This is a genomic window from Companilactobacillus hulinensis (genome assembly GCF_003946555.1).
Taxonomy (GTDB): Bacteria; Bacillota; Bacilli; order Lactobacillales; family Lactobacillaceae; genus Companilactobacillus; species Companilactobacillus hulinensis.
Genome location: NZ_RHOO01000005.1, coordinates 1 through 56,744 on the forward strand (window position 1 = coordinate 1; position 56,744 = coordinate 56,744).

At 37.3% G+C, this 56,744-nt stretch carries 65 protein-coding genes and 1 tRNA gene (1 of these 66 running past the window's edge); 40 read left to right on the forward strand and 26 right to left on the reverse strand.

Translation table 11 applies throughout. The features are described 5' to 3' along the window. Positions 1-151: 151 nt before the first annotated feature. A complete protein-coding gene (locus EKM66_RS04170; protein ID WP_125761991.1) occupies positions 152-409 on the reverse strand; it encodes a type II toxin-antitoxin system Phd/YefM family antitoxin in 258 nt (85 codons plus the stop codon). Between the two features lie 144 nt (positions 410-553). On the opposite strand from EKM66_RS04170, the gene EKM66_RS04175 reads away from it, so the two are divergent. Both EKM66_RS04175 and EKM66_RS04180 read left to right on the forward strand, forming a co-directional pair. After that, on the forward strand, positions 554-1,015 hold the full coding sequence (locus EKM66_RS04175; protein WP_225426553.1) for a Panacea domain-containing protein: 462 nt from the start codon (positions 554-556) through the stop codon (positions 1,013-1,015). Positions 1,016-1,087: 72 nt separating this feature from the next. Further along, positions 1,088-1,393: an MAG6450 family protein gene (locus EKM66_RS04180; protein WP_164505032.1), complete on the forward strand. Its 306-nt coding sequence runs from the start codon at positions 1,088-1,090 to the stop codon at positions 1,391-1,393. 235 nt (positions 1,394-1,628) lie between these two features. Here EKM66_RS04180 and EKM66_RS04185 read toward each other — a convergent pair whose 3' ends face one another. The 6 genes from EKM66_RS04185 to hflX form a co-directional block, all read right to left on the reverse strand. Next, positions 1,629-2,552, reverse strand: coding sequence for an ABC transporter ATP-binding protein (locus EKM66_RS04185; protein WP_125761995.1), 924 nt, complete (start codon positions 2,550-2,552; stop codon positions 1,629-1,631). Beyond that, complete coding sequence (locus EKM66_RS04190) at positions 2,552-3,598, reverse strand: ABC transporter ATP-binding protein (RefSeq protein WP_125761997.1); 1,047 nt, start codon at positions 3,596-3,598, stop codon at positions 2,552-2,554. The genes EKM66_RS04185 and EKM66_RS04190 overlap by 1 nt, the downstream gene beginning before the upstream one ends. A gap of 65 nt (positions 3,599-3,663) precedes the next feature. Continuing rightward, a complete protein-coding gene (locus EKM66_RS04195; protein WP_125761999.1) occupies positions 3,664-4,686 on the reverse strand; it encodes an ABC transporter permease in 1,023 nt (340 codons plus the stop codon). Between the two features lies 1 nt (position 4,687). Beyond that, the gene (gene opp3b, locus EKM66_RS04200; RefSeq protein WP_125762001.1) at positions 4,688-5,620 is read right to left on the reverse strand and encodes an oligopeptide ABC transporter permease; all 933 of its coding nucleotides are present in this window, start codon (positions 5,618-5,620) and stop codon (positions 4,688-4,690) included. A 22-nt stretch (positions 5,621-5,642) separates the two neighbouring features. Next, on the reverse strand, positions 5,643-7,277 hold the full coding sequence (locus EKM66_RS04205) for a peptide ABC transporter substrate-binding protein (protein WP_125762003.1): 1,635 nt from the start codon (positions 7,275-7,277) through the stop codon (positions 5,643-5,645). 210 nt (positions 7,278-7,487) lie between these two features. After that, positions 7,488-8,768: a GTPase HflX gene (gene hflX, locus EKM66_RS04210; RefSeq protein WP_125762005.1), complete on the reverse strand. Its 1,281-nt coding sequence runs from the start codon at positions 8,766-8,768 to the stop codon at positions 7,488-7,490. 336 nt (positions 8,769-9,104) lie between these two features. Here hflX and EKM66_RS12495 point away from each other — a divergent pair, with 336 nt between their 5' ends. Further along, positions 9,105-9,275: a hypothetical protein gene (locus tag EKM66_RS12495; protein ID WP_164505033.1), complete on the forward strand. Its 171-nt coding sequence runs from the start codon at positions 9,105-9,107 to the stop codon at positions 9,273-9,275. Between the two features lie 70 nt (positions 9,276-9,345). Here EKM66_RS12495 and EKM66_RS04215 read toward each other — a convergent pair whose 3' ends face one another. From EKM66_RS04215 to EKM66_RS04230, 5 genes are all read right to left on the reverse strand, one after another. Next, complete coding sequence (locus EKM66_RS04215; protein WP_125762007.1) at positions 9,346-9,615, reverse strand: type II toxin-antitoxin system RelE family toxin; 270 nt, start codon at positions 9,613-9,615, stop codon at positions 9,346-9,348. After that, the gene (gene relB / locus EKM66_RS04220; RefSeq protein ID WP_125762009.1) at positions 9,612-9,842 is read right to left on the reverse strand and encodes a type II toxin-antitoxin system RelB family antitoxin; all 231 of its coding nucleotides are present in this window, start codon (positions 9,840-9,842) and stop codon (positions 9,612-9,614) included. Before relB ends, EKM66_RS04215 begins: the two co-directional genes overlap by 4 nt. Positions 9,843-9,972: 130 nt before the next feature. Beyond that, positions 9,973-10,134, reverse strand: a complete 162-nt coding sequence (locus EKM66_RS12500) for a hypothetical protein (RefSeq protein ID WP_164505034.1) — start codon at positions 10,132-10,134, stop codon at positions 9,973-9,975. Positions 10,135-10,194: 60 nt separating this feature from the next. Then, positions 10,195-10,479, reverse strand: coding sequence for a hypothetical protein (locus tag EKM66_RS04225; protein ID WP_125762011.1), 285 nt, complete (start codon positions 10,477-10,479; stop codon positions 10,195-10,197). After that, entirely contained in the window at positions 10,466-10,804 is a 339-nt protein-coding gene (locus EKM66_RS04230; RefSeq protein ID WP_125762013.1) for a hypothetical protein, read from the reverse strand. Before EKM66_RS04230 ends, EKM66_RS04225 begins: the two co-directional genes overlap by 14 nt. Positions 10,805-10,965: 161 nt before the next feature. On the opposite strand from EKM66_RS04230, the gene EKM66_RS12505 reads away from it, so the two are divergent. Continuing rightward, positions 10,966-11,139, forward strand: a complete 174-nt coding sequence (locus tag EKM66_RS12505; RefSeq protein WP_164505035.1) for a hypothetical protein — start codon at positions 10,966-10,968, stop codon at positions 11,137-11,139. Positions 11,140-11,154: 15 nt separating this feature from the next. Here EKM66_RS12505 and EKM66_RS04235 read toward each other — a convergent pair whose 3' ends face one another. Together EKM66_RS04235 and EKM66_RS04240 are read right to left on the reverse strand one after the other, a co-directional pair. Beyond that, on the reverse strand, positions 11,155-11,892 hold the full coding sequence (locus EKM66_RS04235; RefSeq protein WP_125762015.1) for a response regulator transcription factor: 738 nt from the start codon (positions 11,890-11,892) through the stop codon (positions 11,155-11,157). After that, the gene (locus EKM66_RS04240) at positions 11,889-13,199 is read right to left on the reverse strand and encodes a sensor histidine kinase (protein WP_125762017.1); all 1,311 of its coding nucleotides are present in this window, start codon (positions 13,197-13,199) and stop codon (positions 11,889-11,891) included. Before EKM66_RS04240 ends, EKM66_RS04235 begins: the two co-directional genes overlap by 4 nt. A 235-nt stretch (positions 13,200-13,434) precedes the next feature. On the opposite strand from EKM66_RS04240, the gene EKM66_RS04245 reads away from it, so the two are divergent. From EKM66_RS04245 to EKM66_RS04285, 10 genes are all read left to right on the forward strand, one after another. Continuing rightward, positions 13,435-14,115, forward strand: coding sequence for a CPBP family intramembrane glutamic endopeptidase (locus EKM66_RS04245; protein WP_125762019.1), 681 nt, complete (start codon positions 13,435-13,437; stop codon positions 14,113-14,115). Between the two features lie 211 nt (positions 14,116-14,326). Next, positions 14,327-15,091, forward strand: a complete 765-nt coding sequence (locus EKM66_RS04250; RefSeq protein ID WP_125762021.1) for a CPBP family intramembrane glutamic endopeptidase — start codon at positions 14,327-14,329, stop codon at positions 15,089-15,091. Between the two features lie 61 nt (positions 15,092-15,152). Further along, positions 15,153-15,425, forward strand: coding sequence for a hypothetical protein (locus tag EKM66_RS04255; RefSeq protein ID WP_125762023.1), 273 nt, complete (start codon positions 15,153-15,155; stop codon positions 15,423-15,425). An 82-nt stretch (positions 15,426-15,507) separates the two neighbouring features. After that, entirely contained in the window at positions 15,508-15,858 is a 351-nt protein-coding gene (locus EKM66_RS04260; protein ID WP_125762025.1) for a bacteriocin immunity protein, read from the forward strand. Between the two features lie 15 nt (positions 15,859-15,873). Further along, on the forward strand, positions 15,874-16,056 hold the full coding sequence (locus EKM66_RS12510) for a hypothetical protein (RefSeq protein ID WP_164505036.1): 183 nt from the start codon (positions 15,874-15,876) through the stop codon (positions 16,054-16,056). A gap of 134 nt (positions 16,057-16,190) precedes the next feature. After that, positions 16,191-16,484, forward strand: coding sequence for a bacteriocin immunity protein (locus tag EKM66_RS04265; protein WP_125762027.1), 294 nt, complete (start codon positions 16,191-16,193; stop codon positions 16,482-16,484). 104 nt (positions 16,485-16,588) lie between these two features. Continuing rightward, a complete protein-coding gene (locus tag EKM66_RS04270; protein WP_125762029.1) occupies positions 16,589-16,801 on the forward strand; it encodes a hypothetical protein in 213 nt (70 codons plus the stop codon). Positions 16,802-16,813: 12 nt separating this feature from the next. Beyond that, positions 16,814-17,020, forward strand: coding sequence for a hypothetical protein (locus EKM66_RS04275; RefSeq protein WP_125762031.1), 207 nt, complete (start codon positions 16,814-16,816; stop codon positions 17,018-17,020). A gap of 39 nt (positions 17,021-17,059) precedes the next feature. Beyond that, entirely contained in the window at positions 17,060-17,257 is a 198-nt protein-coding gene (locus tag EKM66_RS04280) for a hypothetical protein (protein ID WP_125762033.1), read from the forward strand. A gap of 16 nt (positions 17,258-17,273) precedes the next feature. After that, positions 17,274-17,552, forward strand: a complete 279-nt coding sequence (locus tag EKM66_RS04285; protein WP_125762035.1) for a hypothetical protein — start codon at positions 17,274-17,276, stop codon at positions 17,550-17,552. 74 nt (positions 17,553-17,626) lie between these two features. Here the strand turns inward: EKM66_RS04285 and EKM66_RS04290 are convergent, their stop codons facing one another. The 3 genes from EKM66_RS04290 to EKM66_RS04300 all read right to left on the reverse strand — a co-directional run bounded on the left by EKM66_RS04290 (position 17,627) and on the right by EKM66_RS04300 (position 20,365). Next, a complete protein-coding gene (locus EKM66_RS04290) occupies positions 17,627-18,487 on the reverse strand; it encodes an NmrA family NAD(P)-binding protein (protein WP_125762037.1) in 861 nt (286 codons plus the stop codon). After that, positions 18,480-18,908: a MarR family winged helix-turn-helix transcriptional regulator gene (locus EKM66_RS04295; protein ID WP_125762039.1), complete on the reverse strand. Its 429-nt coding sequence runs from the start codon at positions 18,906-18,908 to the stop codon at positions 18,480-18,482. The genes EKM66_RS04290 and EKM66_RS04295 overlap by 8 nt, the downstream gene beginning before the upstream one ends. Before the next feature lie 170 nt (positions 18,909-19,078). Further along, complete coding sequence (locus tag EKM66_RS04300) at positions 19,079-20,365, reverse strand: Fic family protein (RefSeq protein WP_125762041.1); 1,287 nt, start codon at positions 20,363-20,365, stop codon at positions 19,079-19,081. 291 nt (positions 20,366-20,656) lie between these two features. Here EKM66_RS04300 and EKM66_RS04305 point away from each other — a divergent pair, with 291 nt between their 5' ends. Continuing rightward, positions 20,657-22,285, forward strand: a complete 1,629-nt coding sequence (locus tag EKM66_RS04305; RefSeq protein WP_125762043.1) for an ABC-F family ATP-binding cassette domain-containing protein — start codon at positions 20,657-20,659, stop codon at positions 22,283-22,285. Positions 22,286-22,342: 57 nt separating this feature from the next. Here EKM66_RS04305 and EKM66_RS04310 read toward each other — a convergent pair whose 3' ends face one another. The 5 genes from EKM66_RS04310 to EKM66_RS04325 all read right to left on the reverse strand — a co-directional run bounded on the left by EKM66_RS04310 (position 22,343) and on the right by EKM66_RS04325 (position 29,456). After that, positions 22,343-24,130: an ABC transporter ATP-binding protein gene (locus tag EKM66_RS04310; RefSeq protein ID WP_125762045.1), complete on the reverse strand. Its 1,788-nt coding sequence runs from the start codon at positions 24,128-24,130 to the stop codon at positions 22,343-22,345. Next, positions 24,123-25,883 carry an ABC transporter ATP-binding protein gene (locus tag EKM66_RS04315; RefSeq protein ID WP_125762047.1) on the reverse strand — a complete coding sequence of 587 codons (1,761 nt, stop codon included), beginning with the start codon at positions 25,881-25,883 and terminating at the stop codon, positions 24,123-24,125. Before EKM66_RS04315 ends, EKM66_RS04310 begins: the two co-directional genes overlap by 8 nt. Positions 25,884-26,096: 213 nt before the next feature. Then, complete coding sequence (locus EKM66_RS04320) at positions 26,097-27,335, reverse strand: MFS transporter (RefSeq protein ID WP_125762049.1); 1,239 nt, start codon at positions 27,333-27,335, stop codon at positions 26,097-26,099. A 36-nt stretch (positions 27,336-27,371) separates the two neighbouring features. Next, complete coding sequence (locus tag EKM66_RS12515) at positions 27,372-27,542, reverse strand: hypothetical protein (protein WP_164505037.1); 171 nt, start codon at positions 27,540-27,542, stop codon at positions 27,372-27,374. 447 nt (positions 27,543-27,989) lie between these two features. Continuing rightward, the gene (locus EKM66_RS04325) at positions 27,990-29,456 is read right to left on the reverse strand and encodes an APC family permease (protein WP_125762051.1); all 1,467 of its coding nucleotides are present in this window, start codon (positions 29,454-29,456) and stop codon (positions 27,990-27,992) included. Positions 29,457-29,645: 189 nt separating this feature from the next. Between EKM66_RS04325 and EKM66_RS04330 the strand changes: the two genes are divergently transcribed. The 17 genes from EKM66_RS04330 to EKM66_RS04410 all read left to right on the forward strand — a co-directional run bounded on the left by EKM66_RS04330 (position 29,646) and on the right by EKM66_RS04410 (position 44,822). Next, on the forward strand, positions 29,646-30,398 hold the full coding sequence (locus EKM66_RS04330) for an ABC transporter ATP-binding protein (protein WP_125762053.1): 753 nt from the start codon (positions 29,646-29,648) through the stop codon (positions 30,396-30,398). A 183-nt stretch (positions 30,399-30,581) separates the two neighbouring features. Next, positions 30,582-32,375, forward strand: coding sequence for an FtsX-like permease family protein (locus EKM66_RS04335; protein ID WP_125762055.1), 1,794 nt, complete (start codon positions 30,582-30,584; stop codon positions 32,373-32,375). Positions 32,376-32,922: 547 nt separating this feature from the next. Beyond that, complete coding sequence (locus tag EKM66_RS04340; RefSeq protein ID WP_191988032.1) at positions 32,923-33,654, forward strand: amino acid ABC transporter ATP-binding protein; 732 nt, start codon at positions 32,923-32,925, stop codon at positions 33,652-33,654. 17 nt (positions 33,655-33,671) lie between these two features. Then, complete coding sequence (locus EKM66_RS04345) at positions 33,672-34,502, forward strand: glutamate ABC transporter substrate-binding protein (protein ID WP_125762059.1); 831 nt, start codon at positions 33,672-33,674, stop codon at positions 34,500-34,502. Beyond that, positions 34,499-35,137: an amino acid ABC transporter permease gene (locus EKM66_RS04350; RefSeq protein WP_125762061.1), complete on the forward strand. Its 639-nt coding sequence runs from the start codon at positions 34,499-34,501 to the stop codon at positions 35,135-35,137. Before EKM66_RS04345 ends, EKM66_RS04350 begins: the two co-directional genes overlap by 4 nt. Positions 35,138-35,149: 12 nt before the next feature. Beyond that, on the forward strand, positions 35,150-35,803 hold the full coding sequence (locus EKM66_RS04355) for an amino acid ABC transporter permease (RefSeq protein ID WP_125762063.1): 654 nt from the start codon (positions 35,150-35,152) through the stop codon (positions 35,801-35,803). A gap of 147 nt (positions 35,804-35,950) precedes the next feature. Next, entirely contained in the window at positions 35,951-36,214 is a 264-nt protein-coding gene (locus tag EKM66_RS04360) for an AbrB/MazE/SpoVT family DNA-binding domain-containing protein (protein ID WP_125762065.1), read from the forward strand. A gap of 28 nt (positions 36,215-36,242) precedes the next feature. Continuing rightward, complete coding sequence (locus EKM66_RS04365; protein WP_125762067.1) at positions 36,243-36,464, forward strand: hypothetical protein; 222 nt, start codon at positions 36,243-36,245, stop codon at positions 36,462-36,464. A 514-nt stretch (positions 36,465-36,978) separates the two neighbouring features. Beyond that, entirely contained in the window at positions 36,979-38,391 is a 1,413-nt protein-coding gene (nhaC, locus tag EKM66_RS04370) for a Na+/H+ antiporter NhaC (protein ID WP_125762069.1), read from the forward strand. Positions 38,392-38,812: 421 nt separating this feature from the next. Beyond that, the gene (locus EKM66_RS04375) at positions 38,813-39,724 is read left to right on the forward strand and encodes an efflux RND transporter periplasmic adaptor subunit (RefSeq protein ID WP_125762071.1); all 912 of its coding nucleotides are present in this window, start codon (positions 38,813-38,815) and stop codon (positions 39,722-39,724) included. Between the two features lie 12 nt (positions 39,725-39,736). Then, positions 39,737-40,414: an ABC transporter ATP-binding protein gene (locus tag EKM66_RS04380; protein WP_125762073.1), complete on the forward strand. Its 678-nt coding sequence runs from the start codon at positions 39,737-39,739 to the stop codon at positions 40,412-40,414. Then, positions 40,407-41,564 carry an ABC transporter permease gene (locus EKM66_RS04385; RefSeq protein ID WP_125762075.1) on the forward strand — a complete coding sequence of 386 codons (1,158 nt, stop codon included), beginning with the start codon at positions 40,407-40,409 and terminating at the stop codon, positions 41,562-41,564. Before EKM66_RS04380 ends, EKM66_RS04385 begins: the two co-directional genes overlap by 8 nt. 18 nt (positions 41,565-41,582) lie before the next feature. Further along, positions 41,583-42,041: a hypothetical protein gene (locus EKM66_RS04390; RefSeq protein WP_125762077.1), complete on the forward strand. Its 459-nt coding sequence runs from the start codon at positions 41,583-41,585 to the stop codon at positions 42,039-42,041. Between the two features lie 91 nt (positions 42,042-42,132). After that, entirely contained in the window at positions 42,133-42,933 is an 801-nt protein-coding gene (locus EKM66_RS04395; RefSeq protein WP_125762078.1) for a hypothetical protein, read from the forward strand. A 122-nt stretch (positions 42,934-43,055) separates the two neighbouring features. Further along, positions 43,056-43,751: a hypothetical protein gene (locus EKM66_RS04400; protein WP_125762080.1), complete on the forward strand. Its 696-nt coding sequence runs from the start codon at positions 43,056-43,058 to the stop codon at positions 43,749-43,751. A 27-nt stretch (positions 43,752-43,778) separates the two neighbouring features. After that, positions 43,779-44,528, forward strand: a complete 750-nt coding sequence (locus EKM66_RS04405; RefSeq protein ID WP_125762082.1) for a hypothetical protein — start codon at positions 43,779-43,781, stop codon at positions 44,526-44,528. A gap of 60 nt (positions 44,529-44,588) precedes the next feature. After that, positions 44,589-44,822 carry a hypothetical protein gene (locus tag EKM66_RS04410; protein WP_125762085.1) on the forward strand — a complete coding sequence of 78 codons (234 nt, stop codon included), beginning with the start codon at positions 44,589-44,591 and terminating at the stop codon, positions 44,820-44,822. Positions 44,823-44,957: 135 nt separating this feature from the next. On the opposite strand, the gene EKM66_RS04415 is transcribed toward EKM66_RS04410, so the two are convergent. Beyond that, positions 44,958-45,269 carry a DMT family transporter gene (locus tag EKM66_RS04415; RefSeq protein WP_125762087.1) on the reverse strand — a complete coding sequence of 104 codons (312 nt, stop codon included), beginning with the start codon at positions 45,267-45,269 and terminating at the stop codon, positions 44,958-44,960. Between the two features lie 209 nt (positions 45,270-45,478). Here EKM66_RS04415 and EKM66_RS04420 point away from each other — a divergent pair, with 209 nt between their 5' ends. After that, the gene (locus EKM66_RS04420; RefSeq protein ID WP_125762090.1) at positions 45,479-46,297 is read left to right on the forward strand and encodes a DNA/RNA non-specific endonuclease; all 819 of its coding nucleotides are present in this window, start codon (positions 45,479-45,481) and stop codon (positions 46,295-46,297) included. Between the two features lie 47 nt (positions 46,298-46,344). Here EKM66_RS04420 and EKM66_RS04425 read toward each other — a convergent pair whose 3' ends face one another. Beyond that, entirely contained in the window at positions 46,345-47,388 is a 1,044-nt protein-coding gene (locus tag EKM66_RS04425; protein WP_125762092.1) for an alcohol dehydrogenase catalytic domain-containing protein, read from the reverse strand. A 198-nt stretch (positions 47,389-47,586) separates the two neighbouring features. Here EKM66_RS04425 and EKM66_RS04430 point away from each other — a divergent pair, with 198 nt between their 5' ends. From EKM66_RS04430 to EKM66_RS04440, 3 genes are all read left to right on the forward strand, one after another. Further along, positions 47,587-48,933, forward strand: a complete 1,347-nt coding sequence (locus tag EKM66_RS04430; RefSeq protein WP_125762094.1) for a M20/M25/M40 family metallo-hydrolase — start codon at positions 47,587-47,589, stop codon at positions 48,931-48,933. 98 nt (positions 48,934-49,031) lie between these two features. Continuing rightward, a complete protein-coding gene (locus tag EKM66_RS04435; RefSeq protein WP_125762096.1) occupies positions 49,032-49,796 on the forward strand; it encodes a hypothetical protein in 765 nt (254 codons plus the stop codon). Between the two features lie 83 nt (positions 49,797-49,879). Continuing rightward, positions 49,880-50,098, forward strand: coding sequence for a P8 family protein (locus tag EKM66_RS04440; protein ID WP_076614180.1), 219 nt, complete (start codon positions 49,880-49,882; stop codon positions 50,096-50,098). A gap of 401 nt (positions 50,099-50,499) precedes the next feature. Here the strand turns inward: EKM66_RS04440 and EKM66_RS04445 are convergent, their stop codons facing one another. Then, positions 50,500-50,919 carry a hypothetical protein gene (locus EKM66_RS04445; RefSeq protein ID WP_164505038.1) on the reverse strand — a complete coding sequence of 140 codons (420 nt, stop codon included), beginning with the start codon at positions 50,917-50,919 and terminating at the stop codon, positions 50,500-50,502. A 241-nt stretch (positions 50,920-51,160) separates the two neighbouring features. Then, positions 51,161-52,855 carry a phosphoenolpyruvate carboxykinase (ATP) gene (locus EKM66_RS04450; RefSeq protein WP_125762101.1) on the reverse strand — a complete coding sequence of 565 codons (1,695 nt, stop codon included), beginning with the start codon at positions 52,853-52,855 and terminating at the stop codon, positions 51,161-51,163. A 306-nt stretch (positions 52,856-53,161) separates the two neighbouring features. Between EKM66_RS04450 and EKM66_RS04455 the strand changes: the two genes are divergently transcribed. The 4 genes from EKM66_RS04455 to EKM66_RS04470 form a co-directional block, all read left to right on the forward strand. After that, positions 53,162-53,227: transfer RNA gene (locus tag EKM66_RS04455), tRNA-OTHER, on the forward strand. A gap of 82 nt (positions 53,228-53,309) precedes the next feature. Continuing rightward, on the forward strand, positions 53,310-54,887 hold the full coding sequence (locus tag EKM66_RS04460) for a YfcC family protein (protein ID WP_125762103.1): 1,578 nt from the start codon (positions 53,310-53,312) through the stop codon (positions 54,885-54,887). A 44-nt stretch (positions 54,888-54,931) separates the two neighbouring features. Continuing rightward, positions 54,932-55,660: an NUDIX domain-containing protein gene (locus EKM66_RS04465; RefSeq protein ID WP_125762105.1), complete on the forward strand. Its 729-nt coding sequence runs from the start codon at positions 54,932-54,934 to the stop codon at positions 55,658-55,660. Between the two features lie 156 nt (positions 55,661-55,816). Continuing rightward, positions 55,817-56,744, forward strand: partial view of an MFS transporter gene (locus tag EKM66_RS04470; protein WP_125762216.1) — the 5' portion only. Its footprint extends 245 nt past the window's final position; 928 of the gene's 1,173 nt are visible here — the first part of the coding sequence; its start codon is at positions 55,817-55,819; its stop codon lies off the right edge, out of view.

Below are 56,744 nucleotides of genomic sequence, written 5' to 3' on the forward strand. Positions count from 1 at the left end.
GTTTTAGGCTGGAATACTGCCATTGATTCATTTCGTGGATATTTAACAAAGTGTTCGGATTAAACTTGCAATCTCTCTTGTGTAAAAAAGTCATATCCTACTTGGTGTTGTTACACCGAGTGAGATATGACCTTTTTCTTTATAGTATGTATCAAAGATGATTCCAGACGTCATCAAAGTCTTCATTACTATCATTTTTGCGATTTTTAACTTGATGAAAAACATCGGTGTTAATAAGATATAGTGTTTCCTGTATTGAATTCCATTCATCTTGTCCAACCAGTACAGCATCCTTTTCGCTATTTATTGAAGATGAAATGATTACGGCTTTCTTTTCATAATTAGCCATTTGCATAAGATGAAAGAAGTGTTTCTTGGCGTATATATATGTGTATGTTTTATATGACATGAGATTCTCCTCAATTGGCTTAAAAGTTTGTCATAAGCGTATTATCATTTTATAGTTCAGTCAACGATTATAATTATTTAAATTTGTATACCGAATTAAAACCATTCATACTATAGTGACTAAGACAAAAGGAGGATGTAGTAAGTGTTGAATGCAATTAAAACATACGGTGTTTTTGAAATCTCAGATTGGTTCCTTACTAAAGAATCAATGCAGCCAAGAAAGCTTCAAAAATTAGTTTATTATGTCCAAGCATGGAGTAACGCACTTTTTGATATTCCACTAATCAATGATACCGATTTTGAAGCATGGACTAATGGTCCAGTTTCACCGAAATTGAGGGAAAAGTATCTTGATTATGATTGGAATAACATAGAAATTAATAATAATTCAAGTACAATTGAGAATCAGAAAGTATTGAATTTGTTAGAATCTGTGTGGGTTACATATGGTGATAAGGACTATATGGAATTAGAAGCACTATCCCGTAGAGAGTTCCCTTGGATTAGCGCTAGAGGAATATTAAAGTCAAATCAGTCATCTGATAGTATTATTTCTAATGAAGATATGAAGGAATTTTATTTATCCATTTATAAGAAAGGATAGCGGTATAAAAATATTAGCATATCAGAAGCAGGTTATCTTACTAATAATATAAATAAGGTTGTCCCGTTTAAATTGGCAATAACTCGTTCTTTAGATAATGGATACCAATTTAAAAACATGAAACAAAAAGGTATCAAGGATTTTGATAGGTTTGTCAATGAAACAGTTGGCAAAGGTTTAACAATAAGTCAGACTAATAAATTATTTTTACGTGCACAAGGACCATCTGAACATATTTTGTTGGATGGTGAAGTTAGAAAAATATTGCATTACGGTAAAGATAGAACTACTTTTAGAATTTTCGGCTATTATGACGATAAGGATTATTTTTGTATACATAGAGTAGATCCCAATCACACAGTACATAGGTCCAATTAATAAATGAATAAGTATGGTAAGATATCCAGCTAAATTATTTTGAATAATTTTAGCTGGAGGCTTCTTTCATGTCCGTAAGCGGCATAGTACATCTAAATAAAAACCAAAAAAGGCCACGCAATTGGATTGATTGCGTGGCCTTTTAATTACGGAATTCAATTGAATTCCAAGGTTGTGAGGATAGAGGTTGGATTGGGACCTCTTCAAAGAATAATGGTGTTTAGACCCCGATCTGTTACTTAAACGATGCTGCTTTTTCAGCATTGCAATACAAGAAGTGACCGGGCAGAACTTCTTGTAAGGATTGATCGTCACTGAATGGCTTAGAGTGATCAAAATCAATACGTTGACGTGTCTTTTCAACGGCTGGATCTGGAACAGGGATAGCTGACAATAGACTCTGTGTATAAGCATGTAAGGGATTGCTATAGATTTCGTCTGAGTCGGCTAGTTCTACGATCTTACCACGATACATAACAGCGATACGATCACTGATGTACTTAACCATTGAAAGGTCATGGGCGATAAACATATATGTAAGTCCTTGTTCCTTTTGAATATCCTGCATCAAGTTAACAACTTGTGCTTGGATAGAAACATCAAGAGCAGAGATAGGTTCATCAGCGATAACGAATTGTGGTTCCACAGCCAACGCACGGGCGATACCAATACGTTGACGTTGTCCACCAGAGAATTCGTAAGGGTAACGTGTCATGTGTTCTGGATTCAAGTGAACCATATCTAGTAGTTCACGAACACGCTTCTCACGTTCCTCTTCACCATGAACAAGTCCGTGAACATCAAGGCCTTCGGCGATGATATCCTTAACTTTCATTCTAGGGTTTAGAGATGCATATGGATCTTGGAAGATCATCTGCATTTCACGACGGAAGTCCTTCATTTGAGGACCATGGCTCTTGATCTTACTGATGTCTTGTCCATTGAAGAGGATTTGACCATCGGTTGGATTGTAGAGACGGATAATACTACGACCAGTAGTACTCTTACCAGAACCAGATTCACCAACTAGTCCAAAGGTTTCACCTTTGTAGATGTCGAATGATACATCATCAACGGCTTTAACTTCGTTAGGCTTGCCAATGTTGAAATACTGTTTTAGATGTCTAACTTGAACAATCTTTTCTCTTTCATCTGCCATTATTTAACACTGCCTCCTAACTCTTTGAATTTTTCAAAACGTTTCTTGATAGATGCTGGTGGATCAACTTCTGGAGCATCTGGATGTAGCAACCAAGTGGCTGCATAGTGATTCTTTGAAACCTTGAAGAATGGTGGTTGTTCTTCTTCATCAATTTGCATCGCATATTTATTACGTGGTGCAAAGGCATCCCCCTTAGGTGGATTCAACAAGTTAGGTGGAGTACCAGGAATTGAGTTCAAACGGTGAGCTTCACTAGTCTCAAGTGTAGGCATCGAGTCTAACAAGCCCCAAGTGTAAGGGTGTTGAGGATTGTAGAAGATGTCATTAACAGAACCGTATTCGACGAACTTACCAGCATACATAACAGCTACACGGTCAGCAATACCAGCTACGACACCAAGGTCATGGGTGATGAAGATGATCGAAGTACCAATTTTTTGTTGTAACTCTCTTAATAGATCAATAATTTGTGCTTGAACAGTAACGTCAAGGGCTGTTGTTGGTTCATCAGCGATAAGGATCTCTGGGTAATCAACAATGGCGATAGCAATAACGATACGTTGTCTTTGACCACCTGAAAATTGGTGAGGGTAGTCTTTCATACGTTCCTTAGGATTAGGAATACCAACTAGTCTAAGAACTTCTTCAGCACGAGCCATAGCGTCTTTTTTAGAAACATTGTTGTGAATCAAGAGTGGTTCAGCAACTTGTTTACCAATAGGCATAGTTGGGTCAAGTGATGTCATAGGGTCCTGGAAGATCATGGCAATCTTGTTACCACGGATAGCATCCATTTCCTTGTCACTCTTTTGTAGGAGGTCATCCCCATGATAGAGGATGCTTCCTTTTGCGATATCAGCATTCTTTGCTAACAATTGCAGGATAGAACGAACGGTAATTGACTTACCAGAACCAGATTCACCAACGATAGCTAAGGTTTCACCGGCGTTAAGATCGAAACTAACCCCACGAATAGCTTGGACAGTACCATTGTATGTCGCAAAATTAACATGCAAATCTTTTACTTCTAGAATTTTATCCATTGCTTATTCATACTCCTTATTTAATCGGGCTACGCATGACGAAGTCATGTTTCACACCTTAGCTTTTAATCATCAGACTGTGGATCAAATGCATCACGTAAGCCATCACCAAGAAGGTTTGTAGCAATCATGATGATACTTAAGATAATAGCAGGTGCCCACATTTGATATGGTAAGAATCTGAAGGCCTTTTGACCATCTGATAACAATGTACCTAATGATGCGTTTGGTGCTGGAATACCGATACCAATGAAACTCAAGAAGGCTTCAAAGAAGATTGCATTCGGAATTGTAAACATTGTTTGAATGATAATTGTTGAAGATAGGTTAGGAATCAAGTGCTTTGTAGCAATCTTAGTTGATGATTCACCAAGAGTTCTAGCAGCTAAGACATATTCTTGTTCCTTCAATTGGAAGGTCTGAGCACGGATCAAACGTGCCATTGTAACCCAACCAGTGATGGCAATAGCGATAACGATAGAACCAAGACCTGGTTTCAAGATGATCATCATCAAGATAACAACGATCAAGTTAGGAACAGATGATACGATTTCAACGATACGTTGCATAATTGTATCAGTTCTGCCGCCTTTCCAACCTGAAACGATACCGTAAGGAACACCAATGATCAAATCAACCATTGTAGCTAAAACGGCAACGATAAGTGAAAGACGAGTACCATAGATGATTCTTGATAGTAGGTCACGGCCTAAGTAGTCAGTTCCCAATAGATAGTAAGTACCTTTTGGAGCACCGGCTTGCTTATAAGCATCGACCATGTGACCACCCATGTTCTGGTAACCATTGAAACCAGGGATATTAAGATTGCCTAGTTTAGGTGGCAAGTTAGATAAGATAACTTGTTGGGCATTAGGATTGTGTGGTGCTACTAATGGGGCAAAGAGTGAGATGAGGACGATGATCGAAAGAAGTGTTAAACATACAACAGCGACTTTGTTAGAGAAAAGACGACGACGAACATCTTGCAAGTATGTAAGAGAAGGTGTGCCGATCTTTTCTTGTTCAGCGTTATTCTCATCATGGACGAATTTGAATTTTTCCTTTGGTACATTTGGAATTTGTTCCATATTATTCTTTACCTCCGTTTCCTAATCTAATTCTTGGATCAATGAATCCGTAGAGAATATCGACGATCAAGATGATAACAACCAATAGGAATGAATAGAAGATCGTTAGTCCCATGATCGTTGGATAATCATTAGTTGTGATCGACTTAACGAATTGTTCACCGATACCAGGGATCGAGAAAATGTTCTCAACAACCATTGAACCAGTCATAACTGAGACGGCCATAGGTCCGATGATTGTAACAACTGGAATTAAGGAATTACGAAGAGCATGCTTTGTAACAACTTTCCAGGCTGAGTTACCTTTTGATTTGGCTAACTCAATATAATCACTACTCATAACATCGACCATTTCAGTTCTCATAAATCTGGCAACGTTACCTAGTGGCAAGGCTGCTAGAGCAAGTGTTGGAAGCACACTTGATTGGAAGTTGTCCCATAGAGCAACTGGGTAGATGTGCCATTTGTAGGCCAAGTAGAATTGTAGTAGAACGGCAAGAACGAAAGATGGAATTGATAGTCCAAGAATTGAGATGAATGTAGCAAGTGTATCAACCCATGTGTTCTTACGAATAGCAGCAACTGCACCAAGTAAGATACCAAGTACAGTACCAACGACCATAGCTTGAGCACCAATTTGCATTGATGGAGCAAGACGTTGACCGATCAATGCTGTAACAGGTTCATTGTTGAATTGGAATGATGTTCCAAGGTTACCTTGAAGCAAACCACCCATATAACGTACATATTGAACAAAGACTGATTGATCCAAACCATATTGAGCTTTAACGATCTTCAGCTGATCTGGCGACATACGGTTCTGGTTAGAGAACGGTGTACCAGGAAGCAACTTCATTAGGAAGAAAGTCAGAGTTGCAATGATGAAAAGGGTCAAAAACAGATAGAAAATTCTTTTGAGAATATACTTAGTCATATTTAATCTCCCTAACTCCTAATTATTTTTTGTATACAGTGGCAAGGTTATAGCTACCATTTGGTGTGATTCTGTAGTTCTTAACATTTTCTCTAGTTAAGTTGGCTTGATATGTCTGGTATAGCGGAATTGCACCTTGATCTTCAGTCAAGATTGCAGTTGCGTCTAGAAGATCTTGCCATCTAGCTTCAGGATCAGTAGCATCAGTTGTCTTACTCTTCTTGATCAATGCATCGTATTCTTTATTTGAATACTTACCATCATTTTGAGGATTACCAGTTGTAAATAAGTCTAAGAATGTGACAGGGTCTGGGAAGTCAGCATTCCAAGCTGTAACAACGATATCAAAATCACCGGTCATAGATTTGTTTAGACGTGACTTGAATGGAACGTTTTGCAAGGTGATGTTTAGTCCTGGCAAGTTCTTCTCAAGTTGACCTTGTAGATACTCATTTTGCTTCTTAGCACCATCAGTATCGTCACCTAAAATAGTGAAGTTAAGTTTCTTTTGACCAGTTTCTTTCAATCCTTCTTTCCAAAGTTTCTTGGCAAGTTTTGGATTGTATTGTGAATATTTACCTGGAGCTTTAAGTGCTTCTTCTTTAGTGAAATCTTTTCCAGTCTTTTCGTTGTAAGACATACCACTAGGAACGACAGTGTCGTCAACACCGGCAGTCTTACCAAGAACATTATCAGTTAATTGTTCACGATTGATCGACATTGAGATAGCTTGTCTGATCTTCTTGTTTCTGAAGAATGGGTACTTCTTTTGATTCAATTCAAAGTAGAATGTAGCCGCAAGTTTATCATTAGAGAATGTCTTGTAACTTGAAACTTGGCGAGCAGTATCACCACTGATCTTTTGTAGACGGTTGATACGGTTGGCGTCATAAAGGTTCAATCCAGTATTGTTATCCTTAACAACGTAGTACTTAACCTTATCAAGTTTAACGACTTTGGCATTCCAGTACTTGTCATTCTTTACTTCAGTCCAGTTGTTCTTGGAAACATTCCAGTTAACGAGTTTGAATGGTCCGTTGAAGACCATACCGGCACTCTTTAATCCATATTGCTTACCAGCTTTTTCTACGGCTGGTTTGTATTGTGGATAGAAAGTTGAACTGGCCATCAATGTGTTGAAGTATGGAATGGCGTTCTCCAATGTAACTTGGAGAGTGTAGTCATCCAATGCCTTAATACCTAGAGTATTAACTGGTTTCTTACCAGAGTTGATAGCATCAGCGTTCTTAATTCCTGTGTAAATGTAGGCATATTGTGAAGCAGTCTTTGGATCGACCGTTCTGCGCCATGCATAGACAAAGTCTTGGGCTCTAACAGGCTTACCGTTAGACCAAACGGTGTGTTTTAATTTGTAAGTATATGTTTTACCATTATTTGTTGGTTTAACAACACTCTTGGCAATTGCAGGTTCGAGTTTCCCGCCATCGAATCGATACAAGCCTTCCATAGTATCAGTTAAACCTTGAGCACCGATAACGTCCGTGTTCATCGACGAATCCATTGTTGCGATAACATCACTGGAACTAATAGATAAGGTATTCTTATCATCTTTTTCAGTTGATGATCCACAACCAGTTAGAACTAACGCAAGTGCCAAGACTGGCAACAGTGCTAGTAGATACTTCTTATATTTCATTACACAACCTCCCTAAAAACTAAACAACAATATTATTAGATTACACCATTAAACATTAAATACAAGGATTCATTATTAAAAAACTTCTAATGTTTGATAAAATCATATAATACCTTTAATAAAAATGCAAATAAAAACAGAAATATCTTTAAAAAAAGATATTTCTGCTTATGATTTTTTAATAATTAATTTAAAAATTAGAAAACCGGTCTATACGTTCACTTGGATAAAGCGTTCATAACGTTCTAGCTCATCTGAACTCAGATTGGCCTTAAGTAATGAACCCTCGTTAGTGAATTCCTTACTGATAATTTGAGAATTTCGTAAAATCTCTTCGGCGAATTTCTGTTGGTCATAAGGAATCAATAAGTCGACTAGCTTGTAGTTAGAGAACAACTTCAACTTGATTAAATCGACTAATTTGTTGATAGACTTGGCATCAAGTGCGGAGTAATAAATATTGTCTCCTTCAATAGTAGGGAAGACTTGTCCGGGTTTGAGATCAGCCTTGTTGAAGGCATAGATCATTGGTTTACCCGTAACGCCAACTTCTTTCAATGTCTTCTCAGTAACTTCTAACATGTTCTTCCAATGTTCATCACTAACATCAATAACTTGGACCAACAGGTCGGCATCCTTGGCTTCTTTTAAGGTAGTCTTGAATGATTCGATCAAGTTGTGGGGAAGTTTGCTAACAAAGCCGACGGTATCAGACAATAGGAAACTTGTGTTGTCTTCAAGGTCGATCTTTCTAACTGATGTATCAAGTGTTGCGAAGAGCATGTCTTTTTCGAAGACCTTGCGGTCTTCAGATTCTTCTTTGTTGAAGTTAAGTAATCCATTCATAGTTGTCGATTTACCGGCATTGGTGTAACCGACTAATGAAATTAGTGGCAAGCTGGTATTGGTACGACGACGACTTTGGACATTGATAGTCTTATCAACTGTCTTCAATTGGTCCTTCAAGTAAGTGATACGTTTGCGAATGACACGACGGTCAAGCTCTAGCTTAGTCTCACCAGCACCACGGTTTGCTAACCCACCTGAAGCTGACTGTTGATCCAGTGGGTTACCTGACGGATGAATTCTTGGTAGTTGATATTGTAGTTTGGCAATTTCAACTTGTAGCTTAGCTTGGCGAGTATGTGCTCGATTGGAGAATACTTGCAAGATCAATTCTGTACGATCCATGAAGCTGAGCTTGGTCTCTTTTTCGAGGTTTCTAATTTGTGATGGTGTAAGTTCATCATTCAAGACGATCGTAGTAACGTCGTCTGCATTGGCGATTTCTTTGATCTCGGTAACTTTACCAGAACCAAAGTATGTCTTAGCACTGACACTATCGACGTTTTGTTTGATGACGTCAGCGACTTTCATGTTGTTCGCTTCAACTAGTGAACCTAATTCTTCCATTGTATAGTCGAAGTCGAGTTGTTTATGACTAACTCCGGCCACAATCACGCGTTCTTTTGAGTTTATTGTATTTTCCATAAATCCTCCTGGTGGCACTTATACCCCAGGGTATTAATGCCAATTAATTATTTGATTGAGTTTTGGTTGGCTCTTTTTAATCTCATGATCAAATACTTCCTTTCGATAATATGGTTCTATCATACCATGGTAGAAGGATTTGTTGTATATAATAGGTAGAAAGTGAAGATGGGATGGCTATGATATTTCATTTGTTGTAAGTTTGTCTCCAGGACTAGTTTTGCTGAGAAAAATAACTTTCAGGACGTCAAACACTATGGTTCAGGATAAATTAATGTTCATTGTGTATTCACATGTTAAACTGTTGTCTATTAAACATGGAGGGATGTGTCGATAATGAGAAAACGTACTAAATTTGTTAGTGTTGCGATATTTGTTATGTTGCTGATATTCTTGTTGGCTGATACATCTTGGTATAATTATTTGTTTCTCAAGATAGGCGGATACGACGTCTTGGGTTCATTTGTAAGGTCGTTTCGTATCATTCGACATTTATTGAGCCTTTAAAATTGCTAAAATAAAATAGGAGTAGGGATTCCAGCTTTGGAATTTCTACTCCTATTTTATTGCATGATAATTAATTATCATAAATACTATTTCTATGTCCAATGTTAATAGCTGTCACGATTAGTTTGTCATCTTCAATTTCACAAATTATGCGATAGTTACCGATTCTATATCTCCACAGTCCAGATAAATTGGAAGTTAGTCCTTTTCCGTGAATTCTGGGATCTTCAAGGCCATCAACATTAGTATAGAGCCATTGTAGAATCAGCCTTGATTGATATTTATCCATTTTTTTCAACTGTTTCTTAGCATCTTTAGCTATTTCTAGATGATATGTCATTTATCGAACCCCATGTCTTTAATAACTTTAGATATAGGTTCAGATTTCTTATTTTGTTCCAACCAGCGTTTATGAGCAAACTGCGCTGTCATTTCATCGTATTCATCTTCTAACTCAGTAATGGAATATTTCATCATTAATTCTGAAAGAGTAATCCCATGGAATTCAGCCATTTCGTTGAGCCACTTTTTTTCATCATCTGAAACTCTAATTGTTATCATCGCCATAATTTTCACCTCTTGTTGATCTTTGTAGTACATTGTAATACGAGAACGATTAGAACGTCAAATATATGATTTAGGATGAGTATTAAAATAAAAAGTAAGAGTAGGAATTCATGGATTAGAACTCTTACTCTTACCTTTTCGCTATTTTGTTAATCCAATTATTAAAATCATTTAAATCACCTATGGTTTTTGTTTCACTGTTATCAGCCTCATATTTTGATTTTAATGCTTCTTTTGTATCTAAGAAGTTGCTGATATGTTTATCGCTGCTTTTAACGTTAATCTTTTTCATTTCCCAAGTCTTTCATGGTAAGTAGTGTTATACGTGTCTATATTATCAGGTACGCTGACACTATAAAAACAAAACATTAAAAATAACCAGAACAAAAAATACCGCCACTCCAACAAAGTAAACTTTACGAGTTATCTCGTGGAACTTATCCTTCTTATCAAAATATTTAAACAGCACGAATAATGTGTTGAATGCCATAAACAGTAATAGTGGATCGATAATAGCTGTTAGGAATGGCTTGCCAAATAGTAATGATGCTATGAAGTAAATGACGGTTAAAATTGCTATTGCTTGAAATAATTCAAATTTCTTTTCAGTGGTTAATTTGTTCTTAAATATGTCCATACGAGTTTTCGTTCCTCAAGTGTAGTAACAGTTCGCCAATGGCTGGTATTAGATAGAGTGGGTCATGCACGAATCCCATGATAATAAGTACGATGGTCCACTTGGTATTCTTCATGTATTTGATTGCAAAGAACGTCAATACTTGGAATATCACAACTATCAATAAAAAGTAAAAGGACAATATCATTTTGAAGACGTTGTCTGGTATGACGGTCGGATCTTTAGGATGTAAATATGTCACGATTGGTACAATCAAGATGAATATCATCTCAATGCCGAAGATTACCCATGAGATTGTTTGAAAGATATGATTTTCTTTTGCCATATAATCCCCCCATATTTGGTTCCAACATATCATGTGAGAGATGTAATTAGTGAGTTCACTCCTGAATGACGGTAATTGATGTCCTGAAGTCTCAATTAAGTGAATAGTTCAGTGAATCAGCGTATGCTTTGCGTGGGAACCACACAAGGAGCTGACTGGTTATGAAGAACAAATCAGTTATTTTTTGGAAAATCTTGATGGTTGTGTTTTTGGTGATAGCAGGATATTTAATTGATACTGGGAATCGGTATAGTTTTCCAGCGGTGATAGTTATGGTTATTGTTACATTAGTTCTTGATCATTTTAATAAGAAGAAGAGCGGATCACTTAAATAGTGGTTCGCTTTTGTGTTACATGAGTGTTCTTAACTTCTTAGACTTACCCAGTGAGAAGGTTCTAACTAACTCGTCACCGAAGCGCATCTTACGCTTACTGAAGTCAGCTTCACTAATAGTCTGTGGATTGACTAAGCATGAACGATTAGCACGGAACAGTGATGAATACTTCTTCTCTAATTCGTTCAAATTACCGTAGAACTCGTATTGTCCAGTCTGAGTATACAAGTCTAGTCGATGTGGAATCTTGGACGTTTCAACGAAGAAGACGTCGTCTAAGTTAACGTGATAAACTTGTGTACCCACTGTGAAGGCGAAGCACTTGTGCTGCTTAGTCATGGTTTGGTCGATACGTTCTTTGGCTAGTGTTAAAGTGTCGTAGATATTTTGGCGGTATGCTTCAGTCGATTGGTCCTTGGCGATGAAGTCGAGTGCTTCAACTTTTTTCTTGAAGGTCAGTGGAGCCATTTCGTCATGAGTCGTAACGAAGATGATCTTGGCTTGAACGTCATTCTTCCTGACTTCAGATGCAAGATCGATACCGTTCATCTTACTGTGTAAGTCAATGTCTAGAAAGGAGATACCGTTAGAAATTGGATATTCGTGTAAGTATTCTAGGACTTCATCAGGCGATTGAGTTTTGAGGGCAATTTCGAATAATTCACTATGAAACAACATGTAGTTGTTGATCAAGACTTCAAATTGTTGTAATTGAACCAAATCATCTTCACAAATAATGACTGAATAACTCATTTTACTGCTCCTTTTAAAATTACGTATTGTAGATGAAAAACATTGTCGCGTTCACTATTTTGAATCAATAAGTTAGGATAACGCTTCTTGATTTCTTGAATATTAGATAAGCCGAATCCGGAGTGATTCTTCTTAGTTGAGTAACCCAATTGGCTAATAGAATCGATTTCTTCAGTCTTAGTCACTGTGTTATCAACGATGAAGGTCATCTGTTCAGCTTCGTTGATGATGGCTAGTTGAATATTGCCATGTACCTGTTTCTTCGCTTCATCGATGGCATTGTCGATAGCAATTCCCAATAGTCTTACGAGGTCGAAGATATTGATGGGAACTTCGTTGACTTCATAATGGCATTCAAATGAACACTTAATATTCTCATGACTGATCTTGTTTAACTTGCTAATAAAGAGACTCTTCAAGTAGGGATTCTGAATATTATTAAGATCCTTGTAGAGTTTCATTGAGACATTACTGAAATAGTTATCAGAGTAGCTCTCAAACTTATCAAGTGAAGCGTTCCACTCATCGTTGTGTTCAGAATCAGCGATAGTCCGTAGACTTAGCAGCATGTTCTCGTAGTCATGCTTGAACTTACGGAGGTTAAGCTGGTCTCTCTCTAATTGATCGGTGTACATCTTCAGATTCTTGAATTGTTCCTGAGATAATTGCTGTTGATAGATATTCTTCTGTCGTTTGGTCTCTAGTAGGAAGATCAATAGTAGAACTATCAATTGAATAACGACGAAGAAGAGTATTCCAATTAAGAATGTACGATAAATATTGAAGTGGTGGATGAAATTCATGAAGATGGATAGCACGATGAAGAAGTAACTCAATAGTAGTACGGGAATGGGTGAGTCGTTGGTTTTGATGAAGCGGCTGATATTGAAGTGGCGATATAACGATACGAGCACTATTGACAGGATAAGTTCAATTGCGCCACTGATGAAGGTGAAAGTGTACCCTTGAATATTCTTGGATGAAACGAAGGGTATCAGAATGGCCGACATTAATATGTCGACAATGTAGATAGTGATTGAAGTCGCAACGGCGCTACTTAATATGAAGTAATTGCGCCTTTTTCGCCAGCTGAAGATCAAGTATAGTCCAAAAATGAAGACCAAATAGCTCCAATCGTCCGCAAAATAATCAGTTGCGGCGGTCGCAAAAAATAGAACTATTGTTAAAATCGCTTTCAGCGGCGTGAAATCAATTTTTTGATTATAGACTAAAAAGAATATTCCAAACGTTATTATCCATGAAGTAACCACCCCGAGCGTGTATGCCCCAATTCCGACGTAAATCATCTCATCATCCCCCAACTTTATACATTAAGAATACAGTAATAGATAGATGAGAGGAATACTGGTAATGATATTTTTAATTTAGCACATTTTTGAAATGGCATAGTCAAGTCTTCCTGAGTATCGAATTATCTGTCCTGAACTGTAGTTCAAGATATAAAAGTAGGATACTCAGGATATTTTTATTCCAATGCACTAGCAAAATATTAATATTTTACTTATTAAGGGGTGAATTATCTTGTTAAAGATTACTAGTTCAAAGGTGTTGTTGGTGCCAGTACTTTTGTATTTTATTACAGCCGAATTCTTGGCTAAGTGGCTAAAGCCAGAGATGTCTACTAATGTGGCCGATGATATAGTCATGATTGCTTCTTATCTATTTTGCTTACTAATAATTTATTTGTTGAAGGATGATTTTGATTCTGAAATTGTGGCAATTAATAAGAAGAAATCTCGATTATGGCTTATTCCAGCATTTTTGATTTTAGACTTTGTACTACAAATACTACTTTCCAATATATTCACAGCAAATTCCTCTAATCAAAATGATTTTGTAAATGCCATTAATGGTCACGGATCGTTGAAGTTGATGTTTATTTTTGGATTATTTGTAATTTTGGGTCCAATTGCAGAAGAGGTCATCTTCCAATACTTTATTCAAAAAATACTGGTCAAAGATAACTTAAATAGGCTAAGCATTAGTAAATTCGTTGTTACTTTGACGTCTATCGTAATTTCCACATTATTATTTATGCTCTATCATGCTAATAGTGTGGCGGATATTACTAACTTATCGATTTTTTCATATGGGAATCTAATTGTTTACGCTATTTTGTATCAAGTGACCGATGATAACTTGATATATCCCATATCAGTACATATTCTTAACAACTTGATTGCATTCATATTAGTTGTATAGGGTAAATGACAAGTAAGAAAAGAGATATTATTTCACTGATCGACGTGTTGATCATTAGCGGATTTGTAGTTTATCTGCAATTAGAGGTTTATGAAAATAAATTCACACAGACGCAGACGTCTTTCAGGATATAAAAGTAGCCATTCAGGAAATATTTCGTTTAGTTATTTTGTAAGCGCTTATACTGAAACTTATATAGGGGGGATTCAAAATGACAAGTAAAAAACGAGATATTCTTTCGTTGATTGGATTAATATTTTATATTCCAGCGGTGATTCTCATCTGTGATTTTTCGGTTTCCAGATGGGTGCCACGGGAATTTGCACAATTGGTTGATGATGTACTGATATTTGGTATAGCGTACTTTTTGAACAGTAGGTATCTGAAACTCGATATTCACTTCTTCAATATTAAGCACATTCCATCACAAATTTTAAATTCGATTCCAGGAATAATTATGTTGCTGCTGTTTAAGCACTTTAACAATGTCGGGGTTACGAAGAACTTTGTTGTGCTATTGATAACAGTAATTATGGTTGGTGTTGCTGAAGAGTTCACATATAGAGGGTTAATGTTGCCATTGGTCGAGAGAATCTTTAAGGGCAAATTGTTCCTAGCAGTTTTGATCAGTTCAATTGGATTCGGATTGACGCATCTAGTTAATTTGTTCAATGAACCATTGCACGTTGCTGTATTTCAGATATTGTTGGCAATCGCATCAGGTATGTTGTATGGAGGTATTTATGTAACCACACACAACTTGACCATTCCAATTATTTTGCATGTTTTGGGGGATGTTCCCGTGATGTTGTCCAAGACACCTAGTACAGATTCAAACTCATTGGTCAAAATGGGTAGTTCAGACATTATGGGATTGACGTTGTTCTTGTGTGGACTTGTAGCTATTACTTGTTTGGTTGCATTTATTCAGTTGCATATTTATAAGAAGAGACACAAGAATAATCAATTTGTTTAGGGATTATATGTGGGTTAAACTATTTATATAAGGCAAACGATTACATAAATGGAGGCCCAGTATGGGATTATTCGCAATGTTCAATTCTGTTCCTGAAGTATGGGCAATAGAATTTAGAAGCAATAGTGAAGCACATCGGTATTATAATTATATGATTCATAGTTTTGATACCAATCTGGGGAATATCACTATTAATAATGATACTTGGTATATTGGAACTAAACTTAAAAAGAGATTTGAAGGATTGTTCTATGGATTCATGTATGAGCAAGGAATCTCTTCAAGTGAATATACGGTAAAAAGGATACAAATTCGTGGAAACTTTCCGGATTAGAAACACCCCAATTCAAGATGTCTCTTTAACAAATTAACAATATTGTTTTAGAATAAAATCAAAATTAATTGGGGGATTAAAAATGGATAATAGAGAACAAGCTAAGCAAAATGCACATGATCTGTATAATATTTTGATCAAGAAGTCAGACAAATCGGCTAATATGCTCAATATCACTGATGTATTGATGCAGGTTTATTCTAAGTTGGATGAAGCTGAGAATCCTGAGGCTTTGGTCGATCGTTTGGCTAAGTATATTTATAGTGAAGCTATGGGTGGCAGAATTCACTTTGAGAAGGAAGAAGAAGCTCTGTTGATGGACTTGGCTTCATTCGGTTCAAAGGCTGGATTGAATGGTGCTAACTATGCTGACTTCTCTGATAAGTCATACTTTTACAGTGTCTTCGACGATGTTGAAATGCCTAGAAGATAGTTAAAGGAGAGAACAATGGACCTGACGATGATAGTAGTGGCACTTGTATGTACTGTAGCTGTTGCCTTGGCGATACTGCTCTTTTTAATGTCATATCGCAATTATCGAAAGAAAGGTTATAGTTGCTGGAAGTCGATAGGGATTACTTTGATTTTGGCAATTCTGCCATTTTTCGTTTTGATGTGGGGGTTGATTTAAGATGTTCTGAATCTCTTTGTATTAATGAACAAGTGTCTTTGTTCAGGAGTACAAATGATGTGATTCAGGACATTTTTTTATTTTATGAATATTTTGATAATAAAATAGCCTCATATACAAAGGAGTGTCGGAATATGACTGAAAAAGAATTATTTAACGAAATTATAAAAACTTGTGCTAATCCAGAGATCGAACGTGATATCGAAATTAGAAGTAGATTACTTAGACTTTCACGTCAACTTGAGAATGGTACTAACTATAAATTAGTCTGTGTTCGCTTGAGCAACTACATCTCATTCTATCTAGCATCACACTGGCTTCGTGCACCGCAAGCACTGCTGGATCTAGCACGCACCATCTCTGACGATGCTGACAACTATCGTGGGGCAACATCTGATAGTGTCTGGGTCGATGGTATTTTAGGTTAAAATTTTGTACATCCTACTTGTTTTCTATTATCTGAAAGCGCATACTGTATCCATAAAGTGATATCACAATAATATTAATTCAATAATGAAAGGGATGCACGATCATGATTAGGATTCTAATAGGTATTGCAGTAATGTTCCTTGGAATCTTTCAAATATATAGTAGCAGGAATGCTTTTGTTAACTTGAAGACTAACGGAAACAAGTCAACATCGCCATTTATGCTCTATGCATTGTTTTTCTCGTTTTTTATAGGTTTTGTCTTTATTGTCATAGGATTCGCAGTTGCTTTTAATTTACTGGGAATGACAGTCTAGGAGGATACGGTTATGAAGATGATGTATGTTGTGGGTGTTGTCTTAATGTTGATTGGTGTGTATCAGATCTATAACACGAGAAGTTACTTTATTAATTTGAAGACGAATGGTGGCAAGAGTACATCGCCATTTATCGCCTATGCGTTGTATACATCTTTGGTTATTGGTGGATTTTTAATATTTATTGGATTCGGTACAATTTTCTTTTTTAATTGGTAATTAAATATTATAGATATTGGAGAAATCAGGCTGGAAATAATGCTCAATGTTTTGATAGGGTTGATATTTGTCGCCATAGGAAGTTATCAGTTTTGGAGAACTAAAAAGTCATTTAAGGAATTACAGAGTGGTGAAGTGAAGACTTCTTCAGCCTTCATCGCATACGCCTACTACTTTTCATATGTATTAGCAGTTGGGTTCATACTGATTGGAATCAGTAGCATTATTCATCATTAATGGGAGGAAGATATCAATGATCAAGTTACCTGGGATAACGAAGTACATTCCAACTACATGGATCGTGCAGTTCCATAGTCACGACGCAGCACATAATTATTACAAAGATTCAATCGCTAAGTTCGACGACGATTTGGGCAAGGTGACCGTTAACAACGATTCTTGGTATATCGGAACAAAATTGAGTGATGAAGAATTTATTGGTGAATTGAAAAAGTTCATGGACAAGGCTGTGATTCTCGATAGTGCTTATTCCGTTGAGAAGACACAAGTTGGTTGGTTCATGAGATCTTAAGAATGCAAAAAGAGTGATTTTGTAGAAGTTAGTGATGATTACTATCACAACTTTTAGAAAATCACTCTTTTTTGTTACTTCCAAACGTCGATATTCTTTTGTACGAATTGACTGAAGGTCTGTGGCTTCTTATGCATGACTTCTTCAAAGGTATTCGTAACGCCTTTTGCCATTCCGAACTTCGTTAATGTATACAACATCCCCATAACTGAGACGTATTCTTTATCAAGTCCACGAATATTGATCCAATAATCCTTGGCAAGGCTAAGTGACGGATTAGCGTAAGTTATCGGAGTTCCCAATACTTTGGACATGATATTAGCAACCTCATAATAATCCAACGCATGTGATCCGGTTATTGCATAGGCAGTATTCGTGTGTGATTCCGGTTCATTAAGTATTTTTGCAGTGAATTCTCCGATATCCTCAGTATCAATGAAACTAGTCTTAGCGTTCTTAACAGGTATAACGATGCGATGAAATTCTTTGATCTCAAAAGCATGCACCCCACTGACATTTTGCATGAAGAAGCTGGGACGGATGAAACAATATGGTAATCCAGCGTCCTTTATGAACTCTTCAATTTTGTGATGTGGTGGGAAGGGATTCTTTTCCACTCCGATAAGAGATAAGAAAGTAACTAGTTTCAAATCCTTTTTAGCTTTTAAAGCATCAATAAATGGAAGAAATGCCTTAGCATCTCCCATCTGTGGTGGTCTCATGATGAAGATTCGATCAACATCAGCTAGAACTGGCTCGAAGGTACTGCTGTCTGTGAAGTCAAAATAGTCAATATTAGCTTTATCGCCAAACATTTCCTTCAATCTATCGGTATGTTTACCCACTACAGTGACATCTTGGTTATTTTGAATGGCGTATTTAGCAACGTATTTTCCAACGTTACCGGATGCACCAGTGACTAAGATTCTACCCATTATTTTTTTCCTCCAATAAAATTTGGTTGGCACTTCTTAGTAGAACAATTAATTCGTTGAACTTGTCATCTCCCATGTTCTTTTGTAATGAGGACATAGCCTTGAAGTATTCTTCATATGCATCATCGACCAAAGAATTTGCTTTGTCAGTTGGAATCAATATGAAGCTGCGCTTATCTAGTTCTGATTGTTTCTTAGTTATGTATCCTTGTTGCAATAGGGAACTTACCATGTTCGTTGCCATTGACTTTGTGACGTTGAAGAATTTGGCAGCGCCATTTGGTGTCTTGTCGTTGTCGGTCTTGACTAGGTAAATCAGCATTCCCATTTCACTGGAACGGATCGGTAGTTCTTTTTTGATATTATTATTAAGTCTACAAAATAATGAAACCTGTTCTGAAGCCTCGGCTAACTGATTCATAGATGGCCTTCTTTCTAATTGGATATACTCTATGGTTAGAATAGTACATTAGGTGTACTATTTCAAGAACTCAATCGTAAATACTTTGAAGGATACAAAAAGAGTGATTTTGAAGAAGTTAGTGATGATTAGTATCACAACTTTTAGGAAATCACTCTTTTTTGGAAATCTTAGTTATTAGGTTCTTTCGTAATATATTTATCTAGTAATATGTGCTGTAATGGTGCACTTTTGATTTTGATGATTATTCCTTTTTCTTCCAATGAAGCAATGGCTTCTTTGACGGTTTCTTTAGGGAAGTTTTTATGGTCAGCATCGTTAAGAAAGCGAATCAACTCACGATCTTGCACGCCGGTACTGTCATCGTTATTGAAGAGTTTGGACTGCAAGAGGATATTTAGAACTGATAATTCTGGTTTTGATAGTCCGGTCAGACTGTTATGCAGTGAAGACCAATTCTGATCCATTAAGTCTTTTCTCAAACGTAGATTTTCAGATACTCTCCTTTGACCTTCGAGGATTATTTTTGCCATTTCTGTGACGAAGATGGTCAAATCAGCTCGATTAGATAGGGCATCTGCTTCTTTGAAGATTCGGTAGTACTTTTGTACTTCAATATGAATTGAAGATGATACTGACAGAGCAGTAAATGCATCTAATTTTTGGGATAGGTATGAGGATAGTAAGTAACGTCCCATTCTGCCGTTTCCATCTCTGAAAGGATGGGTATTCTCAAAGACGAAGTGGGTAATAAAGGCACGTTCTAGGAAGTTGATCCGGTCATCATTCATTAGTTTGATTAGATTATTTAATTGAATACTGATCAACGCTTCGTTTGCTGGGGGATTGAAGATTACCTCAGTCTCTCCACCGATGTAAACTTTGGAATTTCTGAATAATTTACCATCTGGTAAAACATCTTCTAATAATTCACCTTCTAGTAGGTCATCATAGATGGTTCTGAAATCCTGCAGTGAGTCTATGCGGATATCTTTTGTAGCGAGTGCATCTTGATATCTTCTAATAGTAGATTCTAGCCGCCGTTTCTTATTTTTACTTTTCCCTTTAAAAACTGAGTCACCAATAATGGTTCCAATTTCTTCTTTATTAGTTTTTACGCCTTCAATTTCATTGGTGAAGTAGATTTCATCTTGAAGTAAAGAATTAATATAACCCATTTGCGCTATTCCGGGAAGTGCCTTAGCTATAGTTGATATTGTCTTGGATTCAGATTGAATCTCGTTGAATAATTCATTTATTTTGAGTGTTTCTACTATAAATAGTGGATATTGATTGTATGATACTTTGTCTCTATCAATCAAATATGGATAAATATCAGTTACACGTGTTGAATAACCATTGATCCGGTTTTCATATTCTTGTTGGATTTCTTCAGTTGATAATGATTGCGTACCATTACCATATTTGAATTTTTCCAAGGATTTGTATTTTGCCATGATTATTTACCTCAACTATTTGATTTGGGCTTTCTTTTATGAAGTTTAACACATATTTAGTGATAACTTCTCTAAAATAGCTCATTTTAGTAAAGTTTTGATGTACATTAACGATAACATTGCGAAAGTATAAAATGTTTATGAATACATAATTGTCAGATTCAATCCAGAAAACCTGAATTCTTCCTATATATGTGTTACACTACTTGAATAATTAAACAATTAATTGAAACCAACGTCGCCGTTACTTGACACGTTGTTTTTTTACGCGTAAATGCAGGAGGATAGTTAATGTTAAATGTCAATAATGTCAGTATGCAGTTTTCCGATCGGATGCTCTATGACGATGTGAATCTTAAGTTTACCCCGGGTAACTGTTACGGAGTTATTGGTGCTAATGGTGCCGGAAAGTCTACATTCTTAAAAATCATCGAAGGTAAGTTGAAGCCTACAACTGGTACAGTTTCAATGGGTCCTAATGAACGTATGTCTAGTTTGAATCAAGATCACTTTGCTTTTGAGGATAGCTTGGTAATGGACACGGTTATTCGTGGTCACAAGAAGTTATACGATATCATGACTGAAAAGAATGCGATTTACTTGAAGCCTGACTTCAGTGACGCTGACGGTATCCGTGCAGCTGAATTGGAGACAGAATTCGGTGAAATGGGCGGATGGGAAGCTGAAGCCGAAGCTAGCCAAATGTTACAATCACTAGGTATCGACGAATCACTTCACCAAGTACCAATGAGTGAATTGACAGAGCCTCAAAAAGTTAAGGTATTGCTTGGACAAGCATTGTTCGGTCATCCTGATGTCTTACTTCTTGATGAGCCAACTAATGGTTTGGACGTTCAATCAATCAGTTGGTTAGAGAACTTCCTAGCTGGTTACGAAAATACTGTTATCGTCGTATCCCATGACCGTCACTTCCTTAACCAAGTATGTACAAGTATGTGTGACGTTGACCGTGGTAAGATCACGCTCTTCGTTGGTAACTATGACTTCTGGATGGAATCTAGTGAACTTGCTACACAATTGCAAGCTAACGCTAATGCCAAGAAGGAAGAACAAATCAAACAATTGCAAGAATTCGTGGCTCGATTCAGTGCCAACGCTTCAAAGTCTAAACAAGCTACTTCTCGTAAGAAACAATTAGAGAAGATCACACTAGATGACATCAAGCCATCTACTCGTAAGTACCCATTCATCAAGTTCAATCCAGAACGTGAGTTGGGTAAGGACTTGGTAAGTCTTAACGGTATCAGTAAGTCGATCGAAGGCGTTAAGATCCTTGATAACATCAATCTGACACTTCGTCCTAATGAAAAGATTGCCTTCATCAGTCGTAATGACTTAACGACAACTATCTTGATGCAGATCATTGCAGGCGAGATGGAACCAGATGAAGGTGAAGTAGTTTGGGGACAAACAGCCACAGCTACTTACTTACCTAAGAACGTTAACGAATACTTCGCCGACAATAAGATGTCTGTTATCGACTGGTTGCGTCAATATGCTTCTAAAGATGAGAACGACAATACGTTCTTGCGTGGATTCCTTGGTAAGATGCTATTCTCTGGGGATGATGTTAACCGTGAAGTTGACGTCATGTCCGGTGGAGAAAAGGTTCGTGCCATGTTATCTAAGATGATGTTGAGCAAGGCTAATGTGCTATTGCTAGATGATCCAACTAACCACTTGGATCTGGAATCAATTACAGCCTTGAATGATGGATTAGTTGGATTCAAGGGTAGTATCATCTTCACATCTCATGATCATGAGTTCATTCAGACAATTGCTAACCGTATTATTGAAGTTAGCCCTAAAGGTGTCGTTGACAAAGCTGATACGACATATGATGAATTCTTGGGACATAAACAATTACAAGAACAAGTTGCTAAATTGTACGAAGATTAATGAAATTTAAATAGCGTGTCAGAATTAATATTTAATATTAATGCTGACACGCTATTTTTAATCCATAGATTGTAGTTCATAAAGCTCAGAATAAAGTCCACCATACTCTAATAACTCATTGTGTGTTCCACGCTCGGCAATACGGCCGTGGCTGAGAACTAAGATTTGGTCGGCATCTTGAACAGTCGATAGTCTATGAGCGATGGCAATAGTCGTTCTATCGTCTCGCATCTTCGACAATCCACGAGTGATACTTTGTTCAGTTTGCGGATCAATGTTAGCTGTAGCTTCGTCTAGAATCAATACTTTGGGATTACGGACGATAGTTCTAGCAAATGAGATCAATTGACGTTGTCCGGTGGAGAAGCTACTTCCACGTTCAGTAACTTTGGCATGGTATTTACCAGGAAGCTTCTCGATGAAACTGTCAGCGTCAACGAATTGAGCGGCTTGTTCAACTTGTTCATCAGACACGGTGTCGTCATACATGCGAATATTGTTGGCGATATTACCGTAGAACAAGTATGGTTCTTGGATAACTAAGCCAAGTTTGTCACGGAGTTCTTGGGTCGAGTAATCACGAATATCGTGGTCATCGATCAATATCTGTCCTTGGCCGAATTCATAGAATCTCAACAAAATATTGATGATCGAACTCTTACCACTACCAGTGTGACCGACTAAAGCAACTGTTTGGCCTGGTTCAACGGTAAAGGAAATATCCCTTAAGATAGGTTCGCCAGGTACATATGCGAAAGTAACATGACGGAATTCGATTTTACCGATCTCAATTTTTTGAGTGCTATCTTCATTTTGTTTAGGACTAGTAATGGGATTGTCAAACAACTTCATGATTCTATATCCAGCGACCATTCCGTCCTGGAAGTAAGACATGTAGTTCATGACGTTAGATAGTGGATTGAAGAAGTTTTGTTGGTAAGAAATGAAGGCATAGATTACACCAGCAGCTACGATAGTGTGGGTGCTTTCTAGTCCAAATCCACCTAATGAAATTACTTCAGCTAATGTGAACATCAAGGTAATTGTTGGATAGAGCAAGAATGAGTTCACGTTGATCATTTTGTTTCTCTGTGTGAAGTAGAGATTGTTCTTGTGTTCAAACTCCGCAATCATACGTTTTTGTTGACCGAATTGTTGAATAATGCTAATACCCATCAGTGACTCATTCAACTTTGTATTGATCTGACTAAGATATTCACGTAATCGTTGATAAATCTTGGAACTCAAACGACGATATAACCAGATCAATGCGTATAAGGCTATGACGAATAGTGCAGTATAGATTGCTAGTTTGGTGTTGACTGACATCATCGCTATAAAGGCCGATACCATTGAGAATAGGGCTACCAGGATAGTTAAGAATAATGTCCAAAAGTCAAACAGTGTCTTAGTATCGTTGGTAACTCTGGAAACAATCGAACCAGCTGGCGTCTTGTCGAAGTAGTCCATTCCTAGAGTGTGCAGTTTGCGGAACAATTGGCTACGGATCTTTTCTAGAGTACGTTCAGCGCCCATTGAGAAGGCGAAGTTTTGAACGAATTGAACTGCGGCCTTGATCAATGTTCCAATGAAGTAGATGATAGCGAATCCGACGATGATCTGGATACCGGTATCTTGATGGACTAGATAATGGTCCATATAATATTGAAGCATTCTGGGCATGATGATGTTGATCACACTCAGAACTAGTGCGAAGCCAATGGCGATGATGAATTGACGCTTGAATATCCAAGCGAAGCTGAGCAATCGTTTGAGAATGATACGTTGTTGTTTACGAGATAGTGCTTTGATATCTTTGATTATTTCAGATTCTTTATTATCCATGATTACTCAACCTCCCTTCGAGTTCAGCGTTCTTCTCTTGCAGATGGAAGGTATCGTAATACCAGCCTTTGTTTGCTAAGAGTTCCTGATGAGTTCCGTGTTCGATGATGGTTCCGTCGGCAACTACTAGGATCTGGTCAGCATATTCGACTGAGCTCAAACGACTGGCAGCGATGATAGTTGTACCGTTAACTCTATTCTTGGCGATTCGTTCTTCGATGTTTCGTTCAGTTTTAGAATCGACAGCTGATAATGAATCATCCAGAATTAATAATTCAGGGTTACTTAGAACTGCTCTGGCAATAGCAAGACGCTGCTTTTGTCCCCCTGAAAGAGAGACGCCGAGTTCTCCGACTTGAGTGTCATAACCTTGTGGCATGTTTTTGACATCGTTATCTAAGTCGGCAATATAAGCAGCATTCTCAACGTGTTCTTGGTTAGCGTCAATGTTAGCAAATCTGACATTGTCACGTAAGTCAGTTGAGAATAAGAAGTTAGTCTGTGGAACATAACCGATATTGTCCAAGTAATTATCAAGGTGGAAGTCACGGATATCGTGGTCGCCGACGGTGATTTGACCGTTATAGTGGTCAAAGTCACGCATCAATAGACCGATAATGGTTGATTTACCACCACCGGTTGGACCGACGATACCCATTGTCTGGCCTTCTTTTAATTGGAAACCAACGTTATGTAGTGCAGTAGCTTTGTCATCTGGATAGTGGAACTTTTTGATTTCAAAATCCAAAGTACCATTTGGACGTTCCTTGACTTCGTGTCTTGGTGCTACTAGGGATGACTTTTCATCCAATAATTCGGTGATACGATCGTAACTGGCAGAACCACGTTCGAGAATATTGAATAGGTTACCGATGGCGAACATTGGCCAAGTTAGTTCAGCCATGTATGTAATGAAAGAAACGAGTTCACCAATTGTAATTTGTGAGCGGATGACAGCTAATCCACCGAGAATAATTGTGATGACGTATGAAAGTCCCATAATGATCGATGTTAACGGATCAAATAGGGCATCTAGTCCATATGACTTCTTATTAGCTTTGATATTCTTATCAACATATTTGTCGAAGTCTTGTTCATCTTGATGTTCTTGTCCCAGAGCCTTTAAGACTTTGATACCAAGCACACTCTCTTGTGTCTTATTGTTGATACTTGAGAAGGCAGCTTGTGAATGCATGAAGGCATCGTGAATTTTGTTACCTAAGACATTAGCCATGATAGCCAATAGGATCAATGGCAGAATTGAATAGAATGTTAACTTCCAACTGACAAACATACCCATGGCAAAGATCATTGATAATCCAGTGATCAGTGAGTCGGCTAGTGTCAAAACACCGGGACCGGCGACTTCACGAACGGCGTCAATATCGTTGGTGGCATGTGCCATTAAGTCACCAGTTCGCCATTTCTGATAAAAAGTAGTATCCATCTTCATAAAATGACGGAATAAGCGATTACGCAAGTCACGTTCTAGAACGTATGAACTCCCGAAAATCATTTTTTGCCAAACAAACCTAAGAATGTACCCCAAGATGGCAACTATTACCAACAAACCTAGATTCAGTGTTAAGAAGCTGGCTGTTACTTGTTTCTTGCTGACAGCATCGACGACTATACCAACGATACGTGGTGGTACGACGTTACAAAGAGCAACTAGAAGTAATGCAAAAACCCCGATAGAGTATTGCTTCCAGCGATGTTTGAAGAACCAGCTTAATCTGGAAAATATCCCCATTTATTTCACCCCCATATATAAAACATAAAAAAATCGATAACTATTACTTTACACCTTTAAGTGGGCTATAAGGCAAGTGTTTTGCTTGCTTTTTGCCGCTTTGCAGAAGAAATCAAATAGTTGTATAAAACATAAAAAGTCCGTTGCTGATGGTTTTTGTCACTCAAAGCCATCAACAGCGGCTTATTTTGTACTCTTTGTTAAATTAATACCTTAATCTGCAGCTGCTTCTGTCTGTGAATGTCCCATAAGAAGCATTGAAACAGATAAGATCAATAAAATAACTCCAGTGATCGCGAAAAGAATAATAGGTGAGACTTTATTGAACAATACACCGAATAGTGCTGTTCCGAATGGTGTCAGGATATTGATAGTGGAGTTGAAGAAGACATTGATCCTTCCTTGAATATCAAATGGCACCTTGGTTCTGATATAGATTGAAACAGGCATGTTGATCGAAGTGACGGACATACCAAGTAGTAACATAGAAACTCCATAGGTAAAGGACATGTTTATCTTCGTGAAGAGCGGTAAACAGAATAGGAAGAAAGTCAAAGTTACCAGTAATCCAAAAACTCCGGTCATGCTAGTAAGATTTTTCTTTATTTGTTTAACACTCCATAACAAACTAGCTGCTAACATTCCTACGGCAGATAGAGCCTGGATAATACCGAAGATAGTGGACTTAGTATTGAACAATGTGACTAACACATACGGAATACCCACATTGATCGAGGCAAGACTGAAGTTAGCGAACATAGCAAAGAAAGCCATTGATTCTAGTAACTTGTCACCCTTAATAAATGATAGAGCTTCTTTAAAGTCTAGTAGAACAGTCTTCTTCTTATGTTGTTCACCAGTTGTCGCAACCCCAGATAGATTGAAATCAAGAAGTGCCATCAAGATCAAGGCAACGATTTCACCAATAATATCAATAATAAAGAAAGAAACAACGGGGATAGCACTGAAAAGACTTCCACCAGCAATTGGTCCAAGCAAGCTTGAAATTATACTGACACTTTGTTCTAGTGCAATCAGTCTTTGTTGATCAGCTTTAAGGACAACTCCCGTTGTGGATGCCTTATAGGCTGTGGTTTGGAATGAATCACAAATCTCCAAAAGTCCTGACATAATAATGATTACGATAGGGAAATAGGTTTTGTTTCCTATTATTAAGGAATAACTTCCCAATAATAAGACCAAAACACTGGCAATCTGTGCGAGAACGACAATTTTTTTGTGGTTAAAACTATCCACCAAGTGTCCAATAAAAGGGCTGAGTATAAATGAGAATAACGGTCCTATAAAGATTATCAAGGAGAATAAAATACTAGATTTGTAGACTTTAAGAACATACATCCCCAAGGCAAAAGTGAAGAGCTCACTCGAAAAGGAGCCTATAAATAGACTGATCGTGGCTAAAGATATTTGAATCTTAGATTTTTTCTCCATAAATAAACTCCCATGGGCCTGTTGGCCATTTAATTTTTAGTTGTTACCGTGGTCCACAGGAGCATTGTTATTTGCTAATTCATTTTTGATAGCGTTATGGATAAAGTTGTTCTTGGTACTATAGTCTCCACGAGATACTAATAGGTTGATGTATCCTAAGTCCTCTGGTGAGATATTGAATGATACCTTTTCTGATTCTGATTCCATATTGTTGTCCATCCTTTCTAATAAAAGAAACGTTTTAAATAATGTAATGTACCGATAGTACTTCAATATTATTAGAAATTCAAGGGTGATTAATGGGTAAATTATAATTTAATTAGATTTTTGCTAATTGAACAGAGGAGGCTAGGTTCGTCTTGTTATTGTTATTTAGGATATTATCTTAGACAGTTCATATAAATAAGTAACGATTAGCTGGAGGTGAGAAGAAAATGTGCCAGCAGTGATAGTGGTGTAGGATGGTGAACTTCCATCCGTACAGCACAGGACGACTTTTGAAATCCGCGGGTTGTGCGGAGTTCAGAAGCGAGACTGAAGACGAACTCGTCTGAAGTCGGTCCCACAGCAGGCACATTTTCTTCTCACCGTAGGCGGAAAACACAAAAAAACGCCTCGAAAAATTAATTTCGAGGCGTCTTTATTTGAACAATTTTAAGCTATATCTCCACCGTTACGCTTGTTTTGGAAGTAAGCAATAACTGGCAAGATAACACCAACAGCAACCATTAATAGTGGTTCGATGATGTTAAGTGTAAGTACGTGATACCATGCACCGGTTCCGGCGATTTCATCAGTTGGGAAGATTCCCAATGTGGCAGCACCGAAGGTAATGGCGAAGCACCATGCACCAACTAAGATAGCGAATTTTCTATTCTTGATATAAACAAAGTCAGATTTGAATTGTTTCTCACGTAATCTAACTAATATGAAGGAACTGAACAAGAAACATGTTGCATATGGCGAAACGATTCCGTTCAAGTTAAGTAGTTGGTTAAAAATTGAATTCATGTTAGGCAAGGTTGCACTAAGCACCATGATAACCGTACAAATTCCAGTAGTTAACCAGTAACCATTGATTGGAAGATCATGCTTATCAAGTTTTGTTAGTCCTTTTGGTAAGTATTCCTTAGCAGTATCGGACAAGAACATTCTTGTTCCGGCATCTAGTAGGACAGCAAGTTGTGCCATCATGTAAATTGCTTGTGTGAATGAGAATAAGTATAGGAAGAAATTACCCATGCCGAATTCTGATCCCATATATTGGAAAGCATAGTATGAACCGTTCATCTTCAAGTCATTTGGCAAGTGATGAGCGTTAAAGAAGACACCTAATGAGAATGAACCTAGAACTGTTAGAACACCAGTCATAATTGCTAGCATCCACATAGCCTTAGGGAAGTCACGTTTACCATTCTTCATTTCTGTAACGTATGGTGCGGCGAATTCTGAACCATTCATGGCGAAGATAACTAGTCCGAATGTTGAAAGATAATGCATATCGAACTTAGGTATGAATGAACTGAACGTGAATGGTTGTGTGTGTGGTGCGTTACCTTGTCCCAAGTAGACGATAGTCATGATAACGTACAAGACGGTAACGATAAACATCGCACCACCACCGATAACACTCAAAATCTGTAATGAGTTCTTCAAATAATGTTGGATAAAAATAAATAATGTGAAGATAAGAGCTGTCAAAAGAGCAAACATACTGTTGCTCATAGTATCTGACATTTTGTTTGAACCATTGATCAACCAACCGAATGAAATAAGCATTGAGTTGGCAACATCGACGATGTAGGGAAGACCAGATACCCAATAAGTCCACCCACAAATATAACCCCAAAGGTTACCGCTAGTACCACGTACCCAAGACGTGATACCGCCACCTTCTTCACTAAATGTTGAACCAAGATGACCAACCATCATCTCATACGGTACAACAAACAAAAATAGCATTAAGATCCAAGTTGTAACGATTCCTAAGCCTTGATTATGGAAATTATAAATAATGTCATCGAAACCGATAACGGTAACGAAGTCCATCAAGGCAACTACAGGCCAGCTAATATATGACTTCTTATCAGCAGAGTCAATTTCTGGCAATTTATTCCCCATCGGAAATACACCCCTTTATATTGTTTATTTAAGTAACAACCTATTATAGAAAAAAAATTTACTAAATACTACCTATGTAAGCGGCTTATAAAAATAAACTTACGATTTTGTAAGTTAAAAGTAAGATGAATCAAACGACTGTAAGCATCAATTTTTGTAAGATAGATATATCAAATGGAGGTACAAGAAATGCAAAAAATTGTAGAAGTAAAAAATGTTGAAAAAATTTATGGTAAGGCCGATGAGAAACAGTACAAAGCCTTATCCGATGTAAACTTTGAAGTTCAACCAGGAGAATTTGTTGGAATCATGGGAGCGTCTGGTTCAGGTAAAACAACATTATTGAATATTTTGTCAACTCTTGATACTGCCACAAGTGGTTCAGTTAAAATTGCCGGACAAGATATTACTAAGTTGAATACAAATGAGATGGCTGATTTCCGTGCTAATCAAATCGGATTTATTTTCCAGGATTTTAATTTATTGGAAAACTTAACAGCATATGAAAACGTGGCTTTGCCATTGGCATTGCAAAATGTTTCACCTAAGAAAATCAAACCAGCTGTAACGGCAATCACTGAAAAGCTAGGTTTGACTGATATCTTAAATCACTATCCAACAGAATTGTCAGGTGGACAAAAACAACGTGTCGCCGCTGCCCGTGCCTTAGTTCACGAACCAAAGATTGTCTTCGGTGATGAACCAACAGGAGCCCTTGATTCCAAGAGTGCCAGAGCATTGATGGATACGATGACAAAAATCAATCATGAAGATAACGTTTCAATTTTGTTAGTAACACACGACCCATTCTCAGCAAGTTATTGTGACCGCATTCTCTTCATTAAAGATGGTGAAATTGGTCAAGAATTGAGAAAAGATGACAACACACGTGGGGAATTTTATCAAGAAATTTTAGATTCATTGGGAACATTCGCCGAATAGATATCAGATAGTGGAGAAAGCCGGGAAATTTTGAGCACTGCCTAGGATAACAGAATTAGCGCGAAGCGATAGTTTTGTTATTCGTAGCAGGCGCAGAAATTTGGCTTTCGCAACTCGTTTCAAAAATCAGAGAACGAAAAAGCCGGGAAGTTTCACCCCCAAACCCAAAAAGGAGATTAAATTATGTTAAACAAACTAGCCCTAAGTGGCATACGTCATCGAATGCGAGACTACACAGTATTGTTCTCAGGTTTGATGATTGCTTCAGCAATTTTTTATATGTTTTTGTCATTAGCTACCAATAAGACGTTCTTAAGTTCTAATTCACCAGCTGCCGCAACGGCCTTTATTTTCGGATTCGGTATCATTCTTCTGTCAATAATTACTATTGTGTACATCAATTATGCGAACACCTTCCTGCTCAGCATGAGGCAGAAGGAATACGGAATGTTCATGATGCTTGGTGCCAAGAGCAGCAAGATTTCCAAGATGATTTTCGTTGAAACATTCGCAATTGGAGCTATCTCAACTTTGATTGGTTCCGCAATTGGTATTGTTGCTACAAAATACGTTAGTCAATGGATGATCAATGCGCTTGATATGCAGATCAAACATTTCAATAGTTTTTATTTACCAGCTCTTATGTGGACATTTATTTTCTTTATCGTCCTCTTCATTTTTTCAGCCATTCGTAACTCGATTTCACTTCGTCGTACTAAAGTACTAACTTTGCTACACAAGGATAGTCAACCAAGCAAGATCAAGCGTAACGGCGCTGTCAAATTTATTCAAGCAATCATTGGATTGATTTTCTTAGCAATTGGTTATTATTCAATGTTTTACATGGGTAAGAATGCAATGTTCATCTATCTAGGTGTTCCGATTGCCTTGGTAACCATCGTTATTGGTACTTACTTTACGATCAATGCAGCTATTACAGCCGTCATTTCGATGCTAAAACGTAATACAAAGTTCTCTCAAAAAGGTTTGAACAACTTCACACTCTCACAATTAAGCTTCAGAATTGCTGATTACACTAAGATACTCTCAATGGTATCGATCATGTTTGCCTTGGCACTTGGTGCAATCACTGTTGGACTAGGATTCCAGAAGCAGATCTCTACAGTTGTAAATGGTCAAAACTACTATGATGTGGCAGTTCATAACGCCGATACAGCACAAAAGAATCGTATCAATCATTTGAGCGGTGATGATCAATACAATTATTCATATAAAGTCGATGATAAGAGCAAAACAGTCTATTATCGTGCTAGTGAATTCAAGAAACAACCATTCTATTATGAATCATTCAATATGAAGAGCATGTTAGCTACAACTAAGAAGAGTACAAACATCAACAATCCAGATGTTAGTTATTCGATGCAACAAAACATGCTTCCCAAATATCGTATGAATCAACTAAAAGCAGTTAGTGATGCTGAATACAACAAGATTCAAGCTAATTCAGATACTTTGACATTAGTTAAAACAACTTCATTTAAGAATAATTTGAGTAAGATCAAGACTATCTCAAAAGAAGAAGCTAAGCGTTATCCAGATTTGAAACAAGCTGGTGGCGATAAGTACAGTGCCTATGTAATGATCAATGGATTCTTCTCTGGACTAGAATTCATGGGATTCTTCCTCGGAATTGCCTTTTTAGCAATGCTGGCAAGTTGTCTGATGTTCAAGATTCTGTCAGGTGCTAGTGGTGATGTTAAACGTTATAACATGCTTCACAAGATCGGTACACGTCAAAGAACACTTCGTTCTACTATTAATAAAGAAATTGCGGTACTATTCGCAGTTCCCGCTGGGCTTGGTATTATCCACGTGTTGGTAGGACTACAAATGTTCAAAGGTATTCTGTTCCAACCATATTCACACATCGAGGTTCCATTTGGAATTTTCATCATCTTGTACCTTGGTTACTATCTATTAACTCGTTACTTGTACAAGAAGATCGTGTTGAAATAATAATTACCAGTTTTCCTTCAGGGGAACTGGGGTCGCCGGGTATTCCCCCGTAGTACCTTACGACCCCAGCTCCTCTGAAGCAGAGGAGCCTTTAAATGGATATCCCTCAACAAGATTCCTGAAACATCCCCTTAAAATATGAGAATTCCCGTTCTCGAAATATCAGATGTGAGAGCAGTCACATCCAAATATTGACACCATTCATTCCCCGAATGGTGTTTTTTTATGTATTAGAATAGATATAATTTTAGGAGAAAAATTTAATATATGGTACAATAAATTACTCGATAATTTTTTAACAAGGTTTTAGTTCGGGTTTTGAAACATTAAAGAAGCTTGAAAAAATTTTCGACATGACAGAATTTTACTATAAAGTACTGGTATATAAAGACTTTGATGCAATAATCTCCATGTGCTAAAGCCGAACTTATATTGAGCTTAGATGCTTTTTGTTGCTAAATTAGTTTTTAGATATTAAAATTTCTTTAATGATTATTTTTGAAAAAGATTTTACAGGGAAAAGAAGGGAGAAATAGTTATGTCATCAATGATTGAATTCCGTGATGTACAAAAATATTACGGCAAGTTTCACGCACTAAAGGACATCAACTTAAAAATTGATAAGGGAGAGACTGTTGTTTTGATCGGACCATCAGGATCTGGTAAGAGTACTTTGGCCAGAACTGTTAATGGCTTGGAGACAATCCAAAAAGGTCAATTGATCGTCAATGGACGTGACATCGCTGATAAGACGACAGATATCAACCGTATCCGTACTGATGTCGGAATGGTATTCCAACACTTTAACTTATATGCGAATAAGGATGTTTTGGAGAACGTTATGTTAGCACCAAGAATTGTTCTCAAATTAAGCGAAGAGGAAAATAAGAAGACTGCTATGGCTTTATTAGACCAAGTTGGTTTGGCGGATAAAGCACATAACATGCCTTCACAGATCTCCGGTGGACAGGCACAACGTGTAGCCATCGCTAGATCGCTAGCTATGAAGCCTCGTTGTATGTTATTTGACGAACCTACAAGTGCTCTAGATCCTGAAATGATCGATGATGTACTTGGTGTTATTAAGTATGTTACAAGTCAAAGTGATATGACTTCGTTAATTGTTACTCACGAAATGGGCTTCGCTCAAGAAGTTGCCAACCGTGTAATTTTTATGGCTGATGGTCAAATTTTGGAGGATGACGAAACTGAGAACTTCTTCGAACATACTTCAAATGAACGTGCTAACCAGTTCTTAGGTAAGATCATCAAGCATTAAAACAGGGGGTATTTGATATGAAAAAGAAGCTTAAATATTTATCACTGCTGATCACGTCTTTGCTCCTAGTGCTGACACTTACTGGATGTGGTTCACAATCACTGTCATCACAAAATGTTTTGGAAAATGATAAAAAATCTAAGACCATTACATGGGGTGTTAAGGCGGATACGAAGCTTTTGGGATTAGTCGATGTAAAAGATGGTAAAGAAAAGGGCTTTGAAGTTGATTTGGCTAAAGCTCTTACTAAGAAGATGTTAGGTAAAGATGCAACTGCTAAGTTTGTTACCGTTACATCACAGTCACGTATTCCGTTGTTAAAGAACGGAAACATTGATGCTATCATCGCTACAATGACTATAACGCCGGAACGTAAGAAGACAATCGACTTTGCGAACCCTTACTTTGACGCTGGACAATCGATCCTTGTTAAAAAGGGTTCTTCAGTTAAGAAAGTTCAGGATTTGAATGGCAAGACTATCATCGGTGTTGTTGGTTCTAATTCAGTTCAAAATGTTAAGAAGTTTGCTCCTAAAGCACAAGTCTTGCAATTGCCAGACTATGCTCAGGCATTGACAGCTTTGAAATCTGGACAAGGTGATGCTTTGACAACCGATAACGTTATCTTAGCTGGTATGGCCGTTAGCAATCCAGGCTATGAGTTAACTGGTAAGGCCTTCACCACTGAACCTTATGGTATTGGTATCAACAAGGGGCAAAAAGACTTCAAGAAAGCCGTCAATAAAGCGCTCAAAGAAGTTCAAGCAGATGGAACTTATAACAAACTAATCATGAAGTGGTTTGGTGATGTTCCTGGATTCAATTACAAGGAGGTGCTAAGAAAATGATAAAACTACTAACAGATAATTGGTCAGCCTTCATTTCTGGATTTGGCTGGACGCTTCTATCCAGTGTCTTGGCACTATTCTTCAGTTTGATCATCGGTTCATTGTTTGCCATTTTGGAAGTTATGCCAAGCAAAGTAGTCCGAGTTATCGGTAATGTCTACGTAGAAATTTTCCGTAACATTCCATTACTAGTTATTACAATGTTCTTCTACTTGGTAATTCCATTGTATGTGGTCAAGATCAATGGTTTTACAGCTGGAACTATCGGATTGACGATTTATACTTCAGCCTTTATCGCTGAAACGGTTCGTGCTGGTATCAATTCAGTTGATAGCGGGCAAATGGAAGCTGCTCGTGCTCAGGGTATGACTTTCTGGCAAGCAATGAAGAATGTTGTCTTACCACAGGCATTCAAACTGGTGATCCCACCACTAGGGAATCAGTTCGTTAACCTAGTTAAGAATTCATCAGTTCTAGCCTTTGTGGCTGGATTTGATCTGATGTATCAAGGTAACGCGATTGCATCACAGACTTTTGATACTGTAAATACTTACGTTGTTGTGGGACTGTTCTACTTGGTTATTACTTTGCCGATCAGTTACTATATGCAGCATCTAGAAAGAAAATTAGCTTAGGAGGGGAACGATATGCAAAACTGGATAGACGCTTATTCATGGATCAATATACGATTCTTGCTCCAAGGCTTATGGATCACAATATTGATCTCAGTTATTTCAGTAATACTGAGTTTTATTATCGGATCAGTCTTAGGAATCATCAGATATGCTAAGATTCCATATCTATCAAGAATTATCGGCTACATTATCGATGTTATTCGTAACTTGCCATTACTTTTGATCATCTTCTTCACGTACTTCGGATTACCAGCGTTTGGTTTCAAACCAGATACGATACCAGCTGCTATTTTAGCCATGACAGTCTTTGAATCGACCATGATTGCAGAGATCATCAGGTCTGGTATTTTGGCTGTTGATATCGGTCAGATGGAAGCATCACGTGCGATGGGAATGAAGCTTAGTCAAGCAATGTGGCACGTTGTCTTACCACAGGCTTATAAGAAAATGATCCCGGCTTTAGTTAGTCAGTTTATTTCGTTGATCAAGGATACTTCTTTGGCAACCATCATCGTTGTACCAGAGTTGATGCAACATGGTCAGGTTGTTTATGGACAAGATCCTAATTACATCATTCCGGTCTTCGTAGCGATGGCTGTAATGTACTTTGTTGTTTGTTACGCATTGTCATTATTGTCAAAAGTTATTGATAGACGAATGGCTTAAATATGTTTTGTTGGAGGATGCTTTGGCATTCTTTTTTTGTTGCCGCCTATGGCTAATTTGCTGTTGTTTATTTTGAGACTAATATATGTACATATATACTTTATACGTAAGGTTGAGTCTTGTTTATTTGGAAAGGACGTTTTAAAAATGAAAGAGATGGAGAACTTAGGTAAATTTAAAGTTAGAAAGAACGGTAATTCATTAATTGTAACTATGCCGAAAGAATCTGGCTTCTCTGAAAATGAGATGGTGGAAGCAGTCAAAGGGTCAGACGGTAGCATCAGTTATAAACCTACAGAACAGAATCCATGGTTCTCAGGCAAATATAAAAATTATGATTTTGAAGCTATTAAAAATGAATTAGATTTTCCAGTAGATGGTGGTAGGGCCGTCGGTAAAGAAATTATTTAGTTTATATTAGTTATCAGGAGGATGGGACATGATCGAACAAGGATCAATTATATTTATAGACTACGAACCGCATGCAGGTCACGAATTTGGAGGTCATGATCCCAAGAGTGGGGTTCACGGTATGATTTCTATGATTAATTTTTCATGTTTTGATTTTAAGGCACGCAATGGAAAGATTGTCGGAAAAGTTAGTGAAACTGTTTTAAATAAGTTATTGAAAAATGCCAATTTTATTTTGCAGAATCATTAAATTAGAGAATTATTAAAACAATAACTTGACTTGTAATTTAATTACTGATAATATTCAAGTCATTCAAATGAACAAATATAAGTGTCTGAATCAAGTAGTACTGCATCTGTGTGTAAGAAAGCCGGTGGTTGATGCGAACCGGTCAGGGTGTACGTCATGAAATACCAGACATGACTTGGTTTTTCCAAGCGGGTAAAGAGGACCGTTACTTCTCGAGAGTGGAGAATTTTTATATTCTCAATCTGGGTGGTACCACGGTTATTAGTCGTCCCTGTTGCGTAAGCAATAGGGACGGCTTTTTTTTGTATAGAGAGTGAAAAAAGTCGGTAGATTCTGAAGATTGTCTAGAATAACAAAGGTGCCACAGGGTGGTGCATTTGTTATTCGTAACAAACGTAGGAATCTGACTTTTGTAACTCATTTGGGAAGGACAAAGATTATGAACAATACAGCTGGTGGCAATCCTCGATATCGGAGCATCAAATAAAATCAACTAAATTCGAGGAGATTAATTATGGAAAACAAGGTAAGCTTCAAAGAAGCTATTTCAATTTTATTAGTAATGTTATTAATTTTAGGATTCGGTGTTATCAAGTTTGGTCTTTCACCACAAACACCAGTCTTGGTAGTCATCGGTCTGTTAGTTCTCTGGGCCAAAGTTCGTGGCAGCAGCTGGGACGATATTCATAGCGGTATTATCGATGGTGTTAAGAACGGAATCGTGCCAATCTTCATTTTCATCTTGATCGGTGCTTTGATCGGTACATGGATCGCTGCTGGAATTATTCCATCAATGATGGTCGCTGGATTCCACATGATTTCAGTTAAATGGTTCGTGCCTTCAGTATTCTTGGTTTGTGCCATCATCGGTACATCGATCGGTAGTGCTTTTACAATTATTTCAACACTTGGTATCGCACTATTCGGAATGGGTACAACACTTGGCGTTAATCCAGCTCTTGTTGCTGGAGCCATTATCTCTGGAGCAATTTTCGGAGATAAGACTTCACCACTTTCAGATTCAACTAACTTAGCTTCTGCAATCGCTGAAGATGACTTGTTCGCACATATTAAGAACCTCATGTGGACAACAATTCCTGCTTTCTTGATTTCATTAGTTTTATACGCAATCCTTGGCAATACTGGTTCAAATGCTAGTCTTGGCAATATCAATACCACACTTAATATTTTGAATAGTAACTTTATTATTTCTTGGTGGGCTATTCTACCAGTTGGATTATTATTCATCTGTGCTATCTCAAAGATTCCCGCAATTGCTACATTGATCTTGAACATCACCGTTACAGTCGGTATGATCTTCATTCAAAAGCCTGGTACACCAGTTAAAGATATTGCCGGATTCATCGAAAATGGATTTGTTTCTAAGACGGGTAACGCTGCAGTTGATGCATTACTTACTCGTGGTGGTATTACTTCCATGATGGGTACAGTTTCATTGATCTTCTTAACATTGTCACTTGGTGGACTATTGATGAAGTTTGATGTGATTCAAACAGCTATGACACCACTTGCTGCCAAACTTAAGACACCAGGTGCAGTGGTTACAGCTACGATTCTTTCAGGTATCGGAGTTAATATCTTCGTTGGTGAACAATACTTATCAGTTATCTTACCTGGTAAAGCTTTCAAAGAAACCTTTAATAAACGTGGTCTTGATAATTTAGCACTTAGTCGTGTACTTGAAGATGGTGGTACTGTTATTAATTACTTGATTCCTTGGGGTGTTGCTGGTGCGTTTGCTGCCAATACGCTTGGAGTTTCAACCTTAGAATTCTTACCGTTCTGCTTCTTTAGTTTATTATCACCAGTTCTTTCTATTATTAGTGGATTTACTGGTATTGGTTTGAGACGTATAGATAAGAAGTCAAAATCAGTTTCAGATAAGTCAGATACTGTTACTGCTTAGTTGTCTGCTGCCTGCGGTCGAAAGTAATTGTGCCTGCTGTGTGGACCATCTTCAGCCGTAAGGCGGTCTGAAGATTCTGCATAGACCGCAGATTTCAAAAGTCGCCCTGTGCTGTAAGGATGGCTTCGCCATCCAACACCACCTTCACCGCTGGCTCAATTACTTTCGACCTCCGGCTATATACTTGATGATTTGAAATTAAGCACTATTTTATTATTAGTTGTTAAGTTTGTTTTTTATAGGGATCATCGAAATTATAAAATATCCACAAAAACTGTAGATAAATAGTTTTTGTGGATATTTTTTTGCCTTTTTTGAGCTTACAAAATTGTAAGATTACGTAATACAAATCGCACTACAAAGGCATTTCTCTCCTCTAAAATAGATATCGTAAAATCTTTTTTTAAAATGGGGGAAAAGTATGAAAAAGATCAGAATCACTATTTGGGGATTGGTTATCGTTATGGCGTGTGTTGCCGGATTTGTTATTTTTGGCAGACATGACACTGAAGATCAAACTGACAAATACAATACTTATACAGTGAAATCAGAGCGCTCTGACAGCTTCACGGGGGTAGTTCAAGCCGATGAGAAGCATGCTGTTAGCGACGAGGTTAAATCTGATGATGAAGTGCTTGCCAGCAACAATGTTTCTAATGGTCAAGAAGTTACAAAGGGGCAGGTCTTGTTCACGTTCTACAGAAATATGGCGAGTGAAATAAATTCTGCTAATTTAGAAATTAGACAAGCACAATTAACGATACAAGAATTGAATAAGACAACTGATAAGAACACTGATTATCAGATTGAATTAGCTAAGGACCAAGAAGCTTTGAGTGATGCTCAAGATAAATTAAACAAGTTGAATCTAGAGCAGAACCGCACTGTGATTGCACCAATTGCCGGTACTTATTTCAAGGATACTGAAGGTCGCAGTTTCATTTACGGCACACCTATTATTGAAGGAAACGTCAACGAGTTTTCTTTGGATAAAATCAAGCTTGGTAAGGCTGTAACGGTTGTTAAGAATGATGGTGAAAAAACCGATGGTAGCTATACAGCTAAGGACAAGATTCCTTATAATACCGGAGCTGTTTCTTATTATCATTTCCAAGTCAGCACCGATGATTCACTTCCTTACGGAATGCACGTTCAGATCAAGAATGAAACTCGTGGATACAGGATTCCTAAGGAAGCTGTGAAGTCTGGAGATACTGTCTATATTGTTAGAAATAATAAGAAGCACAAACGTGTCTTGGATCTAACTAAGTTCAACAATGACTATTATGTCAAAGAAGGAATCAAGGCTGGCGACAAGCTGGTCTTGTTCTAGGACGGTGAAGCCATGCTAAAAATAAAAAATGTGGGGAAATCATACGGACAATTTCAAGTATTACAAAACATTGATCTTGAAGTGGCTGATGGGGAATTCTTAGCCATTATGGGACCATCTGGTTCGGGTAAGTCTACCTTGATCAATATTCTGGGTTTGTTGGACCAAGATTATACTGGTGAATATTTACTGAATAATAAGAGCTATAAGGAGACTAGCGATAACTTATTGTCACGTATTCGTGGAGATCAATTGGGCTTCGTCTTCCAAAATTTCAAATTATTAACAACTTATAGTGTTTACGAAAATATTGAAGTTCCACTTATTTATAGTAAAAACGAGCAGCATCACAAACGTGAACGAGTTGAAGATGTTATAGAAAAAGTTGGACTCAATGGCAAAGAGAAGCATCGTCCTGCTGAATTATCTGGTGGTCAACAACAACGTGTCGCTATTGCTCGAGCTATTGTTAATCAGCCGAAGTTAATAATTGCGGATGAACCAACGGGTGCACTTGATTCTAAGACTAGTAAGGAGATCATGGATATCTTCACTAAATTGAATCAAGATGGCACAACTATCATCATGGTTACTCATGATGAAGAAGTAGCTGAATATGCCATGCGCACGGTCTATATCCGTGATGGTAAGTTATATCACGATGCAAAGGATGTGTTTAAAAATGATTGATAAACTTTTGATCGCATTCAAATCAATTGGTAAGAATAAGAATCGTAACTTTCTAACAATGCTCGGTATTATTATCGGGATCGCTTGTGTTATTGCAATTCTTGCTGTTGGTGATGGTTTCACTAAGACTATGACCAAAGGGATGGGAACACATAACGATAGTGGACGAGTAACGATAAGCTTTGAGACTTCATCATATGATGATTCAACTAGTGGATTCACTCAAAATGATGTCTCTAGTATTGAATCACTATCCGGTGTTGATCATGTGAAACTTGATAGCAGTAGTCAAGAGGCTAGTGCCAAAGTTCAATATAAGACGAAGCACGAGACGACCAGTTTGAATAAGGCTCCGAAACATTTGAATCTGTACAAGGGGAACGATACAACAATCTATAGCGATGATTCAAGTAATGTTTTTATCTCGCACGGATTAGCTAACCGCTTATTCAAAGGTGGGAATGCTCTGAATAGGGCTATGATAATTGATGGTAATGTCTTCATTGTCAGAGGTATATATAAGATCAGTGATTTTAATTACCGTCCGGATATTTATGTTTCGAAGACAGTCTTCAAACAATTATTTGCGGGTCAAATAACCAAGGATTTGGCAAGAATTTACGTTCAGCCAGGTGTGAATAAGAAATCTGTTGGGAAACGCGCTGTTAAGCAGATGAAAAAATTTGGTGAGGACAAGAAAATGGGAAGCTATTCTGTTTCTAATCCCGATCAAATGAGTAAGACATTTACCAAAATGATGAATTATATTACTTATTTCGTTGCTTTAGTTGCCGGAATATCTTTATTGATCGCTGGTATCGGCGTTATGAACGTGATGTATATTACTGTGTCTGAGCGTCGTAAAGAAATTGGTATTCGTCGAGCTTTTGGTGCGACATCGAATGATATTCGTAGCCAGTTTTTGATTGAGAGTGTTGTATTATGCGTGATCGGTGGACTGGTCGGGATCATTTGTGGATATGGGCTAGTAGCAATCATCAACGCCTTTCTACCATTTAAGGCTATCGTTACAGTCTATTCATTATTATTATCGATATCTGTCTCAACAGCAGTCGGTTTGATATTTGGATTCATTCCTTCAAACAAAGCTGCACAGTCACCATTAGTGGGATTACTAAAAGAAGAATAGTATTTTAAGGGGATTATCATGAAGAATTTATATAAATTAGATAGGGTAACATTAGTCGCAGTATTTTTGGTCTATGCGTTTAGTGAAATAACAGCGATGTTCTTATCGAATAAGAATCTATCGTCTGCACCAAGTGTGGGCAAGTGGATGGAACTAGGAATTTACACGGTTGCCTTGATAATAAGTTTTGTAATCTATTACGGCGTTATGTATTTTATTCTGAAAAATAATGAATCAGATTTTCAAACAACGATTTTTATAAATATTGCCATTGGATTGACGGTTATTGCTATCTTGGCGATCATCGCAGGATTAGTAACAGATAAGAGTCTCAACATCTGGACCAAAGGTATTTTTGGATTGTTAGGAAATGGACTCACCGCTGCCTTGAATTGGAGGTACTTAAATGTTTCTCAAGCCAGTAAGATCAAGGTATGTGTTCTAACTGTAATTTACTTTGTAATATCATTGATTTAGTTACAAACTTATTTGTTGGTATATCAAATCTGAATATCATAGCGACCTATTGCATGATAAGCTTAATTAAAACAATTAAGAGGTAACCGTTATGAAGAAAGCAACGTATTTGATACTTCCACTGATTTCGGTAATATTTCTTACTGCATGTCAAAGTAATGCTGGTAAGGATAGTTCTAAAAAGGACCCAGAATCTGAATTACAAGTTCAAAAGCAAAAAATAACTCGCAATAAAAAAGCTTGGGACGAAAAGGTCTCTGATATTAAGAGAATCGATGTAAGAACTATTGGGGAGACTTCTTCATATGTTTTTCCTCAGAACTTGAAAGAAATGAAAGCTAGTAAGAAGCCTCTGATCAAGGGCACGGTTGTGAACTTAGAGAAAATGACAAACCTGAATCATTTAGCTAATACTAAGGCAACTGTTAAAATAGACGCAGTTTTGATGGGCGATAAGAAGCTCAAGAATAAGACGATAACCATTGTTTTGAGTGGTGGGATTGTTGCCGCAAGAGAGTATTTCAATGGCATGAATTTAGAATCAGGTAAGTATAACGGCGTTACGGTTAATCCTGATTCTAATCAGAAATTATATATAAATGATACTGATGGACCTTTGCCCAAAATTGGATCTAAAATAATCACTGATTTAAGTTTGAACTCTTATGATAAGACTGACACTGGCGAGTTTGCTACAATGTTGAGAAGTAATGATCTAAAGAATAACAAGTCTTACTTGAGTGGAGAACCGTTTACTTTCTGGGTAAAAAATACAAACTCTAAGAAGTATGTGCTAAATAATGAGAATTATCGAAGACTTACTGAAAATGATGTGAGATACGATTTTGCAGTAAACTTTACTAAAGAAATTAATCAAGCATATAACAAGTAAAAAGTCTGGATGAAAATCCAGATTTTTTTTATTTGTCTCATTAATTATTTCTATATCAAATTCGAATAGCGCAATCCAATACGTTGTTGGTATGATTTTAGTAATGAAACGAGGAACTAAATATGAATAATATTATCGGTGTGATTATTTTGATGATGACCTTCGTGCCAGTTGCATCATGTCGACAATACGATCGAATTATAATTTATAACCAAGTTAAAGCGTCAGAATGCTATCAAAAACATGCAGAATTGAAAAAAAATAAAAAAATTTGGAATCGTAAAGTATCTTCAGCAAAAAGGATCAAGATTCATTCATATGAGAATGACGGGTTCATCTCTACTCCAATCAATCTCAAGCAGGTCAAGGGGTATGGACCAATTTCTATTAAAGGAATAATAACTAATTATTATGAATTATCCGGGTACAAAAGTAATGCCAGAACAAAAGCTAAAATTTTTGTAGAAAGCGTTTACAAAGGTGATGTAAAATTAAAAGGAAAATCTGTTATAGTAATTATGCAGGGTGGTTTAGTTTCATCCGATAAATACTACCATGGCAGACATAATCCTATTCCAAAACAAAAAGTTTATCTTGATAATGTGGATGCGCCATTACCAAAAATTGGATCAGAGATTATTGCTGCTATGGATATAAATGAGTATAAGAATAGTAATATGACTAATTTTGATATGGGACTTAAGGTTAACAGAATAAGTAGTGGAGGATCTTATAGAATCTCAATTCCAGAATATACATTGTGGGTTAAGAATCGAGATACAAAGCAGTATGAGGTAAGTAAAAAATCAAATATTTAATCGCTGTTATGGCGATACAGGGGTGCTATGAGAAAATTTTGGGGAATTTTTGCAGTGCTTTTAGCAGTCGGTACATTAATAAGCTGCAGTAGTAGTGTTAATAAGGCTTATAGTAGTAAGACCGGTAGTGCACAGACAGTAGTTGAACAGAGGGTTAAGATCAATCGGAAAAAGTGGAACAAAAAAGTTAGTGATGCAAATGTGGAGTATTTACCTAGCGATACTAATTTTAATGAAGTCTTTCCAATTACTTGGAAGGATTTCAAAAAGGCCAATGATTTTGTAGTCGAGGGAACGGTCCTCAATTACGAAAAAATGGAAGGTACGCTAGTTGTAGAGAGTAAGGTAATGATCCATGTTGATAAAGTAATTCATGGGAATCAAGTATTAGAAAATCAAAATATTGTTACGGTTGTACCGACTGGATTCGCATTGTCTAAAGGAACTGATGACAATACTAAGAAGTCCGATGAGATCTTGTATCAAAAGACGAGTTTTCCATTGCCAAAGATTGGAGCTAAGGTGATCACGGGTTTGAAATCCAATGCAGAACGGTATGAAGAAAATCCATCTTTGAAGAAAGCAATGGTCAAGTATAAGCTGGACGGCAGTGACTCTTACTTTATTGCTTGGCCTGATTATAACTTTTGGGTACAAACTAATAACGGTAAATATGTCATAAATAATCTAGATATACGTAATATGAAAGGGTCAAATCCTAATTATGACAAGATTTCAGGATTATTCAAATTGACGAAACAACTAAATAGCAAGTAATGTTGATCCGTGATACTATTGTGAAAAAAGAGGGCAACCGCCTTATAAGGAGGACTCATTATGATGTATAGTTCGACCCTACTAGTCCTTGTTTTGATAGGTCTAGTTGTATATTTAGCTTCAAATAATAGTTCTAGTAATGATTCTGTGAAGACGAAAAAGATTACACCAACTATGATTGGTGTGATTATTTTAGTTGTATTATTACTTGCTGCAATACCAATGTTAGGAATGTTTATGTTCCGTGGTTTCGGTGGGAGCGGTTTTGGTATGATGGGCGCTCATTGTTGGTAGATAAAGAACTTTGATCAGTTTAAATAATAATTAGAAATTGCAAACAACAAAATAAGCTTTCAATTCACCTTTGTTTGAAGTGAATTGAAAGCTTATTTTCTATGTTTAGATTGTCTATTATTTCTCAAATAATCCTTAAAAAACGTTGATCAATACAGTGCCAGAAATAACTAAGATGAGTCCGGCAATTGATGGTATTGAAATGGCTTCGTGGTAAAAAACTATACCAGCAACAGTCACGAGTACTAATCCCACACTACCCCAAGTGGCATATGTCAAACTCAGTGGTAGACGTTTCAAAACTTGTGAGAGTATGAAGAGACAGATAAAATATGATGTTAAAGTTCCTAAAGTTGGCCAAAGATTGGTGAACCCATTTGTCTTCTTTAAAAGTGAAGTCCCTAAAACTTCAAAACCGATCGACACTAACAGCAGTAAGTAATTCATAGGCGTTTCCCCGTTAAAATTTTCTCTCAATATCATACCCGATTTTTATTGAAATAACAGTATTGTTACTCAAATGAAATGATTTTTAAATCAATTTGAAATAAAAAGTTAATTCATGAATTCTTATATCAGAAAGCTAATTGACAGTTTGATTAAAATGGATTAATTTTTACTAATGTTTAAATAGGTGAGGATAGAGGAAGATAAATTTGCGAAAGAATATTTTACTGTTATTACTGACACCACTGCTTTTAGCAGGATGTTCTACGACTTCAAGTCATGCTACTGCCCAATCGATGGTGAAACAATCTGAGTTAACAGCAAAACAAATGAGCACGTGGACTTACAAACCTGGAGAAAATCCAGTTAAAATACTTAATGACGATAAGCCTTCAAGCATTAAGAAAACAGACTTTGACAAGTCACATATCAAGTACGGTGGACTGGATAATTTGAATCGTACTAAAACTGCCATCGCTTTTCTAACACGTAATAACTTGGGTAGATCTAACACTAGAACTGAACAAGTTTGGCGTCCGACCGGTTGGCATAATGAGCCTAAGTATGTTGGTGGTACGAGAGTGATTCCCCAAAACCGTGGACATTTAATTGCTTACACAATGACTTTTAATTTGAATAAATCTGGTCAGGCGCAACAGGGGGAACTTGGTAGCATCGATAATCCTTATAACTTGTTCACGCAAACGGAATTTTCGAATCAGAAGACGATGACTCAAGTTGAACAAATGGTTAGGGATGCATTAGCTCAAAATAAAAAAGTGATTTATAAAGTGACACCGATTTTTCGTGGTCAAGAGTTGATGGCACGTGGCGTATGGGTTCAGGCTCTTTCAACTGATGGCAGCCTGAAATTCAATCGTTATTTATGGAATGTTCAGGATAAGGTGAAATTCGATTATGCGACTGGGCGCTCGAAAGTTGATCATGATTTGAAAGTTCCAGCCGTACCGAATAGCTATAACAAGCAGTATCACCACTATAAGAAGCAGCGTAACTATCGCCGATAGTATCCTAAAAAAAAGCCACTACAAGAAACTGTAGTGGATTTTTTAGTTTAATCACTAACAACAACTAATGATTTAATAACCTTACGATCAGTCATTTCTTGATAGGCATCGTTAATTTGATCAAGTGTGAAGCTCTTTGTAAAGACAAGGCCAGGATTAATTTCACCGTCTAAGACAGCTTTCAATAGTCTTTCCTTATCATAAGTTGTAACTGAGGCAGGACCGCCACCAAGAATGATGTTATTTGAAAATGGAGTCGAAACATCCATCTTGCCAGTATGTGGTAAGCCGACACGACCAACAATAGCACCAGGACGGCCAACTTTCATAGCTGTCTGGGTTGATAATTCAGTTCCGACACATTCCAAAACAGCATCAGCACCTTCATTATTTGTCAAAGCTAGAATCTTTTTGACACCTTCATCACCACGTTCAGCAACGTTGTCAGTGGCACCAAATTTCTTAGCTAAAGCTTCACGGTCAGGGTGGCGGCTAGTTGAAATGATTTTAGTTGCTCCCATCATTTTGGCTGCAATAATACCACATTGACCTACAGCACCATCACCCATAACAACGACAGTGTCACCAGGTTTTACTTCAGCCACGTGAGCAGCGTGGTAACCCGTTGCCATAACATCAGCCAAAGTTAAGAGCGACTTGAGCATACCTTCAGAATAATCACTAGGTTTACCAGGAACTTTGACTAAAGCCCATTGACCATGTTGAAAACGAATGTATTCAGCTTGGTTGCCATCGCTGAAGTTATCGTTGTGTGATTGACAATCTCCATCGAAACCAGCACGGCAGGCTTTGCAATAACCACAGCCATGAGTAAATGGAGCGATGACAAAATCTCCAGGCTTAACGGTTGTTATTTCTGAACCAACTTCCTCAACGACACCAATTGCTTCGTGACCATTATTCTCAGAATTTTCAGCTTTATCTTCAAGACCACGGTAAGACCAAAGGTCAGAACCACATACACAAGCTCGAACAACACGAATAATAACATCGTCAGCGGCTTGAACTGTTGGCTTTTCAGCATCCTCAACCCTCATTTGACCAACCTTTTCAAAAAGTGCTTTCTTCATACAAAGACCTCTCCTCACAGTATTAATAACTAGATTATAATGACAATTATGACAAAAGTAACTGTTTATTAATTATTTTCAAGGAGTTATGTCTCAGTCTCTTTTGGTTGTCTTTACAAGGAGAAATCTAGAAACTACAATATTATAAATGGTTTAAATATATTACAGAATAATTAGAAATAGAGAGAAGGAATTTCTTTGAGTTCACGAGATGATTTTATTGAGAAGAATACCACCGAGTTCGAAAGTTTGTTCAAGGAATTGATCAGTGACAAAGGTATCAGTGCTACTGGTGAAGGTATTGAGGAAACAGTTAATTTACTAAAGTCCAAGCTTCAGACACTTCTTGGTGCCAAGGTTGAGGTGATACAAACCGCTGGTTCGCCAACTATTTTGGCCGGTATTAAAGGAGTTAGCGATAAAACAGTGCTGTTCTACGGTCATTACGACGTTATGACGCCAGGTGATTTGAAAGATTGGAATACGGATCCATTTGAACTGACTAAAAAGAATCATCGGTTCTATGGACGTGGTGTTGGTGATAATAAGGGACAACTACTGGCACAGATCTTAGGGATGTATACTTACAAAAAGATTCATGGAGGATTCCCATTCAATGTCAAATTCTTGATTGAGGGTGAGGAAGAGCAAGGGAGTAGGAATTTGCCTATAACGGTCAAAAAGTTGGCCGATTCCTCCTTGAAGGATGTTGATTGTGTCATTGTGGTTGATGGATCATTCAATCAGTCGGGACAACACGTTTTGAGACTTGGTAATCGTGGCGCATTAGGATTTGAAGTTACAGCTACAACTGGCACACAAGATAATCATTCTGGTAATTTGGGCAATATCATGCAAAACCCGGTTCTGGTTTTAATGAATGTAATTCAGAAGATGTATAACTTCGATCAAGAAAAGGTTCTGATCCCCAATTATTATGATGGGGTTGTTGATCCTGATGAAAAAGAAATCAGTTGGATGAATAAATTGCCATATGATAAAGAATCTATTACAGAACAGACTGGAGTTAGAAATTTACCTGAGACGGGACTGGAGTATTATCAGAAATTAATGTTTAGACCAACGTTTAATATTTCGGGTATCAATTCAGGCTATACAGACAATGGCATTAAGACAATTATTCCTAACACCGCTGTCATGAAATTGGATTTTCGTCTGGTAGGTAAACAGGATGTTTATAAGATTCAAGAATCACTCAATAAGCTACTGGCACCTGAAATAAATGATGGATTGATCAAGATTAATTACTTAGTCTCAGTCCCACCTTGTAAGACAAGTTCCACTGATGAACGTATTCAAAAGATTGTGAAGGCCATTAAGGATGCAACTGGATCAGATTTGATTGAACCAGCAATGCCGGGAACGGTTCCTAATTATGTTTGGGCAGATATTCTAAAGGTCAGTGTCTTCACAATTCCATATACTAATTTTGACCAGCACAATCATGCGCCTAATGAGAATTTAACTGAAAAGGCCTTCTATGACGGTATTAAGACGACATATGAGTTATGGAATAACATGTAGATACAATTAAAGTTGTAATGTTTTATATTGAATTCGAATTTTTAATTAGTGACGAATAATGTAACATTATCCTCAAATAGTAAAACTGAGGTAAGATAATGAAAAAATTCTTTCGCCTAGTTATGTTAACATTTCTGATTACGATTATTGCTGTTCCGATTGCTGGCTGTAGCAATAAGAAGAATGAATCAGCAGCCGAATTGAGACAGGAAAAAATCAAGAAGAATCGTGCTGCTTGGGATAAAAAAGTCAAGAATGCTGATAAGGCTTATTTGATAAGTGGGGAAGATTTAACACAAGTATTCCCGCAAACGATGAAGCAATTAAAGAAAAAGAATGACTTCGTAATTCAAGGGACGATAATTAATTATCGCAAAAAAGAAGACATAACTATGGGGGATGAGACGATTGCCTCTATCTATGTTGATAAAGTTATTGCTGGATCGAAGTCTTTGAAGGGAACGTATATCAAAACAACATTGCCACATGGTTTTGCAATGTCTGATGATATGAATGTGACTTTTGATGGGGATGGAGATAATGGCCCCAATACTGAGAAGTTCTATTGGAGCAATGATTTCCCTCTACCTAAGATTGGTAGCCAGATAATTACTGGAATTACTTCGAACAAAGAATATTTGAAAGAATATCCCGCAGTTAGAGAAGAAATGGAAAAATTCAAATTAGCGGATAGTAAGTCTTATTATATTAAGAATCCGATGGAGAACTTCTGGGTCAGGAATAATAAGGGAAAGTACGTGATCAACAATAAGGATATCCGAAATATTGATCGTGGGAGCGATAATTTCGCCTTAGTTTCCCATTTATTCGAACTAACTAAGCAACTTGACGAAAAGTATTGAAATAAATGAGGCTTTCACTGAACATCTGAAAACAAAAGAACTATAATATTCATTGTACCAATCAGAAAGGAAGCTTTATTATTATGGCTGTAGAAGTTGGAAAAACAAGTTTATTAGATAAAAATATGAAAGATGTTTTTGACTGGAGCGATTCAGATATGCCTGTACGTGACGCTATCTGGGACCACTTCATGGAAGCAACAAATCATAGTACTGATAAGACTACAGAAGAAGCTAAAAAGTACGATGACATGGCTGAAGCAGATTTGAAGCCAGCTGTTGAAAAACTATTGAAGAAATAGTCAAATTGATAAATTAAATGAAAAAAGCAGGCTCGTTAGCCTGCTTTTTGCGTGTCTTGGGTTTTTATTTTGTTCTGTTTGCCGCCTGCGGTCACGAAATATTGTACCTGCCGTGGGAGCGGTTCGAGCCGTAGTTTGGTCTTGAACCTAGACTTGAAGCTTTGCTTTGCAAATCTCCAAGCTCGTCCAGTTACGTATGAACGGAAAATCGCCGTTCTAACGTAACTTTCACGGCTGGCACAATACTTTGTGACCTCCGGCTATTGTGTTATTCGTATTCAGGCAGTTAATTATTTAAGTACGTATACTAAAGCCTGACTGATAATGTATTTTATAAACGAAACTATTGATATGAACTTTTGAGTAATGCTAGCTGTCACTCTCAATCGTAGGCGTAAATTCTAATGTCGCAATCTAAAACATAAAACAGATGCAACACTGAAGAATATTATTACTTGAATGAGTATGATCGTTACCGCTGAATCAATGCCTGCTAATATAAATATCGGTAGTGTTGATATTACGTAGATGACGATAGCCATGTTTAACCATGGTCGGTATTTTTCGAATAACTTTTCATTTGGATACCAAATGAACTGTCTAGAGGTTGCGACAAGGAAGATAACTATTGCCATCATAATTGGAAATCTTAATGATCCGTATGACCAAAGAGCGCTGGTTACAAGATAGAGAACTTCGATTACTAATGTAGTGATGTAGATCCATATTCCAAACCTTGTTCTAAATTTCTTTGAATCCATGGCAAAAATAAGAAGAAACATTAATAACTGCAACAGTATAGGGATGCTATACAATCTCATTTCATCACCATTTCCTTTTGTATTTGAATAAAATATTACGGTAAATAGTAGTGAATTAAAATTCGGATTCAATATAATGATGTATTTAAATAATTGTCAAAATAAATAGTGGCTGTGACATAACTTTTTTCGCGTAAAACAAACAAGACTAGCAATCCAAAATCGGATTACTGGTCTTGTTTGTTGTAATGCTCGAAAGTTGACCATGTTCTGTCATACTTTCTTTTCTATTTCTCAATATTTAATTATTCATCAATTGATTCAATAGTTCTTTGGCTGATTCGTGAAGGCTATCTTTAGACTTGTCATAGCCAAGGTGAGTATAAATTTCGCCAACATAGACATTATCTGCATAAAGTTTATTGAAGACTTTGTCAATAATTGGACGTGTCTTTTCTTCTTCTTGAACAGGTCCGAATGGGTTGGCGAAGAAGGTTGTACTCATACCAACTTCATCAGTCGTTCCTAATGCTTTTCTCTTACCAGCAATAAAGGTTGCCTTAGCGTGATCTTCATCAGGGAATTGATGCAATCCAATCTCAGCATCGTAGTTATTTGCATAGACCCACATATCAATACTGTGATGTTCAACTACTCGTTTGTATGTATTGGCTGGTAAGATAACACGGGCATTCTTCAATTCAGGATTCAAGTAAATACCACGGTCCATGTTATTGAAGGCGACTGAACTGCTCAAGTCATCTAATCGAACGAAGGCACCAGTTTCAGTACCTTGGGCGTAGATATTGCCTTCATCATCGAAGGCAAAACTACCCATGTCATCAAAGATAGTTTCGATGTCGATGATCTTATCGTCAGCGATTTCTTGCAGTGCTTCGATAGATTCAGACTTTCCGGCACCAGAATCACCGAAGAAGACAACTGACTTTGTCTTGCCATTTGAGAAACTAATACGAACCATTGAACCATGAATTGGTAGGCGGTTCTCATAAATCATGTGCAAGTTGTGAAGTGTTAGACACATCTTCTTCATGTAACCGAAGTAAGTAGTCTTGTCGTTATATGGAACTTCACCGACCCAGATGTCATTAGCTTCATCGTGATAATAGTGACAGACGTCGCCTTCAGTTTCATCTAGTCCAAATAGTAGGATTTCGTCTGGCTTTTGACCCTTAACACTAGCCTCGTCAGCAACATCAAATAAGTTGGCTAGAGCTACACCACTGACGAAGTAATCACGATGGAAGTAGATGTAGGCTAAACTTTCACCGATACGAGCAGGGAAACAGAACCATTCATTTTGCTTACCATCAAACTTAGCAATCGGATTGTCAGGAACGGCACTGAAGACACCTTCACGTTTGTTTGATTTTGTATGCATCATCATTGGTGGACGCAACATTAATGTATCTAAGAATCGAATACTCTTGAGACTTTCATAACCAGCAGGTGTTGGCCAGTCGATTGATTGTGTTAGTACACAGGCGTTGGTACCGGCGTTAACTTGACGATAAGTACGGTTGGAGAACCCTTGGATCTTCTCCTCAATTGCACGGTACAAATCTAGAACTGTTTCGTTATATTGGTTATCAATGTCCATGAAATTACCAGTGACGATATCACTGTTGTGTTTGTTGATTAGAGAAACTCTGAAGTATGAACGGTAGAAAGAATATAAATCTTCAATACTTGCAAGAATTTGTTCACGATCATATTTTTCATAAACATCTTTATTATCAATTAAAATAGCTTTTAGGGTGTCGATGTAATCTTTTGGTTCAACTCCCTCGTAGCTATTGGTCAATGATTTTTGACTTTCTTCTAGGTACAATTTGACTAAATCTGAGAATCCTTGACTATTTATCAATTGGAATATGTCGTTGATATACTCCTCGTTATAGTTGATAACTGCAACTGAACGGTCGGGGTTCATATAGAACGCATCCGATTCTACAGCGTTTGATGTTTTAAGCATGTATGTAAGTTCTCCTTTCAATGTTGGGGCTTAAATAACATTCTAAAACATTTTGGGTAAAACTTACATATGAAATTAAATAAAAATTAGAATATTTTAATTAATTTTCTCAAAAGTTAGATTAGAGTAAAATGAAAAGGCTTTATTTAGATTAAAGGTAATTTGTAGACAAATTGTCTGAGCGTATGGGAGCAAAGAAGTTGATTTAATTATAAATTCAATTAATTACAAAATAGATTTTATAATTTAAATTAAAAAGGTTGTAATCAAAATTTAATAATGTTATATTAATGTCCATATCACGAGTGATCAGTAGTTCAATTGGCAGAACACTTAATCATGAGGTCGCTGGTTCGAACCCAGCCTGGTCAGTAGAGGGAAGTCCACAGTGAGTGGGCTCCCTTTTTCTTTTAAGTGAGGCGTAGTGGTTGTATTAATGAGTGGGGATGAAAGTATGGGAAACGTTGGCGAAATTGCTGAAGCACCCAAGGAACCAAAGAAAAAGTTCAAATTAAGGATGCCGGGTGCATTCGCAATGTTGTTTATTCTAACAATCTTTGCCGTTATAGCGACCTGGACTATTCCAGCTGGCGCATATTCGAAGATGGTTTATAATTCTTCAAGCGCTGATCTGAAAATCACAAGTTCCACCGGACAGACATCGCATGTTCCTGCCACGCAAAAGGAACTGGATAAGCTTGGAGTCAAAATAGATATCAAGCAATTCACTTCTGGTGGGATAACGGATGCAGTCTCTGTACCAAATACCTATCAAAGACTGAAGCAAAAGCCTGCACATATCAGTGCCATTACAGAAAGCATGGTTAACGGTGTGATTGAAACCGTTGATATAATGGTCTTCATCTTTGTGCTTGGTGGGTTGATCGGCGTGGTAAAAGAAAGTGGTGCATTTGAATCGGGCTTGATGGCTTTGACCAAGAAGACCAAAGGACATGAATTCTTATTGATCTTTACCGTGTCTATTTTGATGATTCTTGGTGGAACATTTTGTGGTATTGAAGAAGAGGCGGTTGCCTTTTATCCTATCCTTGTTCCCATCTTTATTGCGATGGGCTACGATTCTATCGTATCTGTCGGAGCGATTTTTTTATCTAGCTCAATCGGAACTTGTTTTTCAACGATTAATCCCTTTTCAGCTGTTATTGCTTCAAACGCTGCAGGGATTCCATTCACTGAAGGTCTCAATTGGAGAATCATTGGATTGATCGGAGCCGCAATTTTTATCGAGTTATATCTGTATTGGTATAGCAAAAAGGTTAAGTCTGACCCTACTTCTTCTTATACTTACGATGATCATGAGAAGTTCAATGATATGTTCTCAGTGGAATCTGATGATGAGAAAAAGGGAATCAAGACACCATTTACACTCCGCAAAAAAATTATCCTGATATTGTTCGTTTCAGCATTTCCAATTATGGTTTGGGGTGTCATGTCACAAGGTTGGTGGTTCCCAACAATGGCTTCGTCATTCTTGACTTTTGCCATTATCATTATGTTTCTAACTGCGACTGGGCGTTATGGTGTTGGTGAAAAGGGTGTTGTAGATGCCTTTGTTAATGGGTCTTCTAGCCTAGTAGGTGTTTCGTTGATTATTGGTTTAGCTCGTGGAATCAATATTATTTTGAACAATGGATATATTTCAGATACTATTCTACAATTCTCATCTTCACTGGTTTCTAATGTTAGTGGACCGATCTTCATTATCATTTTGATGTTCATTTTCTTTGTGCTAGGATTTATCGTACCTTCATCATCTGGTTTGGCTGTTTTATCAATGCCAATATTTGCTCCATTAGCTGATACGGTTAACATACCAAGGTTTGCAGTTGTAACGGCGTATCAATTCGGTCAATATGCGATGCTATTCTTAGCACCAACGGGATTAGTCATGGCAACACTTCAGATGTTAGATATGAAATATTCTCATTGGTTTAGATTTGTTTGGCCAGTAGTGGCCTTCGTATTAATATTTGGCGGTTTCATCTTAGTGATGGAAGTTGTCTTGTCATAGTTGATTAAATATAATTATTAGATTACAAAGGGGACTCGTAATATATGATAAATAGACCATTAATAAGTATTACGAATGTTATTTGGAGCTTTGATCGTAATACCGACACATTACTTATTTTACTTTTGAAACGTTCTGAAGAACCATATAAGGGTAAGTGGGGACTGCCCATGACATATTTACGTGAGGATGAAAGTGCCGACAAAGCATCTTTGCGACTAGTCCGTGAAAAGATCGGTATTGATCTTCCTGCATTCAATACTGAACAATTAATGACATTTACCAATGTTAACCGTGTTGTTGGTACACGTGCGTTGTCACTGACCTATATGATTTATCTTCCAGATATGCCTGAATTAGTAGCTGGTTATGGTGCTGACGATGCTCGCTGGTTTGAAGTTTCAGCTGGGGACGATAACTATATCTTGCGTAACGGTGCCTTGAAGTTTGAGACTCTATCAGAGAGCATCTCTGAAAATGAATTCTATGTTGATTCCAATAATACGATGGTGGCTGATCACGAATTGATCTTACGTTCAGCATTTACTCGAATTCGCAATCGACTGGATTACAAGCCAACAATTTTATTAGTGTTAGGTTCAGTCTTCACTTTACGACTGGCTCGAATTATTTATGCAATTTTTTGGAGAGTTCCGGTTACTGAAATCGATAATTCTAATTTCAGAAAAACTCATGGACACATGTTTTTGGACATGGGATATGCCCATAAACCGCGCTCTGGACGACCTGCAAAAATTTATCAATTGAAATAATCTTGACATCAATGAAAGCTTGATGTTAAGCTGTTTTTAACCTTTAAAGGTACAAATTACTTAAATCATTATATTGGTTTTTAAATACAAAATAATTGATATTCCGGGATATCAATTAATCATGAAATTAAAGGGGAAAACATGCAAGATACAGTAATGCAAAAAAGTACCAAGAAGGGTCGAAAACTATTATTAGTGATTGGTACAGCTTGGTTATTTGATGCGATGGATGTCGCATTGCTTTCGTTTATTATGCCATTGATCAAAACTGAATGGGGATTGTCTCCAGCTCAGATTGGGTATGTTAGTTCAGTTACATCATTAGGTATGGTGTTTGGTTCAATTATTTGTGGTTACATGGCCGATAAGTTCGGTCGTAAGAACGTCATGATTGTCACATTAATGATTTTTTCAATTGGAAATCTGTTATTAGCTTTAACAACTGACGTAAATCAATTCATGATCGTCCGCTTCTTCACCGGTATAGGACTAGGTGGGGAATTACCCGTTGCAGCAACAATGTTAGCTGATAATTTCAAAGGTAAAACACAAGCTAAGATGTTGATCATGGCTGATAGCTTCTGGGCCATTGGTTGGATTCTGGCTTCAGTTATCTCAACTCTTATAACACCGTTATACGGATGGAGAGCAACGGTAATTGTTACTTTCCTAGTAATGCTATATGCATTCGTTATGCGCCGTCACTTACCAGAGAACTACGAGAAAAAGGAAAAGACTAGTCTACGTGAACAGTTTGCGGGTATTTTCAATAATCAACATATGGGCAAGACTCTCGCACTTAGTTTCTTGTGGTTTGTAGTAATGTTCTCTTACTATGGAATGTTTCTATGGTTACCAAGTGTATTAGTTATGCGTGGTAATACTATTTTCCATAGTTTTGGGTATACATTATTAATGAGTTTGGCACAATTACCAGGTTACTATTTGGCAGCTTGGTTGATGGGTAAGATCAGTCATAAGGTTATTTTAGTATTCTATTTATTAGGAACAATTGTCAGTGCCTTTGTATTCGGTATTGCCAATAGTGTTCCAATTCTACTTGCTAGTGGAGCATTCTTATCAT

What these genes read in the sequence shown, in the direction of transcription:
- EKM66_RS04170 (WP_125761991.1), bottom strand. Translation starts at nt 409, where the DNA reads ATGTCATATAAAACATACACATATATATACGCCAAGAAACACTTCTTT.
- EKM66_RS04185 (WP_125761995.1), bottom strand. Translation starts at nt 2,552, where the DNA reads ATGGCAGATGAAAGAGAAAAGATTGTTCAAGTTAGACATCTAAAACAG.
- EKM66_RS04190 (WP_125761997.1), bottom strand. Translation starts at nt 3,598, where the DNA reads ATGGATAAAATTCTAGAAGTAAAAGATTTGCATGTTAATTTTGCGACA.
- EKM66_RS04195 (WP_125761999.1), bottom strand. Translation starts at nt 4,686, where the DNA reads ATGGAACAAATTCCAAATGTACCAAAGGAAAAATTCAAATTCGTCCAT.
- opp3b (WP_125762001.1), bottom strand. Translation starts at nt 5,620, where the DNA reads ATGACTAAGTATATTCTCAAAAGAATTTTCTATCTGTTTTTGACCCTT.
- EKM66_RS04205 (WP_125762003.1), bottom strand. Translation starts at nt 7,277, where the DNA reads ATGAAATATAAGAAGTATCTACTAGCACTGTTGCCAGTCTTGGCACTT.
- hflX (WP_125762005.1), bottom strand. Translation starts at nt 8,768, where the DNA reads ATGGAAAATACAATAAACTCAAAAGAACGCGTGATTGTGGCCGGAGTT.
- EKM66_RS12495 (WP_164505033.1), top strand. Translation starts at nt 9,105, where the DNA reads ATGAGAAAACGTACTAAATTTGTTAGTGTTGCGATATTTGTTATGTTG.
- EKM66_RS04215 (WP_125762007.1), bottom strand. Translation starts at nt 9,615, where the DNA reads ATGACATATCATCTAGAAATAGCTAAAGATGCTAAGAAACAGTTGAAA.
- relB (WP_125762009.1), bottom strand. Translation starts at nt 9,842, where the DNA reads ATGGCGATGATAACAATTAGAGTTTCAGATGATGAAAAAAAGTGGCTC.
- EKM66_RS12500 (WP_164505034.1), bottom strand. Translation starts at nt 10,134, where the DNA reads ATGAAAAAGATTAACGTTAAAAGCAGCGATAAACATATCAGCAACTTC.
- EKM66_RS04225 (WP_125762011.1), bottom strand. Translation starts at nt 10,479, where the DNA reads ATGGACATATTTAAGAACAAATTAACCACTGAAAAGAAATTTGAATTA.
- EKM66_RS04230 (WP_125762013.1), bottom strand. Translation starts at nt 10,804, where the DNA reads ATGGCAAAAGAAAATCATATCTTTCAAACAATCTCATGGGTAATCTTC.
- EKM66_RS12505 (WP_164505035.1), top strand. Translation starts at nt 10,966, where the DNA reads ATGAAGAACAAATCAGTTATTTTTTGGAAAATCTTGATGGTTGTGTTT.
- EKM66_RS04235 (WP_125762015.1), bottom strand. Translation starts at nt 11,892, where the DNA reads ATGAGTTATTCAGTCATTATTTGTGAAGATGATTTGGTTCAATTACAA.
- EKM66_RS04240 (WP_125762017.1), bottom strand. Translation starts at nt 13,199, where the DNA reads ATGATTTACGTCGGAATTGGGGCATACACGCTCGGGGTGGTTACTTCA.
- EKM66_RS04250 (WP_125762021.1), top strand. Translation starts at nt 14,327, where the DNA reads ATGACAAGTAAAAAACGAGATATTCTTTCGTTGATTGGATTAATATTT.
- EKM66_RS04255 (WP_125762023.1), top strand. Translation starts at nt 15,153, where the DNA reads ATGGGATTATTCGCAATGTTCAATTCTGTTCCTGAAGTATGGGCAATA.
- EKM66_RS04260 (WP_125762025.1), top strand. Translation starts at nt 15,508, where the DNA reads ATGGATAATAGAGAACAAGCTAAGCAAAATGCACATGATCTGTATAAT.
- EKM66_RS12510 (WP_164505036.1), top strand. Translation starts at nt 15,874, where the DNA reads ATGGACCTGACGATGATAGTAGTGGCACTTGTATGTACTGTAGCTGTT.
- EKM66_RS04265 (WP_125762027.1), top strand. Translation starts at nt 16,191, where the DNA reads ATGACTGAAAAAGAATTATTTAACGAAATTATAAAAACTTGTGCTAAT.
- EKM66_RS04270 (WP_125762029.1), top strand. Translation starts at nt 16,589, where the DNA reads ATGATTAGGATTCTAATAGGTATTGCAGTAATGTTCCTTGGAATCTTT.
- EKM66_RS04275 (WP_125762031.1), top strand. Translation starts at nt 16,814, where the DNA reads ATGAAGATGATGTATGTTGTGGGTGTTGTCTTAATGTTGATTGGTGTG.
- EKM66_RS04280 (WP_125762033.1), top strand. Translation starts at nt 17,060, where the DNA reads ATGCTCAATGTTTTGATAGGGTTGATATTTGTCGCCATAGGAAGTTAT.
- EKM66_RS04285 (WP_125762035.1), top strand. Translation starts at nt 17,274, where the DNA reads ATGATCAAGTTACCTGGGATAACGAAGTACATTCCAACTACATGGATC.
- EKM66_RS04290 (WP_125762037.1), bottom strand. Translation starts at nt 18,487, where the DNA reads ATGGGTAGAATCTTAGTCACTGGTGCATCCGGTAACGTTGGAAAATAC.
- EKM66_RS04295 (WP_125762039.1), bottom strand. Translation starts at nt 18,908, where the DNA reads ATGAATCAGTTAGCCGAGGCTTCAGAACAGGTTTCATTATTTTGTAGA.
- EKM66_RS04300 (WP_125762041.1), bottom strand. Translation starts at nt 20,365, where the DNA reads ATGGCAAAATACAAATCCTTGGAAAAATTCAAATATGGTAATGGTACG.
- EKM66_RS04305 (WP_125762043.1), top strand. Translation starts at nt 20,657, where the DNA reads ATGTTAAATGTCAATAATGTCAGTATGCAGTTTTCCGATCGGATGCTC.
- EKM66_RS04310 (WP_125762045.1), bottom strand. Translation starts at nt 24,130, where the DNA reads ATGGATAATAAAGAATCTGAAATAATCAAAGATATCAAAGCACTATCT.
- EKM66_RS04315 (WP_125762047.1), bottom strand. Translation starts at nt 25,883, where the DNA reads ATGGGGATATTTTCCAGATTAAGCTGGTTCTTCAAACATCGCTGGAAG.
- EKM66_RS04320 (WP_125762049.1), bottom strand. Translation starts at nt 27,335, where the DNA reads ATGGAGAAAAAATCTAAGATTCAAATATCTTTAGCCACGATCAGTCTA.
- EKM66_RS12515 (WP_164505037.1), bottom strand. Translation starts at nt 27,542, where the DNA reads ATGGAATCAGAATCAGAAAAGGTATCATTCAATATCTCACCAGAGGAC.
- EKM66_RS04325 (WP_125762051.1), bottom strand. Translation starts at nt 29,456, where the DNA reads ATGGGGAATAAATTGCCAGAAATTGACTCTGCTGATAAGAAGTCATAT.
- EKM66_RS04330 (WP_125762053.1), top strand. Translation starts at nt 29,646, where the DNA reads ATGCAAAAAATTGTAGAAGTAAAAAATGTTGAAAAAATTTATGGTAAG.
- EKM66_RS04335 (WP_125762055.1), top strand. Translation starts at nt 30,582, where the DNA reads ATGTTAAACAAACTAGCCCTAAGTGGCATACGTCATCGAATGCGAGAC.
- EKM66_RS04340 (WP_191988032.1), top strand. Translation starts at nt 32,923, where the DNA reads ATGATTGAATTCCGTGATGTACAAAAATATTACGGCAAGTTTCACGCA.
- EKM66_RS04345 (WP_125762059.1), top strand. Translation starts at nt 33,672, where the DNA reads ATGAAAAAGAAGCTTAAATATTTATCACTGCTGATCACGTCTTTGCTC.
- EKM66_RS04350 (WP_125762061.1), top strand. Translation starts at nt 34,499, where the DNA reads ATGATAAAACTACTAACAGATAATTGGTCAGCCTTCATTTCTGGATTT.
- EKM66_RS04355 (WP_125762063.1), top strand. Translation starts at nt 35,150, where the DNA reads ATGCAAAACTGGATAGACGCTTATTCATGGATCAATATACGATTCTTG.
- EKM66_RS04360 (WP_125762065.1), top strand. Translation starts at nt 35,951, where the DNA reads ATGAAAGAGATGGAGAACTTAGGTAAATTTAAAGTTAGAAAGAACGGT.
- EKM66_RS04365 (WP_125762067.1), top strand. Translation starts at nt 36,243, where the DNA reads ATGATCGAACAAGGATCAATTATATTTATAGACTACGAACCGCATGCA.
- nhaC (WP_125762069.1), top strand. Translation starts at nt 36,979, where the DNA reads ATGGAAAACAAGGTAAGCTTCAAAGAAGCTATTTCAATTTTATTAGTA.
- EKM66_RS04375 (WP_125762071.1), top strand. Translation starts at nt 38,813, where the DNA reads ATGAAAAAGATCAGAATCACTATTTGGGGATTGGTTATCGTTATGGCG.
- EKM66_RS04380 (WP_125762073.1), top strand. Translation starts at nt 39,737, where the DNA reads ATGCTAAAAATAAAAAATGTGGGGAAATCATACGGACAATTTCAAGTA.
- EKM66_RS04385 (WP_125762075.1), top strand. Translation starts at nt 40,407, where the DNA reads ATGATTGATAAACTTTTGATCGCATTCAAATCAATTGGTAAGAATAAG.
- EKM66_RS04390 (WP_125762077.1), top strand. Translation starts at nt 41,583, where the DNA reads ATGAAGAATTTATATAAATTAGATAGGGTAACATTAGTCGCAGTATTT.
- EKM66_RS04395 (WP_125762078.1), top strand. Translation starts at nt 42,133, where the DNA reads ATGAAGAAAGCAACGTATTTGATACTTCCACTGATTTCGGTAATATTT.
- EKM66_RS04400 (WP_125762080.1), top strand. Translation starts at nt 43,056, where the DNA reads ATGAATAATATTATCGGTGTGATTATTTTGATGATGACCTTCGTGCCA.
- EKM66_RS04405 (WP_125762082.1), top strand. Translation starts at nt 43,779, where the DNA reads ATGAGAAAATTTTGGGGAATTTTTGCAGTGCTTTTAGCAGTCGGTACA.
- EKM66_RS04410 (WP_125762085.1), top strand. Translation starts at nt 44,589, where the DNA reads ATGATGTATAGTTCGACCCTACTAGTCCTTGTTTTGATAGGTCTAGTT.
- EKM66_RS04415 (WP_125762087.1), bottom strand. Translation starts at nt 45,269, where the DNA reads ATGAATTACTTACTGCTGTTAGTGTCGATCGGTTTTGAAGTTTTAGGG.
- EKM66_RS04425 (WP_125762092.1), bottom strand. Translation starts at nt 47,388, where the DNA reads ATGAAGAAAGCACTTTTTGAAAAGGTTGGTCAAATGAGGGTTGAGGAT.
- EKM66_RS04435 (WP_125762096.1), top strand. Translation starts at nt 49,032, where the DNA reads ATGAAAAAATTCTTTCGCCTAGTTATGTTAACATTTCTGATTACGATT.
- EKM66_RS04440 (WP_076614180.1), top strand. Translation starts at nt 49,880, where the DNA reads ATGGCTGTAGAAGTTGGAAAAACAAGTTTATTAGATAAAAATATGAAA.
- EKM66_RS04445 (WP_164505038.1), bottom strand. Translation starts at nt 50,919, where the DNA reads ATGAGATTGTATAGCATCCCTATACTGTTGCAGTTATTAATGTTTCTT.
- EKM66_RS04450 (WP_125762101.1), bottom strand. Translation starts at nt 52,855, where the DNA reads ATGCTTAAAACATCAAACGCTGTAGAATCGGATGCGTTCTATATGAAC.
- EKM66_RS04460 (WP_125762103.1), top strand. Translation starts at nt 53,310, where the DNA reads ATGGGAAACGTTGGCGAAATTGCTGAAGCACCCAAGGAACCAAAGAAA.
- EKM66_RS04465 (WP_125762105.1), top strand. Translation starts at nt 54,932, where the DNA reads ATGATAAATAGACCATTAATAAGTATTACGAATGTTATTTGGAGCTTT.